The following is a 57,671-nucleotide window of genomic DNA, read 5'->3' on the forward strand; positions in this document are numbered from 1 at the left end:
TGCTTGCTCTTCCGGCGTATACGCACGGAAAGATGCCGCAGGCGCAGATTGCACTAAGTACGGGTGGTCTTTACTATCCTGCAAGTCGGCCAAACGTTCTAACCAAGCGAGTGCCTTGCCGATTTCCTGTTCATGGAAACCCGCGCGGGTAAGCTCGTCAGTCAGTTCATCGTGGTCCACTACCACTTCCATTTCCGAATGGACGTAGTTCTCAAACAAGTACATGAGGATATCAAACACGGCTCTTACCTCCTCACCCTGACGTAACCGCCAGGTACTGTCTTAATCCATCCATCCAACTCTAGACTGATGAGCTGGTTCACAACTACTGAAACAGAATCTTCACTCTGGCTTAATAACCAATCAAATGAAGTTGTTTCAAATCCCACGTTAGCCAATAAACGTTCGTTTGCCAATACGTTTAATGGAATTTTCGTAGAATTCTTTCCAGCAATTCCCGAAGTTAATCCAGAATTGCTTATTTTATTCGGCTCTTCATGTTTAAAAGCAATCTCTGCCGGTTTCGCTTTTCTGCTCTCTATAGCTTTATCGGCCGCGAATAAATCCGCTTGAGCTGGCAGCTCCGCCAGAATATCTTCGCTGCGGGTTACTAGCTTTGCACCTTGCTGAATCAACAAGTGGCAGCCTTCGCTGCCTGGGTGCGGCACTGGCCCGGGAATAGCAAAAACTTCTCGGCCCTGTTCTACTGCATAACGCGCTGTAATCAACGATCCGCTTTTCAAAGTAGCTTCAGCTACTAAAACGCCTAAGCTAATACCACTAATTATACGGTTTCTAGCCGGAAAATGTTCAGTTTTCGCCGGTGTGCCGGGTGCATACTCGCTCAACACGATTCCTGCAGCCGCAATATCATTGCGCAATTGCCGATTTCGCGGCGGATACACTAAATCGATACCACAACCTAAAACTGCAATGGTTGGCATACCTTGTGCGAGCGCGGTTCGGTGCGCTAAGCCATCAATACCCAATGCCATACCGCTAACAATGCCCCAGCCTTGTTGGCAAAGTTCAACAACCATTTGTTCCGTTAAACTTAACGCCAAAGGCGACGCTTTGCGGCTTCCAATCACAGCTAGCAACGGGTACTGCAAAAGTGTTTTATCACCAATTCCAAAAAGTAATATGGGGGCTCGATATATCTCTTTCAAGGCTTCTGGAAACTCGCTATCTAAACAGTGCAACAGGAAGTGTTTACGATCCGAATGCAGCCACTGATAAGTTCGCTCTACAAGGCCACGAGGCAATTCTGGGAGTTGTTTTTCAATTTGCGCTGGTATTTCAAACTCCCCGCTGGTTTGCCAAAACTCGCGTAATTCTCGCTTTAATTTTTCGGGGGCGCGCTGCACAGCCAACCAAAGGGTTAATTCTCGATGATTCCAATCGCTTGTTTGCATCTATTCATCCTTGTTTTCAGCAAATTTAATCTCCATATTGGCAATATAGAAAGAGAACAGAATGAAGCAACACAAACCCTGTCAATTCAGCGATCTTCCCGTTAAAATTAGTAATATCACTGAATTCAACTGCAAAAGAGTTTTACCTATGGCAGAAATGACAATATTAAAGTACCCAGATGAACGTTTACGCACGGTAGCGAAACCGATAGAAAGCGTAGATGATGCATTGCGCCAAGTAATCGATGATATGTTCGAAACCATGTATAGCTCGGAAGGCGTAGGTTTAGCCGCCACACAAGTGAATGTACACAAACGGTTATTCATTGCTGATTGCAGCGAAAAAGGCAACGAACCACTGGTATTTATTAATCCGGTAATCACTGAACGCGATGGCATTTACGAAAATGAAGAAGGCTGTTTAAGTTTTCCAAATGTATACGCAAAAGTTGAACGTGCTGGCAAAATCAAGGTTCGCGCGCTAGATCGCGAAGGCGAAATTTTTGAGCGTGAAGCTGAAGGCCTTTTAGCCATCTGCATCCAGCATGAAATTGATCACTTGAACGGTAAACTGTTTGTTGATTACCTTTCGCCTCTTAAACGCGATCGCATTCGGAAAAAATTGGAAAAAGAAGCACGTTTAGAAGCAAAACAAGCCTAAGGAACACCTGAGTGCGGATAATTTTTGCAGGAACTCCGGATTTCGCAGCTCGCCATTTACAGGCGTTGCTAGAAGCCCATGATTTAGATGTTGTAGCGGTATACACACAACCCGACCGCCCCGCTGGCCGAGGTAAAAAACTACAGGCTAGTGCGGTTAAACAGCTTGCCGTGGAACATAATTTGCCGGTTGCTCAACCGAGCAGTTTGAAAACTGCTGAGGCGCAAGCTGAACTGGCATCCTGGCAAGCTGATGTAATGGTGGTAGTGGCTTATGGCCTTATTTTACCGCCAGCCGCGTTAGCTATTCCGCGCTTAGGTTGTGTTAATGTTCACGGTTCGCTATTACCTCGCTGGCGTGGTGCAGCTCCTATTCAACGGGCAATTTGGGCGGGCGATAATGAAACCGGCGTTACCATTATGCAAATGGATGTAGGCTTGGATACCGGCCCAATGCTTGCGAAATCGTGGTTACAAATAGAGCCTACCGATACCTCTGCGTCCCTATACGAAAAGCTTGCAAAGCTTGGCCCGTTAGCTTTAGTTGAAACCTTACGCAACATGAACACTGGCGATGCTCGCGCGGTACCACAAGAATCAGTGAAAGCAACTTATGCGGCGAAACTAAGCAAAGAAGAGGGCGAAATTGATTGGCATCAGCCTGCGGCCTTTATTGAGCGCTGTGTACGGGCGTTTAACCCTTGGCCTGGCAGTGTTTTCCACCACCCACAGCATCCTGATCAACCAATAAAAGTATGGCGTGCCCAAGTTATTAAAGGCGCACCGGCAAAGGCTCCTGGCAGCATTATTCAAGCCGATAAAACCGGTATTGATATCGCCTGCGGTGAAGATACCCTGCGGTTATTAGAATTGCAGCTCGCCGGTAAAAAACCAATGCTCATAGCCGATTTACTTAATGCTCGGCGTGATTGGTTTCTGCCCGGAACGCAACTTGCTGGCGCGAGCCATGATCGGAGCAATTCGTGAATAGTGCGGCCGCTTCGCGCGCGGCTGCAGCGAAAATATTGCAGCAAGTATTGCAACACGGCCGCTCATTAAGCCAAGCAATTCCGAATGAAACCGAACATTTAGAAGCCAACACTCGTGCTTTTGCACAAGCTATCTGCTATCAAGTACTACGCCAGTTACCAAGCTATGAGTGGCTTATTGCTCAACTGATTGAAAAGCCGCTAAAAAGCAAAGTTCGTATCGTTCATTACCTATTATTAGTTGGCTTGTGTCAGCTTCGCGATATGCGCGTTCCTGCTCACGCCGCTATTGCTGAAACCGTAGAAGCCTGCATTGCGGTTCGGCAGAAGAACCTGAAGGGCATGGTAAATGCCGTTCTACGATCTTATCAGCGCCAGCAAGAAGCTCTGGAAACACAACTTGCCCAGCTTAGCGCGCAAACGCCGGCATTAGCTTATAACCATCCGGGTTGGCTTTTAAAGCGATTACAAAACGCCTACCCCCAGCTGTGGCCAGCCATTTGCGAAGCGAATAATATAGCGCCGCCTTTGTGGCTTCGAGTAAACACACAGCACCATTCTCCCGCTGAGTATCTGGCAAAACTCAAAGCCGCAGGCATCGAAGCATATGCCGATAAATATTCCGCCATTCAGCTCGCTCAAGGCATAGATGTAACTCAACTTCCGGGCTTTGCTGAAGGCCACGTTTCGGTGCAGGATCGTTCGGCACAATTTGCCGCCCATATCTTAGCCGCAGAACCGGGCATGCGTGTACTAGATGCATGCGCAGCTCCCGGCGGAAAAACCGTACATTTGCTCGAACACACCGCCGATATACAAGTAACCGCAATTGATTTCGATGCTAGCCGCCTGCAACGAGTGCATGAAAATCTTACACGTATGCGCGTGCGAGCAGAGGTTATTTGCGGTGATGCTGCCAATCCAGAAGAATGGTGGGATGGCCAATTATTCGATCGTATTCTACTCGATGCCCCCTGCTCCGCAACTGGGGTTATTCGCCGTCATCCAGATATAAAATGGCTGCGCCGAGCAGATGATATTGATGCCCTCGTTGAGCTTCAAAGCCGCATTCTTAGCGCTCAATGGCAGCTATTGAAACCCGGCGGCCGTTTACTATACGCAACCTGTTCAGTGCTGCCAGAAGAAAACATACTGCAAATTCAATCATTTCTAGCTACAGTTGATGATGCAGAGGCGATTGCAATCCCGATTGAAAAAGATACAGTGGGCGGTGCGGAGGCCCTAGATAACTCAGCAAGTGCTGGTTGGCAGCTATTGCCAGGCGCTGCAGATACTAAAAGCACTGGAAGCACTGGGAGCACTGAAGGTGGCGATGGCTTTTTCTATTTCTTACTCCAAAAGCGCAAATAATTAGGCCAAGAACATGAAAAAAGTAATTATTGTGGGAGCGGGCCGCGTTGGGGCCACACTTGCCGAAAGCTTGGTGAGCGAACGCAATGAAGTTACCGTGGTAGATCAAAATCGGGTGCTGTTAGAGCAACTGCAAGATAAGCATGATTTACGCGTAATTCAGGGCAATGGCGCACACCCCGATGTGTTGCGCTCCGCCGGTGCTGATGATGCCGATATGCTCATTGCGGTAAGTAGCCTAGATGAAGTAAACATGCTCTCGTGCCAAGTAGCGCATAGTATTTTTAATACCCCAATGAAAATCGCGCGAGTGCGCTCCGAGCAATATACTAAATACCATGATCAACTGTTTCGCAAAGAGCAACTCCCGGTAGACCACATCATATCGCCAGAACAGTTAGTAACCACTTACATAAAACGCCTAATTGATTATCCCGGCGCGTTACAGGTGATTGAGTTTGCCGAAGGTAAAGTAAGTTTAGTAGCGGTAAAGGCCTCATATGGCGGTAAGCTTGTAGGCCATGCCATTGCTGCTTTGCGAAAACATATACCAAATATCGATACTCGTGTAGCAGCAATATTCCGGCAAAATCGTGCCATTCGTCCACTCGGCAGCACCATTATCGAAGCCGACGATGAAGTGTTTTTTGTAGCCGATACCAAAGATATTCGAGCTGTTATGCAAGAGCTACAACCTTTAGAAGCCCGTTACAAAAACATTATGATTATGGGTGGTGGCCACATTGGTTCGGGTTTAGCTCGGCAACTTGAAGAAAGCCACAAAATTAAAATTATTGAACTTGGCCTAGCGCGAGCTGAACAACTCAGTGCCGAATTGAGCTCGAAAACCTTAGTGTTGCATGGTGATGCCACCGATCAGGTAATGCTCAGTGAAGAACGTATCGAAGAAATTGATGCCTTTATTGCGGTAACCAATGATGATGAAGCCAATATCATGGCCGCGCTATTAGCGAAGCGTATGGGCGCCAAGAAAACCATGGTGTTGATTCAACGCAGCGCTTACGTTGATTTAGTGCAAGGTGGCGAGATTGATGTTGCGATATCGCCGCAGCAAGCCACTATATCGGCTCTACTTAAGCATATACATCGTTCTGATTTTGCCAGTGCCTACTCCCTTCGCCGTGGCGCAGCCGAAGCTATTGAAGCCGTTGCTCGTGGCGATGAAAAAACCTCGCAAGTAGTAGGCCGTGAAGTGGGTGAATTAAAACTGCCGCCGGGCACTACCATTGGTGCCGTAGTGCGTGGTTCCGAGGTATTAATTGCCCACGATGACACACTAATTCAAGCCGATGATCACGTTATTTTATTCTTGGTTGATAAGAAATATGTGAGTGAAATTGAACGGTTATTTGCGCCTGGCGCGCTATATTTTTAGATACTTAATTCTTGCAACTCCGTGGAAACACTAATCCAAACCCATTAGTGTTTCCAAAATGCCGGGGTGAATAACACCAGTAGCGTGAAAATCTCCAATCGCCCGAACAGCATGGAAAGAATAGCTATCCATTTGCCTGCATCGGATACGGTGGTGAAATTAGATGCTACCTCGCCAAGGCCTGGGCCTAAGTTATTTAATGTAGCTGCCGTAGCGCCAAAGGCGGAGTAATCATCAAGGCCAGTAGCTATAAATAAAAGCATAATGATTACAAACAACAAAGCATAGGTTGCAAAGAACCCCCACACCGCCTGCACCACCCGATCTGGCAAGGCTTTATCGCCCCACTTTACGGTAAACACCCCTTTCGGATGTATCAATCTATCAATTTCACGCTTACCTTGGCGGTATAGCAATAGCACCCGAATTACTTTTAAACCACCACCCGTTGAGCCCGCGCTGCCGCCAATGAAGCTGGCGAAAATCAACAACACAGGCAAAAACAATGGCCAGGTTATATAGCTTTCGGTAGTAAAACCTGCCGTAGTCGCAATAGATACTGCTTGAAAAATACCGTGGAATAGTGAATCTGTCCAATCCGCGTGCCAGCGCTGGCTTAATAGCGTGATAACAACGATTGCCATTAAAACAAACTGAATTCCCATCAAGGCTCGAAATTCTGGATCTTTACTATAAGTAAGTAATGAACCTCTAGTCCAATCTCGGCGGTTCTTACCATCTACTCGGCGGCTATACATGCGCGGAAAAGCCGCGAAATGAAGGGCGAAATTAACCGCAGCAATGAGCAAAAACAACACACAGATCATATGAATTACCGGGTTATCGTAGTAACCCATACTGGCATCGTGTGTTGAAAAGCCGCCGATAGCTACGGTAGAAAACGCATGGCCAATAGCATTAAACGGAGTCATGCCTGCTGCCCAATATGCAAGCGCACAGGCAATGGTGATTCCTAGATAGATAAACCATAACTGCTTGGCTGTATCAGCAATGCGCGGGGTCATTTTGGAATCTTTCATTGGCCCTGGCATTTCAGCGCGATAGAGCTGAATGCCACCAATACCCAACAAAGGCAATATTGCCACCGCTAATACGATAATCCCCATACCACCTAGCCATTGCAGTTGTTGGCGGTAAAAACGATATGCGTGGGGTAATTCATCGATACCGGTAAGTACCGTTGCGCCTGTAGTGGTTAATGCGGAGAACGATTCAAACATTGAATCGGTGAAGCTTAACGAATAGGCATCTGGCATCCAGAATGGAATTGCACCTACCGAGCCCAAAACCACCCAAAACATAACAACAATAACAAAGCCTTCACGGGTTTTCAGTTCCTGCCGTTTATCACGGTTTGGGTACCAAACTAATATGCCAATTGTGAGGCTTAATAGAAAAGCGAGCAAAAACGCCCAGCCGCCACCATCTTCATAGAAATAGGCTAACGCTGCCGGAGGCAATAAAGTAACGCTAAAAATAGCGATAAGTAGGCCAAGGATCCGCAGAATTGTGCGTACTTGCATGAAAAGCCCTTTCTTCGGCTGAAGTTATTATTAGTTTTGATGTTAGCTTTAGCCGCTAGTGCTTACCTGCATGCGCACTAAAGGCCGTAATACATTAGCATTATTTCCCAGCAACATGGCATAAATTTGCTGATACGCAAGCACCGCTTTTACATAATCGCGCGTTTCTTGGTACGGAATCAATTCTATCCATAAATCAGCAGGCATTGGCTCTCCGGGTATCCATTCTCGAACTCGGTTGCTACCTGCGTTGTAAGCTGCCGTTGCGAGTAGCCAATTACCATCGAAACGATGATGCAATTCAGCTAAATACTGCGTACCCATTCTTACGTTATCTTCGGGCACATCAAGCCTAAAGCGGCCGCCTCTGGAACTAGCAGAAGATGGGCTTCGCCGATTAATATAATCAGCGGTTGCTGGCATTACTTGCATCAAGCCTCGCGCGCCCACAGGAGAAACCGCATCGGGCTGAAACGAGCTTTCTCGGCGCGCAATAGCAAACGCCCATGCTGGATCGATATTTGCTGATTCCGATTGCCCAAGTAACAAGGGTGCAAAAGCAAGTGGAAACCTACGCATTACATCATTCACACCAGAAGTGCCGGCTAAGCCGAAAATAGCTTGATCGTGCCAACCCCATTCCGAAGCTAACACAGCAATTAATACTTGTTCATCAGCAGGTGCGCGAGCACGCAAAACATTCCATTCTCGCCGCGCATCCAGCAGCCGCCCATGATGTAATAGTTCCCGAGCTCGCATAGCCTCGCCCCGCAGGCTTATTTCGCGTAATTTTGCCACCACTAACGTAGTGCTTTCATTCTGCAAGTTCGCCGGTAACGACATTCTCGCGCTCGCCATAAAACCATAATAATTGCGGCTTTGTGCTGCATTTACCAATAACTCAGTAGAATCTTCCAACAGGCCTAATTCAGCTAAGGCTCTTCCTCGCCAATACAACCACTGTGGCTCTTGTTGTGCAGCACTTGGTAAAGCTAATACAAATTCATTAATCAAATCAAAACGCTTTTGCTGCAATAAGCTGGCTAAATACCACTGCCGAACAGAATTCGACATCGCCGCAATAGGCAGCCGCTGGAACCATTCTATAGCCTCGGGTTCACCCCGTAATGCGAGCGTAACAGCAATATCAGCATTCATTGCTTGAGTTTGAGCGGCGCTAAATGAATGTATGGTTTGATAATGTTCCCAAGCGTTTATCGTGCCCCAGTGATCATTCCAACGCAGGCGCGAAAGTGCATCGAGCACCATACTTTGAATAAGCTCATGCTGTTCACTAAACTCATGAAAGCGCTGTATTACTCGTGCATTTGCGCGAACTCTGCGCTGCAAACTGAGCAAATCTTGTTTTTCTTCCGATAAAAAACGGCTCAGATAGCGCACTAATGAGTTTTGCTGCGCATTCTGCGCCATTTGAATACGCTGCCACACTACCTCTTCCGTTCTATAGCCTGCATCGGCCCAAATTCTAAAAAGACTATCACAAGCCGAAGGCAAGCTCTCACCGTGGGTCCAAAAGCGAGTAACATCTTGCCAAAATAGGCTTTGTTCATCTAACGATTGTGTTTCCAATTGGCGATACCGATAGCGCAGTGCTTGGCATTGCAAAACTAACGAGGATTGCGGTTGGTAATCACGTAAAAAACGCTCGGCATCATTGTTGCCACGCAATAATTGCAGCCAGTTAGTGCGCAGTGAACGCGCAACAGGTAATCCTCCATGCTCCGCAAGGAATTCAGTAATAACCGCTTCGTTCGCCATGCGAATATTGTTTTCGAGTAATGCGCCTTCAAGATAAGGGAATAACGGGTAATCAGTAATTTCGAGCATCGCCTCTTGCGCTTTTGTGAACTCCCGCCGGTTTATCATCGCGTCGATATCAAGAAATGCTTGGCGTTGCGCTTCGAGCTTCGCATCCACTAAAATACCCCAAGGTTTCACCAATAGCTGCATACCCGATTCTAGCTCAGCCGAATTAACTTCCGGATTGTCTTGTTCTTGCACTAAGCCCAACAGTGCTGATACCGGCCCTGTTCGCAAACTTGGAAACTTCGGTTCGGCATTATCTTTTTGTACTTGCTCAAGCGGAATCCAAGGCAAGCCTTCATCCACGGCAATTTCAAAGGCGCTTGCCGAAGCAGCTTGCATCGCAAAAACACTGGCTGTAAAGACGCCAAAAAGTGATGCGCCCTTCCATTTCCTCTCTATAAAGCTTCTGTTTGCCATTACTTCCTAATTTACTCGCAGGTTACTTTCAAACGGGTGTTTAATTTTCGTTGCGGTTGTGGGATGATTAGTCGCGAATTTTTTACCATACTCTTGTGTACGTTCATTGTAACCATCGCAGATATAATATTTACGTGTAATAGTTAATCTAAGGTGAAAACCTTTCGTTTGGAACGAAAGCTGATTAATTTTGCCAAAGAAACTATGCAATACACTACATAAGAATTGTAGCACGCAAGTAGCCACTTGAGTGTTAGTAGAGATTTACTCTGCTCACTAGTCGGGAGACCAAAGATGATCTACAAAGGTGATAACCTTCACGTTGATTTTATCGAACCAGGCATTGCCGAAATTACCTTCGATGCCCCGGGTTCAGTCAACAAATTTGATGAAAAAACATTAACCGAATTCAGCGAAGCGCTCGATGCGCTAACCGGCAACAATGATTTGCGTGGTGTATTGGTGCGTAGTGCCAAGCCAACATTTATTGTTGGTGCCGATATCACCGAATTCCTCACCCTATTTGCTGATTTAGAAAAAACTAAAACATGGGTTCATAAGGCTTCCCGCGTATTTGATAAGCTCGAAGATTTACCGGTACCAAGTATTGCGGCAGTAAATGGTTTTGCATTAGGCGGTGGCTGTGAAGCTATTTTAGCCTGTGATTACCGTATTGTTGATGAAACTGCAGTTATTGGTTTACCGGAAGTAAAACTCGGATTAATTCCGGGTTTTGGCGGTACTGTGCGTTTACCGAGAGTTATTGGCCCTGATAACGCATTAGAAGCCATTACTACCGGTATGAACCATAAGCCTGAAAAAGCGCTTGCGGTAGGTTTAGTTGATGCAGTAACGAGTAGTGATCGCTTAAAAGAAGGTGCATTAAGCATGTTGCGTGATGCCATCGCCGGCGAGCTCGATTGGAAAGCGAAGCGTCAACCGAAACTTGAAGCATTGAAAGCAAATGATACCGAAAAATTAATGTCGTTTAGCACCGCTAAAGGCATGATTTGGGCGAAAGCTGGTAAGCATTACCCTTCACCACATGCTGCTTTAGAAGTTGTTGAGCGTGGTGCTGGTGAAGGCCGTGAAGCTGCGCTTAACATTGAGAATGAGTTATTCGTTAAGTTAACGCAAACCGATGCTGCCCGAGCTCAAGTTGGTATTTTCCTTGCTGATCAGCTCGTTAAAGGTAAGAGCAAGAAAGTAGCAAAATCAGCCACGAAGAAAATTAGCCGTGCCGGTGTTTTAGGCGCCGGTATCATGGGTGGCGGTATTGCTTACCAATCAGCCTCGCGTGGCGTTCCGGTAGTAATGAAAGATATTCGCCGTGATGCGCTTGATTTAGGCTTGAACGAAGCCTCAAAGATTCTTGGTAAAGCGCTTGAGCGTGGCAAGATTAGCCAGAAACTTGTTGCAAAAACCCTCACCTCAATCACCCCTACACTGAACAACAGCGAACTGGCTGATGTAGATATTATTGTAGAAGCGGTTGTAGAGAATCCAAAAATTAAAGCTTCGGTGCTCGCTGAAGTAGAAAAAGTAGTGGCTAAAGATGCAATTATCACATCGAACACTTCTACCATTTCTATCGATAAGTTAGCCGAAAGCCTAGAAGATCCAAGCCGCTTCTGTGGCATGCACTTCTTTAACCCAGTGCACAAAATGCCGTTGGTAGAAATCATTCGTGGTAAGCACACTTCTGATGAAACCATTGCAGCCGTAACGGCTTATGCATTGCAAATGGGCAAAACCGCAATTGTGGTAAACGATTGCCCGGGCTTCTTAGTTAACCGCGTATTATTCCCTTACTTTGCTGGCTTCAGTAAATTGCTCGACGACGATATCGATTTCACAGGTATCGATAAAGTAATGGAAAAAGAATTTGGCTGGCCAATGGGCCCTGCATATTTATGTGATGTTGTGGGTATGGATACTGCCGATCACGCCACCAACGTAATGGCTGAAGGCTTCCCAACACGTATGGCTCGCGATGATAACGGTGCGATTGCGAAATTGGCAGCTGCAGAGCGTTATGGCCAGAAAAATGGCAAAGGCTTCTACGAGTACAGCGTAGATAAACGTGGGCGCCCACAGAAAGTGGTAAACCCAGATGTATACGACATCATTGGCAAGAAATCGGCTAGTGCCGAGAAAGAAGAAATTATTGCACGCTGCATGATTCCAATGGTTAACGAAATGGTGCGCTGCGTAGAAGAAGGCATTGTTGATTCTGCGGAAGAAGCAGATATCGCTTTAATCTACGGTTTAGGTTTCCCTCCATTCCGCGGTGGTGCGTTCCGTTATTTAGAAACACTAGGTTTAGAGAAATTTGTTGAGTTAGCCGATAAGTACGCAGATCTCGGTGAAATTTATCAAGTAACTGATGGTTTACGCGAGAAAGCGAAAACCGGCGGCACTTATTTTAAAAGCTAACCACGAACGGAGAATGTTATGAAAGACGTCGTTATTGTAGATGCAATTCGTACCCCAATGGGCCGTTCAAAAGGCGGTGCATTCCGCAATGTGCGGGCTGAAGATTTATCAGCAGAATTGATGAAAGGTTTATTAGCACGCAACCCAAATGTTGATCCAAACGAATTGGAAGATATTTACTGGGGCTGTGTACAACAAACTCTAGAACAAGGCTTCAACGTAGCGCGCAACAGCGCCCTGCTTGCTGGCATTCCACATCAGGTAGGTGCGGTTACCGTAAACCGCTTGTGTGGCTCTTCTATGCAGGCTATTCACGATGCAACGCGTGCCATTCAAACTGGCAATGGTGATATCTTTATCGCCGGTGGCGTTGAGCACATGGGCCACGTGCCCATGATGCACGGTGTTGATTTCCACCCAGGCTTGAATATGTCGGTAGCAAAAGCAGCTGGCTCTATGGGCTTAACCGCTGAGCTTTTGGGTAAGAAGTTTGGCATTACTCGTGAACAACAAGATTCCTTTGGTGCCCGCTCACATCGTTTAGCTCATGAAGCAACCTTGAATGGTGAGTTTGATAACGAAATATATGCTATCAACGGCCACGATGAGCATGGTGTATTGAAACGCTTTAAGCACGATGAAGTAATTCGCCCAGAAACAACTGAAGAAGCCCTTGCTGGCTTACGCCCAGTGTTTGATCCGGCAAATGGTACGGTAACAGCTGGTACTTCATCTGCTATTTCAGATGGTGCGGCGGCAACCTTGATTATGTCAGCAGAGCGTGCGAAGCAGCTCGGTTTAACCCCGCGCGTTCGTATTCGTTCCATGGCAATTGCCGGCTGCGATCCTTCTATCATGGGTTACGGCCCAGTTCCTGCTACTGAAAAAGCGCTTAAACGCGCTGGCTTAAGCTTAGCAGATATCGATTTATTCGAGCTGAACGAAGCCTTTGCTGCACAAGCACTTGCAGTAATGCGTGGCTTGAAGATGGAAGATAAGATGGATACACAGGTTAACTTGCACGGTGGTGCTATTGCACTTGGCCATCCTCTAGGGTGTTCGGGCGCACGCATCAGCACAAGCTTAATTAACCTGATGGAACAAAAAGATGCAACGCTTGGTTTAGCTACCATGTGTATCGGCTTGGGCCAAGGTATCGCTACCATTTACGAGCGTGTTTAACGCTTATATAGCGAGCTGAAAATCTGTATATCGATAAACGATATACATAATAAAAATCCCGCCATGCTTTTTGCCCTGGCGGGATTTTTTTATGGGTTGCTTAAGCCTATACTACCCATATTGTTGTTCGTTTCGGGTTTTGAATTATAGAGGTAGATCATGGCGCCGTTCAGTAACGCTGATTATCAGCTGGATACACAAGGCTTACGTTGCCCAGAGCCAGTGATGTTGATTCGCGGCAAGATTCGGCAGATGGAAAACGGTGAAACACTTCTAGTTTTAGCCGATGATCCTGCAACAACTCGCGATATACCATCGTTCTGTCGTTTTATGGATCATCAGTTGTTAGCCCAACAAATTGATGAAATGCCCTACCGATATCTAGTTCAGAAAGGCTTGTGATCTTATGTTCCATGTGGAACACCTATGTTCTATGTGGAACAAATAGCGGCCGGTTGAACCGGCTCTTACCTTAGCGAGAGCTTGATCTTAACTTAAAGCTTAAACTCCCAAAATTCAGCTTGGCCCATTTCAGGATCCAGCTGATAAGGTTTAAAACCAAACTTCAAATAGGCTAAGCGAGCTGGTTCGTTGCCGCTAAGTACTTCTAGGGTTAACTTCACACAACCCCGCTGCTTTGCTTTTTCGGCTGCAGCAGCAATAAGCTTCTGGCCAATATTCTGCCCCCGATAGCCATCACGAACCGCAATATCATGCAAGTTGCATACTGGCTTCGCAGCAAAGGTTGAAAAACCCTCAACACAATTGATTAAACCCACAGGTCCATCTGTTTCGTGCCAAGCAATAAAGCTATACACGGTCGGCCGAGCGGCCATCTCAGAAATAAGCTGCGCTTTAGTGGCTGCCGGAAGTGCTTCACCACCCCCCATCGGGTCTTGAGCATAATGATCCAACAGCTCAATTAATGCCGCCGCATGTTCCGAGTTTTCGTAATTAACTGCTTCTATTCGTAACATTTCTTATATATTCCCTTTTATTCATCTTCTTATGCCACAATGCATGAAGAAGAATACCCTCACCGCAATGGAAATCGGGCTGCACAACCGATGCGGATAATATTAATAATATGAGGATAACAAAATGACTCTCGGAGAACGACTAAAACAACGGCGAAATGAGCTTGAATTAGCCAAACGTTCATAGTGCATAGGCCGATCAATGGCCTATTACAAGGCTTCGGTCTCGCCTTCGCTGTGTTTGGGATACTCGGGCTCTGGCGCGAACGTAAGCTCTACGTGCGTAGATAGCCATTCTTGTAAGGGCGTTCTTAGAGCCCGCAACAATAGATACATACCTACATGATTGAGGCGCGGCACCGTTATAAGCTGCGCCTCAATATCGGTGAAAGGCTCAAGCGAAACAAGAAATTCTGGATGATCTGGATATGGCGAAAGCTGCACCCGTTCCTCTTCCTTCAGATTGAAGCCTGCTCGGAGTTTTTCATAATCTACAATATCATCTACTTCTGAAGCCGCTATAACCATAGGCGTTGAAGCCTCGGATATGCGTTTATAAAAATCGAGTGCTTGCTCATTTACTTCGCTTGCTACAATAACTCGTTCCAGCGCAGTTGAAAATCGCTCATCAGAAATAAACCAACGTACACGCCAATCTTGTGCTTTCACCTGCGAAAAAACACTTGTGGCATGTTCACGAAAGTTATTCATCGGTGCTACAAGCATCAAAGCCGCCGGCTGAATATCGGCTTCTATGAGTTCTCTTTCGATTTCCGTTGCTGATAACACCCCCATGGAAAAGCCCAACAAAATAATGGGCCGATCAGGATATTCAGATTTCAATAATTCGGCAACAATAGCGGCATGATTCAAGCCAAATTGCATTGGCTGGTATTCTGTAGGGCCCGGCAACACAATTGGTTGAATCCCCATGTGGCGGAACCATGTTGCCCAAGGTGAAATGGTCTGCGTTGCTTGCAATCCATACCCCGGTGAAATAACCGCAATAGGCGCATTATCTGCAAGCTCTGGGAACTTAAATTCTATGCGCTCATTTAGGGAAAAATTGGCTTTGTTTTTGCTAGTTAGCTCTTCTTCGTTGTTGGTTTGATTGCCCACATTACTTGCAGAATCAGTTTGGCTACTTGTGTTCGTAAAGGTAAAATTTTGCTCGGTAATATTTATGAGTTCACCGTCATGCTCCACTTTGAAATCGGCTAAATCATAGTAGGTTAAACATCCTTGTGGCTTTGCGCTATTCACTGAACTGAAGCTCGTTGAGCAAAATTCAAATCGGTTTGCTGAATAATATGCATTTAAATCGCCCAATCCTGTTACTACAGGGGTGGTGGTCAAAATACGTTTTTCAACTATACCAGTGCATCCGCTTAATAGTATTACCGTTATTACCAGCGTTAACGCTCGATCTATAGAACCATATTTTTTCATTACGAATGTTCCCTATTCAAATTGTTAATCTCCCATAATCGAAACTAACATATTGAGCATGTTCCACATGGAACACTATTTCACATTACGGAAATCACAATCAACCAGATGGTCGTTAACCATCCCAACCGCCTGCATAAATGCATACACTATCGTGGGCCCAACAAAATTAAATCCCGCTTTCTTTAGTGCCTTCGACATCGCTTCTGATTCTGTTGTGCTGGTTGGTACATCGGTAAATTTTTCCGGAGAATTTATAATCGGTTCACCGCCGACAAAACTCCAGAGAAACTCGCTGAAGTCCTTTTCTTGATCCACCAAACTCATATATCCATCAGCGTTGCGGAATATTGATTCAATTTTTAGTCGGTTACGAACAATATCTTTGTTCTGCATTTGGGTTTCGATAAAGCGCAGCCGTTTATCGCCTTTTATGTCACTTAATGCTTCTGGATTAAGATTGAGGAACGCTTGCTCGTAGCCTGCCTGCTTCCGTAAAATGGTAATCCAACTCAACCCGGCTTGTTGGCCATCAAGGCAAAGCTTGGCAAAGAGTTCATGGCTGTTGTATACAGGCTTACCCCACACTTTATCGTGGTATTCTTGGTAATCTTCGGCATTACCACACCAAGGGCAGCGATTAATTTGCGATTTGCTTCGATCCATAGCGTTTCTCCCTATAAATTGGTGGTTTGCTCAGGGTATAATCACATAAACCCACATCGCTAGAAATAGAGTTAGCGTACATTCGGCCGAATTAAGTGGAAATCCCATGGAAAAATTTGATGTAAAAACGTTTCAAGGCCTTATTCTTGCCTTGCAAGATTATTGGGCCCAACAAGGTTGCGCTATTGTGCAGCCACTCGATATGGAAGTTGGCGCTGGCACATTCCACCCAATGACATTCTTGCGTTCGCTTGGCCCAGAGCCAGCAAGCTTTGCTTATGTACAACCGTGCCGCCGCCCTACTGATGGCCGCTACGGTGAGAATCCAAATCGCTTGCAACACTATTATCAATTCCAAGTGATCATGAAGCCTTCGCCCTCCGATATTCAAGAGCTTTACTTAGGGTCGTTAAAGCTACTGGGCTTCGATCCGTTAGTACATGATATTCGCTTCGTAGAAGATAACTGGGAATCGCCAACACTTGGTGCTTGGGGTTTAGGTTGGGAAGTTTGGCTTAACGGAATGGAAGTAACCCAATTCACGTATTTCCAGCAAGTGGGTGGCATTGAATGCAAGCCGGTTTCCGGTGAAATCACTTATGGGCTCGAACGGCTCGCAATGTACATTCAGGGTGTTGATAGCATTTACGATCTCGTTTGGACAACCGGCCCGCGCGGAACCATATACTATCGCGATGTATTTCATCAAAACGAAGTTGAGCAATCGACTTACAACTTCCAATATGCAGACGTACAGGTGCTATTTAGCCGCTTTGATTCTTGCGAAAAAGAATGCGAGTTGTTAATTGCAAATGGCTTAGCGCTTCCCGCATACGAACAAGTAATGCGCGCCTCGCATGCGTTCAACTTGTTAGATGCACGCCAAGCAATATCGGTAACTGAACGCCAGCGCTATATCTTGCGGGTGCGCACAATGGCCAAAGCATGTGCCGAAGTTTACTACGCTACTCGCGCAGAACTGGGCTTTCCACTGGCTGAGCCAGAGCTTGCTAAAGCAGCGATAGCACAATACCAAAGCAGCAAAAAAGGAACATAGCATGCATCAGAAAAACGATTTACTGATCGAGCTTGGCACCGAAGAGCTGCCACCAAAATCATTGAAGAGCTTGAGTGAAAGCTTCAGCAACAGCATTGTTAGCCAATTGGAAGAAGCGCGTTTAAGCTTCGCTACCGTGCGTTCGTTTGCTTCTCCGCGCCGCCTTGCCGTTCTGGTAAGCAATGTTGAAACGGCTCAAGCCGACGAGGTTGTGGAAAAACGCGGCCCGGCAGTTGCAGCCGCGTTTGATGCCGAAGGCAACGCCACAAAAGCAGCGCAGGGCTGGGCGCGTGGTATGGGCATTACCGTAGACCAAGCCGATCGCCTGAAAACAGATAAGGGCGAATGGTTGATGTATAACGCCACTGTGCCAGGCAAGCAATTAAGCGAATTAGTACAAGGCATGTTGGAAGTGGCCGCGAAACAACTTCCGATTCCGAAAACCATGCGTTGGGGCTCAGGTGATTATCACTTTATACGCCCTCTTCATCGCCTTACAGTTTTGCTCGGCGGCGATGTTTTGCCTGCAAACCTGTTTGGTATTACAAGCAACAATAAGGTGACCGGGCATCGTTTTCATCACCCAGACGATTTAACCGTTAACCACGCCAGTGAATATGCCGAAACCTTAAGAGAAGGCTGGGTAATTGCAGATTTCGCGGAACGGCGCGAAACGATACAACAGGCAGTTATCGATCTTGCAGCTGCGGAAAATGGCATTCCAGTGTGGGATGAAGATCTTATCGATGAAGTAGCCTCATTAGTTGAATTTCCGGTGGCTCTCGTAGCGGGCTTTAGTGAAGCCTTTTTATCAGTTCCTAAAGAAGCTTTGATATACACCATGAAAGATGACCAACGCTATTTTCCGCTTATCGATAGCAACGGTAACTTACTTCCGCGCTTTATTTTTATCACGAACATTCAAAGCAAAGATTCAGCTCAAGTGGTTTCCGGGAATGAAAAAGTTATTCGCCCTCGCCTCGCTGATGCCCAGTTCTTCTTTGATACTGATAAGAAAACTAAATTAGCGGACCGTTTAGCTAAACTCGATTCTGTTTTGTTCCAAAAAGAGCTCGGTAGTGTAGGTGATAAAGCCCGGCGTATTGAAGCAAATGCTGGCTCCATCGCTGATGCCTTAGGTGCGGATTCAAAATCAGCGGCTCGCGCCGGGTTATTGGCTAAAGCCGATTTAGTTTCCGGAATGGTTATGGAGTTCCCGGAAGTTCAGGGCGTAATGGGAATGCATTACGCGCGCAACGACGGTGAATCTGAAGTTACCGCACAAGCCATCGAGGCGCATTACCGCCCGCGCTTTGCAGGTGATGAATTGCCTAATTCACCTGAAGGTTGTGCAGTTGCCTTGGCGGATAAGCTCGATACCTTAGTTGGCATATTTGGAATTGGCCAAACACCAAAAGGCGATCGTGACCCATTCGGTTTACGCCGTGCTGCAATCGGCATGATTCGTATCTTGGTTGAGAAGAAACTCGCACTCGATTTAGTAAGTTTAGTGGATATCGCAGTTAAGAGTTACGGTTCAATTATCAAGAACCCGAGTGAAGTTAACGAGCAAGTTGTTGATTTCCTCCTCGGCCGTTTTCGCGCCTGGTATCAAGAACAGAACATAAGTGTTGATGTTATTCAGGCCGTGTTGGCTCGCCGCCCTACTATTGCACTCGATTTTGATAACCGCGTAAAAGCAGTGGCCGAGTTCCGTGCGAACCCGCAAGCCGAAGCACTGGCAGCAGCCAACAAACGCGTGAGTAACATTCTTGCAAAAGCCGAAGGGGATATTGGCTCAGTAGATAAAACCTTACTCGCCGAAGATGCCGAAATAGCGCTCTACGCCGCTTTAACTGATATCCGTGATACGGTTAGCTTGGCAGCTACAAACGGCGATTACAGCGCTGCTTTGAGTGCTTTAGCAACACTTCGCGAGCCTGTGGATACGTTCTTTGATTCAGTGATGGTAAATGCTGATGATATGAAAGTGCGTAATAACCGTTTGGCGCTTTTAAACGAGTTACGTAACGAGTTCTTAAAGGTGGCTGATATTTCGTTGCTTCAATAGAAGAAGGCTTAAGAGCCTTATTCAGAGAAACGGCAGGCCAGAAGAAACAGAAGAACTAGAAGAACCAGAAAGAAGAATGCAGTTAGTTATTTCGCTAACTGCACTTTTTTTATATCCTTTATTCATACCAGTAACGTATAAATTCCGAAGCGTTCACTACAGATCAATCACTGAGGTACACCAACTATGGCCTTTCTTGTTTATATTTTTGCTTTTTCTGTGTGTATTTGGGTGGGTGTTAACGCCGGAGAATTAAAACATTACGCGCTAGGTTTGCTCACCGCAGGGCTTGCGCCGTTCTTACTAGTATTCATTTTCAATTTGATCTATCAGCTATTTTTTTCCAGCCAACCAGAGCCAGAAATACATACTGATTCAGCATCTTTGGCTACCGTGTTATATGCCTTCTTAGCTGCGCCCGGTTCCATTATTTCATTAGTCGTTTTTCACATGGCTCGCAATCAACAGAAAAATAGCACGCACAAAAAAGCCTGAGCTAGCTTTCGCTTTAATCAGGCTTTTATTTACTATTTCATTATTAGCAATTACCCATGCAACTCATTCTTGCAAAGTCCTTTCAAGGCTCGCTAATCGCGAGCCTTGGTATTACCTTTTACGCAAGTACCTATTACACATCTAAGTTCGCTACTTTTAGTGCATTACTTTCGATAAATGCACGGCGCGGTTCAACATCATCACCCATCAGTGTTGAGAATAACTGATCTGCACCAATCGCATCTTCAATCGTTACCTGCAACATACGGCGTGATTCTGGGTCCATTGTAGTTTCCCACAATTGCGAAGGGTTCATTTCTCCGAGCCCTTTGTAGCGTTGCACATAAAGGCCGCGTTTAGATTCGCTAATTAACCATTCAATTGCTTCAACGAAATCCTCAACAGGCTGAACTTTATCGCCCCGTTGAACATACCCGCCATCTTCAACTAAACCATTAATATCAGTACCTACATTAGCTAGGCGATCATAATCACGTGAAACCAAGAACTCATAAGTTAACGGGTAATCCGTAAACACACCATGGCGGCGCAAGCGAATTGTTGGTAAATAAACACCACGGTCCTCATTATGAGTAACTAACACTTCATAAGAGGCCGAATCTTTTTCTTTATCCATCAAATCATTTGTGAAGTTCTCTGCCCATGTTTTCACATAAGCTTCATCTTTCATGTTTTCTGGAGTAAGGCGTTCGGCATATACCAAGCGCGCGAGCATGTGCTTCGGTAATAAACGGCTCAGGCGCTGAATAGTATCCATAGCGAACTGATAATCTCGAACCATCTTTTCAAGCGCCACGCCGGCGATACCTGGAGCTTCTGCATTTACATGCAATGAAGCGCGGTCGAGTGCCAACGTAGTTAAATACTGAATTAAACCTGGATCATCTTTAATATAGTTCTCTTGCTTACCTTTCTTCACTTTATAAAGCGGTGGCTGGGCAATATAGATATACCCACGCTCTATCAATTCCGGCATTTGGCGGTAGAAGAACGTAAGTAGCAAGGTACGAATGTGCGAACCATCCACGTCGGCATCTGTCATGATAATTATGCGGTGATACCGAGTTTTATCCGGATTGTATTCATCACGGCCGATACCACAACCCATTGCTGTAATCAGCGTTGCTACTTCTTGTGAAGAAAGCATTTTATCGAAGCGCGCTTTCTCCACGTTAAGAATCTTACCTTTTAGTGGAAGAATTGCTTGGTTCTTACGGTTACGCCCCTGTTTCGCAGAACCGCCCGCAGAATCTCCCTCCACAATATAAAGTTCTGAAAGTGCAGGATCTTTCTCTTGGCAATCTGCAAGCTTACCGGGCAAGCCGGCTAAATCAAGAGCGCCTTTACGACGAGTCATATCCCGAGCTTTCCGCGCAGCTTCACGAGCACGCGCTGCATCAATAATTTTTTGAACAATCACTTTAGCATCCGTTGGGTTTTCCAACAGGTAGTTCGCTAAGTGCTCATTCATTGCTTGCTCTACCGCAGTTTTCACTTCTGAAGAAACTAATTTATCTTTGGTTTGCGAAGAAAACTTAGGATCAGGAACTTTAACCGAGATAACGGCGGTTAAACCTTCTCGAGCATCATCACCAATTGCGCTTGTTTTTGCCTTCTTGGTATAACCCTCTTGCTCCATATAGGTATTCAGCGTGCGCGTGAGCGCGGAGCGGAAGCCAGCCATGTGCGTACCACCATCACGCTGAGGAATCGTGTTGGTGAAGCAGTAAATGTGCTCTTGGAATGAATCATTCCACTGCAAACCCACTTCTACGCAAATACCATCTTCACGCTCAATAGAAAACTGAAACACTTTTGGGTGAATCGGTAATTTTTTATCATTTAGGTAGCTTACAAAGGCAGCTATACCACCATCATATTTGTAGTGGTCGCGGCGGCCAGAACTTTCATCAATAAGGTGAATCGAAACCCCGGAGTTCAAGAACGATAACTCACGAACGCGCTTCGCTAAAATATCGTAATGAAATTCTGTTTGCGTAAAGGTTTCATGGCTTGGCCAGAAACGAATTTCTGTACCGGTTTTATCAGTATCGCCTACCGCTGCAATATCAGCATCTGGGTTGCCATGAGTATAGGTTTGTTTCCAGATTTTGCCGGTACGTTGAATAGTAAGCTGCAATTTTTGCGATAACGCGTTTACAACCGAAACACCTACACCGTGCAAGCCACCAGAAACTTTATAAGAGTTATCATCAAACTTACCACCCGCATGAAGAACGGTCATGATTACCTGAGCAGCAGAAACGCCCTCTTCTTCGTGCATATCAACAGGAATACCACGGCCATCATCTCGCACAGAAACCGAACCATCTGTATGCATGGTTACATAGATCTCGTTGCAGTGGCCCGCTAGCGCTTCATCGATTGAGTTATCCACCACCTCGAATACCATGTGGTGTAGGCCTGTACCATCATCGGTATCACCGATATACATTCCCGGACGCTTACGAACGGCGTCTAAACCTTTTAAAACTTTAATATTCGACTGATCGTAGTTACTAGCTGACATAAATTATTCCTGTTTAATCATTTTTGATTGTTCCCTGTTCCACGTGGAACAATCGGGCTTCGGTGCTCTGAAAACGGCTTTTAAGTTCTTCTTGATGTATTGCCGTAACAAACACCTGACTTCCACTCTGCACTAATGCATCACAGAATTTCTGTTGATTTTCGCTATCGAGCTCAGCTGGAAGGTCATCCACTAAGATGACACAAGGCTCACCACGATGCGAGAAGTAATCAGCACTTTGCACTAAGCGAAGTGCTGCTACCAATAACTTTAGTTGCCCTCGTGATAATCGCTCACGAGCATCTATTCCATCAGCCCGAATTTGCCATTCCGCTTTATTTGGGCCTACACTGGTAAAACCTTGGCGCTTATCTAGCTCTAACTTATCGCTCAGTGCTTCTAACAAACTCAGTTCATCAGACCAACCCTGCAGCAACTTAAATTCAAATTCATACTGCGGCAAAAATGTTTGGCAGTAGCTATTCAGTTGGCTATTCAACCCGTTTAAGTAACTCCGCCTCGCAGTAGTTACCGCTTCACCTGCCTCAGCTAATTGCTTATCCCAAAGTGCGCCGCCTTGGCTTTCATAAACACGTTGTTTTAATAACGCATTACGCTGCTTTAATAATCGAGAAAACGTAAGCCAGTTAGGATAATACGATTGTTCCACATGGAACAAACCCCAATCCATAAACTGCCGCCTAAGCTTGGGCCCTTCGGTAACTAAAGCTACACCCTCTGGTGTTATCAATTGTACCGGCATCAACCTAGCAAGCGCGCTAAATTTACGTTCGTTTTCACCGTTGATACGTATTTCCGTATCGCCATTACGCTGCCTACGAAAGCCAACTTTTAGCTGTTCATCCTTTGCTGCTGAAGAAGATTGTACTCTTGCAAACAATGTAAACGCATCTTTCTCATCTTGCACTACTTGGCGAGATTGATGGGTTCGAAACGAACGCCCAAAACCCAAGCTATATATCGCCTCTAAAATACTAGTTTTACCGCTGCCGTTCTCGCCACCAATAATATTAATACCAGCCGCCGGCTCTAGCGCTATCGTTTCAAGATTACGAAAATGCGAAATCGAAAGCTGGGTTAATTGCATATACTTCGCAACGCGCCCTACAGGCGCATTGGCATAACAACATAAAGGGCACCATCATCGGCATTATCTTCAACAATGGCACTACTATTTGGGTCGCTCAACGTGAGCTTCACCTGCTCGCCTTGAATTGCATTAAGCACATCTTGCAAGTAAGTAACGTTAAACCCAATTTCAAACGATTCTCCCGAGTAATCAACTTCCAAGCGTTCTTCTGCTTGTTCTTGCTCTGGGTTGTTGGCCGTAAGCACAACTTCGTTTGGCGAGAGCGCCATACGCACACCGCGGAATTTTTCGTTCGATAGAATTGAAGCACGCACACAGGATTGGCGCAGTAAATCACGATCCGCAACTACGATACGATCACCGCCTTGTGGCAGCACTCGGCGATAATCGGGGAAGCGCCCATCTAACAACTTACTGGTGAATGTCATGTTTCCGGTAGTTACACGAATATGGTTCTGGCCTAGCGAGAGTGATACCGGAGCATCATCATCGCCTAACAAGCGAAGAAGCTCAGAAACCCCTTTACGCGGAACAATCACTTGCTTGTGCGGCAACGCGCTTTGCTCTAACGAAACGGCCGAAAGCGCTAAACGGTGGCCATCGGTAGCAACCGTGCGCAGCACATCATCGTTCACTTCAAACAGCATGCCGTTCAAATAATAACGAACATCTTGGTTCGCCATCGAAAAATGCGTTTTTTCCATTAAATCTTTCAAATCGCCTTGCGCCATTTGAATTTGAATTTCACTTTCCCATTCGTCAATATTCGGGAAATCGCTAGCTGGCAAGCTACTTAGTGTAAATCTGCTTCGGGAAGCCCGCACTACCACTTTATCGTCGGAAGCCTCAAATTTAACATCCGCGCCTTCAGATAACGAACGCACAATATCCAATAGCTTTTTCGCTGGCACCGTAACTTCGCCAGGCGTTGCGCCTTCCAATTCAATTTCAGAAACCAATTCAACTTCTAAATCGGTTCCTGTCATGCGCAGGCTATCTTCAGTAACTTGAATTAATACATTACTTAAAATTGGCAACGTATTCCGGCGCTCTACTGCTCCGCTAACGACCTGTAACGGCTTGAGCAAGGCATCACGACTAATAGTGAATTTCATGCGGCTAACTCCCCTTATTATTATTTCGTTAACTGCAGCATCAAACCGATAACGTTCGGTTCAAGTTGCGATAATCTTCTTGGATTTCGTGATCCGATTCAATTAGCTCTTTTACTTTACGGCATGCGTGCAGCACCGTAGTGTGATCGCGGCCACCAAAGGCATCGCCAATTTCCGGCAAACTATGGCTAGTTAACTCTTTCGCTAACGCCATTGCAACTTGCCTGGGCCTTGCCACCGAGCGAGTACGCCGTTTTGAGGTTAAATCCGATACCTTTATATTGTAATACTCGGCCACGGTGCGCTGAATATTATCGATGGTTACTAAGCGCTCTTGCGCCGCAATTAAATCGCGCAGTGCTTCTTTCACAAAATCGATAGTGATATCGCGGCCGGTTAAAGTAACGTTGGCAATAACACGGTTCAGTGCGCCTTCAAGTTCACGAACATTTGAGCGTAAACGCTTGGCGATAAAAAAGGCCACTTCATGTGGTAATTTTGTTTTCCGCTCTTCCGCTTTACGCTCAAGAATAGCAACACGTGTAGGTAACTCTGGCGGCTCAATGGCTACGGTTAACCCCCAACCAAAGCGTGATTTCAAACGCTCATCCACACCCTCAATTTCCTTCGGGTAAACATCGCTGGTTAATATAACCTGTTGATTCCCTTCAAGAAGCCAGTTGAACGTATGGAAAAATTCATCTTGAAAATGATCTTTTTTAGCAAAGAATTGCACATCATCAATTAGCAGCGCATCAACACTGCGGTAACTTTCTTTGAAGCTATCAATTTTATTGTGCTTCATGGCATACACCATATCTTGCACAAAACGTTCAGCTCGCAAATAAAATACCTTCGCATCAGGCTTATTCGCCAAAATACCATTACCAATCGAATGCAATAAATGGGTTTTACCTAAACCTGTGCCGCCATATATAAACAACGGGTTGTAAGCCTTACCCGGGTTTTCAGCTACCTGCGATGCCGCGGCACGCGCTAACTGATTCGAGCGGCCTTCCACGAAGTTATCGAACGTGTACGTAGGTTGTAAATTACTGTGCTGTAACGAAATGGGCCGATCAATGGGATTAGTTAATACTTGCGGCGTATATTGTTGGCGGCCATTGCTATTGCCGTTCGCAGCCGCAGAATTTTCGTTAGGTTTATTGGTATCTTGCGAAGCGTTCGAGGCGGTGCCTGTACCATTCGCAGCTGCCGGTGTTGATGCACCACCATTTATAGGCGCTGGCTTGCGCGAACCACCCACTCGCAATTCAACGTTCGGAGCTTGCTCTCCAGATGAACTGCGTAAAAAGGTAATGATTTGCTTGAGATATTTATCTTTTACCCATTCCACCACGTAAGTGTTAGGCGCATACAGGAATAGCGTGTTCTGCTCTAGATCAGCCTGCAATGGGCGAATCCAAGTGTTGAACTGTTGTGCCGGCAGCTCGTTTTGTAAACGCGCCGCGCAATCGTTCCACAGTGAATTACTCACAGATCACCCCATCTACTCCTGTATTTTATTGAATTAGTTCTTATTATTCGTGCGCTTAAAACGCACGAATCCTGCGCACCGTTCGTGATCATATACAATGCGCTGATCCCGTTACAGATCAAGGCCCTGATCGTTCTTCCAGACGACCTCAAACCCGACTCTTCATTCTACGTAAAATACCCGTAGTACGCCAGTATTTTGACCCCGAAAATGTAAAGTTATCCACAGGCCTTTTTTAGCGATTATATTTGACAGCGATCCTTTTTATGGGTAGAATCCGCGCTCATTTTGAACTCAGATCAGCTACGGAAGAACAGCTATGAAAAGAACATTTCAACCAAGTGTATTAAAACGCAAGCGTACTCATGGCTTCCGTGCACGTATGGCAACTAAAAATGGGCGTCAAGTCCTTGCTCGTCGTCGTGCAAAAGGACGTAAGCAACTAGCTGCTTAAACGAATCGCTTCGTTAAGCAAAGCTCAGGTTGCTGAGTGAGTCGGTATACATACCCTCGGGAGTTACGTCTGTTAACTCCCGCAGACTTTCAAAACGTCTTCAATAATCCTCCTGTTAAAGCTGTAAGCAACGAATTCACGTTTCTTGCCAAGCCTAATCAACGGGAACACCCGCGCATGGGTGTTACTGTTAGCAAAAAAAATGCTAAGCGCGCCGTTGATCGTAACCGCATAAAAAGAATCATTCGTGAAACCTACCGTTTAAAGCAGCATAAACTGGCTGGCTTTGATATCATCGTCATCGCTAAACCTGGGGTGATGAAATTAGATAACCAAGCCCTCAGAGAGTTATTGGATTATTTATGGCGAAAATTGGGCAAGCGCTGCAATCAATACTTATTAAAGTAATGGTAGCATTAATTCGAGTTTACCAGTTGGTGATAAGCCCGCTGTTGGGCCCGCGTTGCCGGTTTTATCCAACTTGCTCCGAATACACCAAAGAAGCCCTAAAGCTGCATGGTGTAGGTAAAGGTAGCTGGCTCGCCATAAAACGAATTAGTAAGTGTCATCCGGGATATCCCGGTGGTTTTGATCCGGTTCCCGGTTCGCCTAGCGATACCGAACACCAAGAAACGCAACGAGAGAAGAAGTAACTATGGATTCGCAACGTACAATTCTGGTTATTGCCCTTTTGGTTCTATCATTTTTTATGTTCCAACAATGGCAACTCAAAGGTGGCAACACCCCAGGTATCGATGCTACTACCGCTCCACAAGTAGCAGAACCTGCAGCTAACAACGATGTACCGCAAGCAACAGGTGATATTCCTGTAGCTGGCAATAACAATGCTTCACCCACTACTGAAACTACCGCAGTTGAAGGCGATACGATTATCGTATCTACCGATGTATTGCGCGTAGAAATAAGTTTACGCGGTGGTGATTTAATAAAATCAGAATTACTCGAACACGCTGAAACTTTAGGTGAAGAAGGCCGCTACACTATTCTTTATCAGCGCCCAGGCAACTTACACATCGCGCAAAGTGGTTTAATTGGCCCTGATGGCGTTGATAGTGCCGATTCACGCCCAGTTTATTCGGCGCAACGGCGTAGCTATGAACTTAATGGTGATACTTTAGTAGTGCCATTAGTATATACGCAAGAAGATGGCACCGAAATCACGAAAACCTACAGTTTCGAACGTGGCGATTATGCCGTTCACGTTGATTATACGGTAACGAACAACAGCGAACGTGCAAAAACCATGAGCATGTACGGCCAGCTCAAGCAAACCATGCTTGGTGGCGGCCGCGATAGTATGTTCATGCCTACTTACCGTGGTGCAGCCTACTCGGCTGAAAGCAATCGCTACAAAAAGTATAGCTTTAGCGATATTCAAGATAGTGCATTAAGCAACAACACCCCTGCAGGTTGGGTTGCGATGCTTGAACATTACTTTGTAACCGCTTGGGTTCCCGATCAAGAAGTAACAAACCGCCTTTATACCAACAATAATGCGCTTGGCGAAGGTATGATTGGTTTTATTGGCCCTGCGCACACAGTTGCACCTGGCGAACGCTTAGAACTCAGCAGTGCACTATATATGGGCCCGAAAGATCAGGCGCGTTTAAAAGAGCTTGCTGAACACCTCAACCTAACTGTTGATTACGGCTTTTTATGGTGGCTCGCACAGCCTATTTATTGGTTACTATCATTGCTACAAAGCTTTGTTATTAACTGGGGCTTAGCCATTATCTTAGTTACTGTGATTATTAAATCACTGCTTTATCCGCTTACTAAAGCGCAATATGTTTCCATGGCGAAAATGCGGAAAATCGCGCCGAAAATGAAAGAAATGCGTGAGCGAATTGGTGATGATCGGCAGAAGATGTCGGCCGCCATGATGAAGATGTATAAAGAGGAAAAAGTGAATCCTCTTGGTGGTTGTTTGCCTATGTTACTGCAATTACCAATCTTCTTAGCGCTTTACTGGGTGCTATTAGAAAGCCCAGAAATTCGCCATGCCGATTTCATGCTATGGATTAACGATTTATCGAGCCGCGACCCTTACTTCATCCTGCCATTATTAATGGGTGCGAGTATGTGGCTAATGCAGCGTTTACAGCCAACGCCTGTAACCGACCCAATGCAGCAGAAGATTCTACAGTTTATGCCGATTATCTTTACGGTGTTCTTCCTGTTCTTCCCTGCCGGCTTAGTACTTTACTGGTTAGTGAGTAACTTGATTTCAATTACGCAAATGACATGGATTTACCGCCAAATTGAAAAACAAGATGAAAAGAAGAGTAAAGCAAAAGCTCGTTAATTAATTCGATATCCTAAACGTCTTTTCGGGGGCGTTTAAAAACCACCATGCTGCTGTAAAAAAGCCATGGTGGTTTTTTATTAATCATGTGGCATGTATGCGCCTACATGAATACTCTGATTTTGTCGGCTTTTTGCTCTATTATATGCCCATACGTTCTGCTTTTACCTGTTCGAGGCTAACATGACCAATTCGGCTCCTGATTCAAGCGCCAGCAATAACCTTGACGAAGCAACATTAAACCATGATACCGATACTATAGTGGCGCAAGCCACCCCGCCGGGTAAAGGTGGTGTAGGTATTGTGCGGGTAAGTGGCCCAGCAGCGAAAGATATTGCCCTCATCATTCTTGGCCATTGCCCAAAAGCACGGTATGCCGATTACACCGCGTTTAAGAACACTGCCGGCGAACTTCTTGATCAAGGCATAGCGCTGTTTTTCCAAGGGCCGAATTCGTTTACCGGTGAAGATATTCTAGAACTACAAGGCCACGGCGGCCCGGTGGTTATTGATATGCTCATTAAAGCAATTCTTGCTACGAATCACGCACGCTTAGCGCGCCCTGGTGAATTTAGCGAACGCGCGTTTATGAACGATAAGCTCGATTTAGCGCAAGCAGAGGCTATTGCTGATTTAATCGATACTACATCGGAACAAGCTGCACGAATGGCACTGCAGAGCTTACAGGGCGAATTCTCGCACAAAATCGACCAACTGGTAGATGCGGTTATTCACCTGCGCATGTATGTAGAGGCCGCGATTGATTTTCCGGAAGAGGAAGTAGATTTTCTTAGCGATGGCAAAGTAGCGGGCGATTTGAATGAAATCATTAGTTCGTTAGCCAAAGTTGAAACGCAAGCAAAGCAAGGTTCGTTGCTACGCGAAGGTATGCGGGTGGTAATTGCTGGCCGCCCAAATGCTGGGAAATCGAGCTTGTTAAATGAGCTCGCAGGCCGTGAATCGGCGATAGTTACCGATATAGCAGGCACCACGCGCGATGTTTTGCGCGAGCACATTCAAATCGATGGCATGCCATTACATATTATCGATACCGCAGGCCTACGCGAAAGCCCCGATAAAGTAGAACAAATAGGCATCGAGCGCGCATGGGCCGAAATAGAACAAGCCGATCGCGTATTATTTATGGTGGATAGCACCGAAACTAACGCGGTGCACCCCGATGATATTTGGCCCGAATTTTTTGCTCGGTTACCGGAAAACCTGCCCTTCAGTGTGATTCGAAACAAGGTTGATTTAACCGCCGAGCAGCCAGGTTTTCGCGAGATCAATGGCATTCCCGTTGTTTCACTATGCGCCTCTACTGGCGAAGGCATTGAGTTTTTGCGCGAACATTTAAAATCGTGTATGGGCTTCAACGAAAACATGGAAGGCGGCTTTATGGCACGCCGCCGCCACCTCGATGCAATCGCCCGCGCAAAAGCACATCTACTTTCCGGACAAGAACAACTCGAAGTTTACCAAGCCGGTGAGCTTCTAGCTGAAGAGCTTCGCCTAGTGCAACACCACCTAAACGAAATCACCGGCGCATTCACCTCCGATGATTTACTCGGCAAGATATTTAGTAGTTTTTGTATCGGGAAATAGCGAATGCAACATAACAGTTTTGATGCAGTTCACGATTCCGAGCACCACACCCTTGTAGTTGAAGGCGGTGCTATGCGCGGTATTTTTGCTTCCGGTGTGCTCGATGCCTTTATTAGGGAAGAATTTTATCCGTTCGATTCAGCCATTGGTGTTTCGGCCGGTTCCACAAACTTAATTGGCTATCTTGCTGGTAATCACAAGCGTTCTTATGAAGTAATTACCGATTACGCCCGCCGTGAAGAATTTATGAATATTCGCCGCTATCTGAAAGGCGGTCATTTTTGTGATGTAAGTTGGCTTTGGCATACTTCCTTTGAAGAAGTGCCATTGAATATTCAACAGTTTCTAAATCGAGGTATTCCACTTACGGTAGTAACCACTAGCGTTGTTACTGGAAAGGCATGTTATTACCTAGTAAATGAACACAATATGAATATATTGTTTCCAGCTTCGTGTGCCATGCCGGTGGTATTTCGGGAATTCCCGCCAGTTGATGAAGAGCCCATGACAGATGGTGGTTTAGCTGATTCAATTCCGGTTATTCGGGCTTACGAGCAAGGCGCTCGAAATATAACAGTATTGTTATCGCAACCTTTAGGTTTTAAAAAGAAGCGGGCGCGCTTTCCTAACTTATTAAAGCCGTTATTTGCCGATCACCCAGCGCTTTTTGCTGCTGTTACCGCCCGTAACGATCAATACAATCTAGCACTAGATTTCATTGCCAATCCTCCGGTAGATTTGCAACTCAATATCATATCGCCGCCCTCAAATTTTCCGGTGAGCCGCTTTACCATGGATATTGATGCCTTAAATATGGGCTACAACCAGGGCATAAACGCTGGTGCGCGTTTTGTTGCGGAATCTCTAGTTAAACAGCGAACTCGTTAGCCAACGCTGCACCAACCTCTACACTTTTCTTTTTGTGCTATGCTCTTGCTCGCGTTAAAGTATCAGCATAAAACAAACAGGCGCCTTGGCGCCCCCACTAAAAACAACAACGAGAACAGATTATGGGCCTTATCTTTAAACTCATCGCCGGTATTGTGGTTGGTAGCTTTATCGGGCTATACGCACCACATTGGTTTACGCAATTACTGCTAACATTCAAAGTAATGTTTGGGCAATTGCTTTTCTTTACCATTCCTCTTCTGATTCTATTCTTTATCACCAGCGGTATTGCAAGCTTACCCAACAATTCCGGTAAGTTACTCGGCAGAACGTTGGGGATAGCCTATTTATCAACGATAATCGCCGGTGTAGTGGCCTTTTTCGCGGCAGCTTTAGTTGTGCCCATGTTAGCTACCGAAAATACCGATGTTGTTGGGCTTACGGGGGTTATCCTTGAACCCTTTATTACCCTTGATATCCCGCCGGTATTTAGCGTAATGACAGCACTCACCTTAGCCTTTATCTTAGGCTTAGGTATTGCCGCTACTGGTGCAAAAACGCTGAAATCATTATCCGATCAGGGCCGCGATATTATCGAGCTACTACTAGTGAAGATAATTATTCCATTACTACCGTTTTACATTGCCGGTGTATTTGCGGAAATGGCCGCTGCGGGCACTGTATTTGAAACCCTGAAAACCTTCGGTGTGATTCTAATTCTGGCGGTATCCCTGCATTGGGTTTACATCGTTACAATGTTTGTGATTGCCGGAATCAAAGCAGGCGCTTCACCCTTAAAGCTGATTAAAAACATGTTGCCTGCTTACTTCACGGCTTTGGGCACCATGTCGAGCGCCGCCACTATTCCTGTAACGCTACAGTGTGCAAAAAATAATAATGTTGATGATGATATAGCTAATTTCACGGTGCCTCTTTGCGCTACCACGCACTTAGCGGGCTCTACCATTACTATCGTAAGCTGCACCGTAGCCGTTATGGTGTTGCATGGTTCACTAGCGGTACCATCGTTCATCACTATTTTGCCGTTCATTTTGATGCTCGGTATCGTAATGTTGGCTGCGCCCGGTGTGCCTGGCGGTGCGGTGATGTCGGCTGTAGGTTTACTTGGCTCAATGCTTGGCTTTGGTGAAACTGCGGTAGCACTAATGATTGCTCTTTATATGGCACAAGATAGCTTTGGTACTGCGTGTAACGTTACCGGCGATGGTGCAATTGCTCTATTAGTTGATGATGCCAACAAAAGCGCTAACAAACACGAAGGTTAGGTAATCTTATAAGTAATCAGAGAAGAGCTTGTTAGCCAAGCTCTTCTCGTTCATTGTTTGTGTAACCAACAAAAAAGGCCAATAGTATGCCCTTCGAAATTCGCCAACTGAGTTGGCATAAGCGACGCAAACCCGGAAATGAACCAAAACCTGTGGCTGTGGAAGTTCCCGATTTTAAAAAAGAAGCTAACCACATGTGTGAAATCAAGGTTACCTTTGATTCTGGCGAAGTAATGCAGATGACAGGCCGGGTATTACAAAACCCAATTACTGGGGCATGGTCGGTGAACGGTTTGAACACTACTGGGCAATCAGTGTTTGCCAGTTATGTTGATTAACAATCTTGCTTTTAAACTCTATGGTTAAGGTGTTGGTAAGCACTAACTTTTCGGCTTTTTCACCTTTTCTGGCGCTTCTATTTTTGGCTTATCATACCGTTTTCGGATCCAGTTAATGCTTCGCAATACTCCTTTGCGCCTCAACAACCATCGCTCAAAGGTAAATTTACCCGGAAAATCAGAAACCACGGCTGCAATAATTAGGGTAAGCAAGCCCTGGCCCGGCAATACCAACATGAGCAACCCGGCAACAAATAAAATAAACGCTAGCGTATTTCGAAGCACATAAATGAGAACATGCGAAAAGGTCCAATTGCGCTTTCGCCGCCTATCCATAAAGTAATCAGCAGGCATTTTTACAATTAAGAATGGAATAATAATTACAGAAGCCAGGAACATAACAATGCTTACACCTGCGATGAGCGGTAAATAAGGCTCCATCGTACTCATAATCGGCGCAAAAAATTGGTTTACTCTTTCTACGAGTGCTTCCATCAGTTTCCTCGGTTTTTAAGCTATCGTCCGCTTGGCCAGTTTATACCCTCATACCGAAGAGGCCTAACCATTACGGGTGCTTTTCAAGTTCTTGCATGCATTGAATGCACATTGCGGTTGTTGGATCGATTTCCAAGCGTTTTTCATTAATTTCATCACCGCATTCAATACAATAACCAAAATCATCATTATCAATGCGCACAAGAGCAGCAGTAATAGCACGTAATATTTTTTCCCGGCGGCGTTTATTAGCTTGCGCCATTTGCTGGCCTTGCATGGCGTCCATCCGCGAAAGCCGGCCAATACTTTGTTGATCGAGCTCAACGGGTTGCTCTGAATCTTGTGAGCTCTCGTTCAAAGCTATGATTTCCGCGCGCAACTGCTCAAGTTTATTTCGATAAAAATCTACATCGTGGGCCATTTTACGCTTCCTATTTTTGATTCCTGAATATTTTTAACTTATCTTAAAAACCGAACCTTTGTAAGTGCACGTAATGCCAAGCTTATTGCTTATAAACTTTATTTACTTCATCTGTTCAAGCCCAACACATAAAACAAAAAAAACCGCTGCATTTTACTGCAACGGCCTTTCCTCTCACACGCTTTACACAATGCTTAAACCCAAAGGTTTCGGCATCTCCTTACCGTAATAGCAACAATGGAACCTTAGTGCTGCTCAGTAATTTATTGGTATGGCTTCCTACAAAGAATTCGCGAATTCGTGAATGCCCATAAGCGCCCATCACAATAACATCTATCTTTTTCTCATCGGCATAGTGCAACAAGCTTTCTTCTACATCGCCTGCAACCAATGCTGTGGTTACTTTGAAGCCTTCATCGCTAAGTTTCGTAGCTGCGTTATCAAGCTGCGCTTGGTGATCATTGGTTTCTGCAGCAACCATTACCACGTGCACAGGAATACCTTTAAACAGTGGGCTTCCGGCTACCATTTCAACCGCTTTTTTCGCCGTAGCGCTATGATCATAAGCAATCATAATTTGCTTCGGTTCACGGAACTCACCGGTAACTACCCACGTAGGCTTATGCATAGCACGAATAACACGTTCTACTTGGTGGCCAATATGTTGGCCAATGCCATCACCGCGCTTACCTTGGCGGCCAATTACTAATAAACGAACTTCTTCTTGAATTTCTACCAAGGTATCAACCAAATCACCGTGGCGTTGGCGCAACAACGGTTCGATATCCATAGCCGAAAGGTGCTTTTGTGCGGCATCCAAAAAAGCTTGGCCTTGTTGGCGTGAAAGCTTTGCCCGCTTTTCTTCCAATTCTGTGATTTCAGCGAGCAAGCGTTGGCGTTCATCCATACCTATGTTACCGCTGAAATCCGCTTCATCAGATTTGCGAATATCATCAAGTACATTTAAAAGCACTAATGAATTATTCAAACGTTTCGCCGACCACGCAGCGTAATCGGCAACCGTATCACTAAGTGCTGAGCCATCGATACAAGCAACTGTATGTGTTGTCATTTCATTATCCTCTTGTTCTTAATGGCCCATTAGGCGATCAATAGCATCTGGTTTATCTGATACACCAAACTTATCTACAACCGTTGCCGTAGCTTTATTCATGCCTTCTACATTTACTTCGGCACCTTCGCGGCGGAACTTCAAGATAACTTTATCTAGCGCTGCTACCGAAGTGATATCCCAAAAATGAGCACGATCCAAATCGATGGTTACCTTATCAAGAGATTCATGGAAATCAAAGGATTCCACAAATTTCTCAGATGAGGTAAAGAACACCTGCCCAACCACTTGATAAGTGCGGTGATTACCATCTTTCGAAATGTTAGAAGAAATATGCATGTAGTTACCCACTTTCGCCGCAAAGAAAATAGCAGCGAGTAACACACCCACAAACACACCAATGGCTAAGTTATGAGTGGCAACCACCACAATAACCGTTGCAAGCATTACAATATTAGTACTCATTGGGTGCTGCTTCATATCTTTAATGGAAGACCAACTAAAGGTACCAATTGCTACCATGATCATTACCGCAACTAGCGCAGCCATTGGAATAGCTGAAACCCAATCTGCTAGAAACACCACCATTACTATTAACGCAACACCGGCAAATATAGACGAGAGGCGGCCTCGGCCACCTGATTTAATGTTGATAATTGATTGGCCAATCATGGCACAACCCGCCATACCGCCCATTAAACCTGAACCAATGTTGGCAATACCTTGGCCACGGCATTCTCTATTACGATCTGATTTGGTATCGGTTAAATCATCGACGATCGTTTGTGTCATCATTGATTCCAACAAACCTACAATCGCAAGTGGTAACGCATATGGCAACACAATAAGTAATGTTTCAAGGTTTAACGGAACATCTGGCCACAAGAAAACTGGCAAGCTATCGGGCAGTTGCCCCATATCGCCTACGGTACGAACATCAACACCGGTATACATAACAAAGCCAGTAATCAACACAATAGCAATCAACGGCGATGGAATAGCTTTAGTGATATAAGGAAGCCCATAAATAATTGCTAACCCAGCGGCTGTAAGTGCATACACATGCCACGTTACATCGGTAAGTTCTGGTAGCTGCGCCAATAAAATAAGAATGGCTAGAGCATTCACGAAACCGGTTACTACCGAGCGCGAGACGAACCGCATTAAGCTTCCCAGTTTCAACGCCCCAAAAACAAACTGAATAACACCGGTGAGCAAAGTAGCTACCAATAAATATTCCAACCCATGATCTCTAACAAGCGTTACCATTAAAAGTGCCATAGCGCCGGTAGCGGCTGATATTTGCCCTGGTCGGCCACCTACAAAGGCGATAATTACACAGATACAAAATGATGCGTATAAGCCAACTTTAGGATCTACACCCGCAATAATTGAGAATGCAATGGCTTCTGGGATCAAGGCGAGTGCCACCACTAATCCAGCGAGGAAATCGCCTTTGATATTCCCAAACCAGTTCTTTTGCCATGTTTGATGCATGTTAATTTTCCCATACCAAATGTAGAATAAAGCCAATGCAACCGCTTGCACAGGCACTTGCCAGCAACGAACCTAATCCGAATAACTTCGGTATAGGCACAAATATAGTAGTTGTTGTTTTTTTGTTCAACAACGCGCTCGGCGCTAACCCTTTTCGAGGCTGATTTTCAGCTTCGTTTTTAGGTACCGCCAAGTTCTTTTATTTCAAAAACAGGTATTTTAGGTTCTAGTTGTAAACAAATAGCTATAATTCACTATGTAATAACAACGAAATAGCTATTTAGAACCATTATCTCCAAGAGTTGGAGCAAAATGAGGCGGCATGATAAGTACAATTTGGTTAGTATTCAAGCATTTTTATATGAACATTTTGTTGAGTTTCAAGCATTATGCGCATTTTTTCTGATGAACTATGCCTTTTATCCTAAATTACAAAAGGTTTTGCACTTAAATTAAGGATCACTTTATGCATTTCCACATTCTCGTTGGCACTACATCTGGGAACACTGAATACCTTGCCGATGCACTTAATCAACGGTTAACTGAACTTGGCCACACGGCCACTTTACACGACCAGCCAACTCTTGCTGAAGTAATGGCCCATCGAGAGGAAACTGGCTATTGGCTTTTATGTGTTGCTACCCATGGTGCTGGCGAATATGCAGAAAGCATTATTGATTTTATGGAAGCGCTTGTGAGCGAAAAACCTAATTTACAAAAGATAAAAGCTGCAATAGTTGCCATTGGTGATTCTAGTTACGATACTTTTTGTAAAGCTGGCGATGATGGCGAAGCTCTCATTTTAGAGTTAAACGCTAGCTTGATCGCACCCACATTACAGATCGATATGTTCAATGAGCTAGATCCAGAAGGCACTGCCATTTTATGGCTTGATCAATGGATATCTAAGCTCAGTGAATAACTCTTATTTTTTTATCCCCGCTGTTAACCTAGAGTACACTGGAGAATAAAAATGTTATTCAGATCATATCCACAACATATTCCGATCATTATACAAAAATTTCAAAAGCTGGGGATAACCTATGATCTTTCTTGTGATCGGATCCGGGGATAGATCTGGGGATAACTTCCATTGTGCATAAGCCTTGTTTTATCCCACTGGTTACCCTCAGATTAGATCGCTGTTTATGCACACCCAACCATTTCCCCTAAGCAGCTGATCTATAAAAGCTAAACAGTGATACCCACAGATTTTCGCCGAGCTAATAATAAGAATAATAAAAAAGATCTAAAAGAATATAGATCTATATATTACAAAATCACCCCTACCCACGATCTATAAACCCATTCATCAAAACCCCACTTCTCCGATACAAAAATCGAGCTGTTTACCATTACCTTCTAAGCTTCGAAACAAAGTAAAATCTACTTAAAGACAACGTGTAAAAGCGTTTTTACAAACCAGTAAAAGTGCTACACTATTCGGCTCAGTGATCGTTTTAATGATCTAAATTCACGATCGTTATTGATATCACACACTAATTTTTTGATCCGAGGTTAAGATCTACATGGCAACAGAAGCGCATTACGATGTAATCGTTATTGGTGGTGGACACGCAGGAACCGAGGCAGCACTTGCTGCAGCTCGAATGCAAAAGCGTACCCTATTGATCACCCATAACATTGATACGCTTGGGCAAATGTCGTGTAACCCTGCCATTGGCGGTATTGGTAAAGGCCACTTAGTAAAAGAAATTGATGCTCTAGGCGGAATTATGGGCCGTGCAGCTGATCATGCTGGTATTCAATTTAGAACACTGAATGGTTCGAAAGGGCCAGCAGTAAGAGCTACACGCGCACAGGCTGATCGCGCACTTTATAAAGCCTATATTCGCCACGCTTTAGAAGAACAACCAAATCTGCAAATATTCCAACAAGCCGCTGATGATTTAATTGTTACTGAAACTGGTTTAGGCCCGAAAGTTACTGGTGTTGTTACCCAAATGGGGCTTAAGTTTCATGCAAAAACTGTGGTATTAACCACAGGAACATTTTTAGGTGGCCAAATTCATATTGGTTTATCCAACTACAGCGGCGGCCGCGCAGGTGATCCACCTTCGAATGCATTAGCAAAGCGGTTACGTGAATTACCATTACGGGTTGATCGTTTAAAAACTGGCACACCACCACGAATCGATACAAAAACTGTTGATTTCTCAGTGATGCAAGAACAACCAGGTGATGATCCGCGCCCGGTAATATCTTATATCGGTAGCCGTGATGATCACCCAAAACAAATTAGCTGCTACATCACCCATACCAATTTAGAAACTCACGATATTATCAAAAGCGGGTTAGATCGATCACCAATGTATTCAGGCATAATTGAAGGCGTTGGCCCACGTTATTGCCCATCAATTGAAGATAAAGTAGTTCGGTTTGCAGATAAAAATTCCCATCAAATATTCGTTGAGCCAGAAGGCTTGAATACCAACGAGCTTTACCCAAATGGTATTTCTACTAGCCTGCCATTCGATTTACAGCAAGCGTTAGTGCATTCCATACGTGGTTTTGAAAACGCCCATATTACCCGCCCTGGGTATGCCATTGAATATGATTTTTTTGATCCACGCGATCTCAAACAATCATTAGAAACTAAGTATATTCAAGGCTTATATTTTGCTGGCCAAATTAACGGTACAACCGGTTATGAAGAAGCGGCGGCGCAAGGCTTAATTGCTGGCGTTAACGCAGCATTGGCAGTAGATGGTATAGATTCATGGTGTCCGCGCCGTGATGAAGCTTATACCGGCGTTCTTATCGATGATTTGGCCACCTTAGGCACAAAAGAACCCTATCGTATGTTTACTTCCCGTGCCGAATATCGATTATTGCTCCGCGAAGATAACGCTGATTTACGATTAACGGCAAAAGGCCGGGAATTAGGTTTGGTAGATGATCACCGCTGGGAATTATTTAATACCAAACTAGAATCAGTAGAGCTTGAGAAACAACGTTTACGTTCAACGTGGTTACATAAAGATCATGTTGCGGTAGATGCGGTAAACCCGTTGTTGAAAACACCGATTAGCAAAGAAGCGAGCTTAGAAGAATTATTGCGCCGCCCTGAAGTTACTTATCAGGCATTAACAAGTATTCCGAGCCTAGGCCCGGGTTTAACCGACCCGCTCGCCGCTGATCAGGTTGAAATACAGGTAAAATATGCCGGTTATATTAAGCGCCAAGAAGAAGAAATTGCTAAAACTTTGCGCCATGAAAACACCAAGCTTCCACCTGAATTTGATTACAGCACCATTTCTGGGCTTTCAAATGAAGTAATTGCAAAGCTTACTGAACATCGGCCAGAAACTATTGGCCAAGCTATGCGTATTTCGGGAATTACTCCTGCAGCGGTTTCTATGTTGCTCGTTCATTTGAAAAAACAGGGGCTATTGCGCAAATCTGCGTAGGCCAAGTACAAGGATTGCACGTTCATGAGTAAGGCTGCCCCGTTCCCAGAAGCACAATTAACAAAGCGTTTGCACGAATTATTAGCCACTACAGAATTAACGGTTACTTCAAGCCAAGAGCAGCAGCTCATGCAACTATTGGAACTGCTTCATAAATGGAATAAGGCTTATAATCTTACGTCGGTGCGAGATCCGGCCGAAATGTTAATCAGGCATATTCTCGATAGTGTAGTGATTAGCCCCTATTTACATGGAAAACATATTATTGATGTGGGCACTGGCCCTGGGTTACCTGGTTTGCCGTTGGCAATTTGTAACCCCGATAAGCATTTTGTGTTGCTTGATAGCTTAGGTAAGCGCGTTACCTTTATTCGCCAAATTATTCATGAATTAAAATTAACCAACGTAACGCCGGTGTTAGCGCGGGTACAAGATTATCAGCCACCTGCTGAAATCGGCGGTTTTGATACGGTTGTAAGCCGAGCATTCGCATCACTTGCAGATATGTTGAGCTGGTGTCATCATTTGCCTTCAGCTTCGGGCCGTTTTATCGCCCTGAAAGGCCAACCTACAGAAGAAGAATTATCAACGGTTGTGGCACCATACAAGATTCATGGCATTCATAAGTTATTCGTTCCTGAATTAGATGCCGCACGCCACGTAGTTGATATTCGCCAAGAATAATAAAATAAGCCGAGGAAAATTCGTGGGTAAAGTTATTGCAATTGCTAATCAAAAAGGTGGCGTAGGAAAAACTACCACAGCTGTGAACTTAGCGGCATCAATGGCGGCTACCCGGCGTAAAGTATTGCTGATAGATCTCGATCCGCAAGGCAATGCCACCATGGCAAGCGGTGTTGATAAATACGATGTACCGGCAACCATGTATGATTTATTGGTTGATGAAAAAACCGCTGCAAATGTAATTCAAACCGAAACCAGCGGTGGTTATCACTTGTTGGCAGCAAATGGCGATTTAACCGCCGCCGAAATTAAATTAATGGAAGTATTTGCCCGTGAAACTAGGTTGCGCCGAGCGCTAGAACCAGTTCGCGATTACTACGATTTCATTTTCATCGATTGCCCACCTTCACTGAATTTACTTACCGTTAACGCAATGGCTGCTGCTGATTCAGTGTTAGTACCCATGCAGTGCGAATACTATGCGCTTGAAGGGTTAACCGCGCTAATGGATACCATTGAGCAATTGGCATCCGTAGTTAACCCGGGGTTATATATCGAAGGTTTGTTGCGCACCATGTACACCTCCCATATTAGGCTTTCAATCGATGTTTCTGAGCAATTAAAAAGCCATTTTGGTGAGAAAGTGTACCGTACCGTGATTCCAAGAAACGTGCGATTGGCAGAAGCCCCAAGTTTTGGCACCCCGATTATGTATTATGATAAATCGTCTACCGGCTCAAAAGCCTATTTAGCACTTGCGGGAGAAGTAATTCGCCGGGCTGAGTTAGCGGCGAAAGCGCAGAAGGAAGCATAACCATGTCAGCAAAGAAACGTGGATTAGGACGCGGCTTAGATGCCCTACTCACCAACAGTGCAAATGCGGCAGCAAGGCACCAAGCGCAAACTGAAGAAACTCAACTCAGCTTAGATAAAGGTGAGTTACGTAAGTTACCGGTGGAATTTTTGCGCCCAGGTAAATATCAGCCACGTAAAGATATGGCACCAGAAGCGTTGGAAGATCTCGCCAACTCAGTAAAAGCACAAGGCATTATTCAGCCAATAGTGGTGCGGCCTCTAGGTGAAAATAGCTTCGAAATTATTGCTGGTGAGCGCCGCTGGCGCGCAGCCCAACTTGCGCAGCTCGATACGGTACCGTGCATTATCAAAGATGTACCCGATGAAGCAGCCGTTGCCATTGCTCTGATTGAAAATATTCAACGTGAAGATCTCAATGCTATGGAAGAAGCCATGGCGCTATTCCGCTTGCAGGAAGAGTTTGAGCTTACCCAGCAAAACGTGGCCGATGCGGTAGGTAAATCACGCACAACTGTTGCCAATTTACTGCGCTTAATGCAGTTGAATGGCGATGTGAAAATTCTACTCGAGCGCGGCGATATTGAGCTTGGCCACGCAAAGGTGTTGCTTGGTGTAGAAGGCGAACTGCAAAGCGAGCTTGCTCGTATTATTAGTGCAAAAGCAATGACAGTTCGGGAATCTGAGCGTTTAGTGAATAAAGCCCTAAACCCCAGCAAGCCGGAAGAGAAAAAGCCTGATGCCGATGTGCAACAACTTGAAAATTCGTTAAGTGAACGCCTAGGCGCGAAGGTTGCGATAAGCCACAATCGCAAAGGCAAAGGAAAGCTGGTGATCAATTATTCATCGCTTGACGAGCTCGATGGTATTTTAGCCCACATTAAGTGAAAGGCTGTAAATAAAAGGTTGTTGCAGCAGCAAAAGCTCTGATGCAGTTTTATAACTAGAGTGTCGTTATTTAACATATGTACTAGCAAGATGTACTTCAGTTGCATTTTCATCCGAAAACTTTATAATCTGCGCAGCATTTATCGGGTATCGGTTTAAATGCTTTTTTTGTCGAAAAAATATACAAATTAGGTGTGAATATAACATCTAAGCTACAAAACATAGTTACTGATGTCTTTGATTGGCACAGTAAGAACAAAAAAATTCGACTAATAGGTAACTAACATGGCCAGCCGTAATAGCAGAAGTATGATGCATGGTGGCCGCCGATTAGCAGTTCGATTACTACAGTTGCAGGCGCTTATTGCCGCCATTTTAATCGTGCTTTTCGGCCTATTTATGGGAATTCAAGCGTTGCCAACAGCAATTGCTGGCGCAGTTATCGGCTTGGTTCCAAATATAGCATTCGCCGCGATCGCTTTCCGACACGGAGGCGCCCGCGCAGCACCACAAGTGGTGAATAATTTTTATGCCGGTGAGGCAGCAAAAATGGCCCTCACTTTATGTTTGTTTGTGATTGCATTTGTTTTTTTAAACGGCCCTTGGTTTCCTCTTTTTGCCGTATTTATAGCTATCACTATCACGCACTGGCTAGCACCGATTTTACATTTTAAATCTAACTAAATTGGGTTATTAATCATGGCTGCAAACGGAAATATGACTCCTACCGAGTACATTTCGCACCATTTAGATCCTCTACAAGTAGGCTCCGGTTTTTGGACCTTCAACGTAGATTCTCTAGGTGTTGCTATTGTTTTAGGTATATTTTTTATTAGCCTTTTTGCTTATGTTGGCAAAAAAGCAACATCGGGCGTGCCGGGTAAACTTCAGTGTTTCATTGAAATGATTATTGAGTTTGTCGATACCTCAGTGAAAGAAACTTTTCATGCGAAAAGCCGCCTTATTGCTCCTTTAGCATTAACGATTTTCGTTTGGGTATTCTTAATGAATGCCATGAAACTGATTCCGGTAGATTTCATTCCTGTAGCGGCTGGTTTAATCGGCCTAACCTTTGCAGGTAGTGCAGCTAAAGGCTACGTAGGCGAAGATGCAGGTATTTTTGAGCGTGCCATGGACCATCCATGGAGCTACATGAAGGCTGCTCCTACTACCGATTTAAACACCACATTAGCATTAGCGATTGGTGTGTTCTTACTTATTATCTTCTATTCAGTGAAGCACAAAGGGCTTGGCGGCTTTATTAAAGAGCTGACCATGAACCCGTTCAATCACTGGGCACTGATTCCATTCAACTTAGTGTTGGAATTAGTAACCTTGATTGCAAAACCAATTTCGTTGTCGTTACGTTTGTTCGGTAACCTCTATGCAGGTGAGCTGATATTCATTCTGATTGCGATGATTGGGTTGTGGCAGTTGCCGCTTCACTTTGCATGGGCAGTGTTCCACATACTCGTTATCGTGTTGCAAGCATTCATCTTTATGATGCTTACCATCGTTTACCTGAGCATGGCGAGTGAGAAGCACTAACAGAATTCGGGCCTAAGGATTAGGCTCATTTAAAACTTGGTTTGTTTACACTTTTATTTTTACTTTACTTTTAACTTTAACTATCTGAAAAACTGGAGAACACAATGGAAACTGTAGTTTCGTTTACAATCTTAGCCGTAGCTATCATCATCGGTTTAGCAGCTCTTGGTACTGCGATTGGTTTCGCAATCATGGGTGGTAAATTCCTAGAAGCAACAGCGCGTCAGCCTGAAATGGCTTCACAGTTACAAACGAAGATGTTTATTTTGGCAGGTCTTATCGATGCGATCTCTATGATCGGCGTTGGTGTTTCTCTGTTCTTCGTATTTGCAAACCCATTTGTTGGCTTATTAGGCTAATTGAAACTCGACGGTCACCAACTTAGAGGAGATCCGTTGTGGATATCAACGCAACTCTACTAGGCCTTTTGATCGCGTTCGTGGTTTTCGTACTTTTCTGTATGAAGTACGTGTGGCCACCTCTGATTAATGCTATCGAAGAACGTCAGCAGAAAATTGCTTCCGGTCTAGAGGCATCAGAGCTCGCAGAGAAAGATCTAGAGCAAGCGCGCTCGCAAGCCGATGAAGAGTTAAAAGCCGCGAAAATTAAAGCAGCTGAACTTATCGACCAAGCCAAGAAACGGGCTACTCAATTGGTTGAAGAAGAAACTCAACGTGGGCATGCAGAGCGTGAGAAAATTATCGCTTCTGGTCATACCGAAGTGGAAACTGAGCGTAACCGCGTTCGTGAAGAGCTTCGTAAGCAACTAGCCATCTTAGCGATTGCTGGTGCCGAGAAAATTCTTGAGCGGGAAATCGACGCGCAGAAGCAAAGCGACATTGTTGAAAAACTTGTCGCTGAATTGTAATCAAGGGGGTTGAGCACATGTCCGAATTTACTACGGTTGCTCGCCCCTATGCTAAAGCAGCTTTTAATTTTGCTGTTGAGCAGGGTGCGATTCAGAACTGGCACGAAATGTTGGAGTTTGCTGCTGCGGTAGCAACTCAAGAGGACATCCGCACTTTTCTGAAAAGTGCTAACAGCCGCGAACACGTAACTACAGTATTTGTTGGTGTTTGTGGTGAACAGCTCAATGAGAATGGCCAAAACCTTATTAAGGTAATGGCAGATAACGAACGCTTATCGGCGCTTCCTGAAGTAGCTCGGCTTTTTGCTGAGTTACGTGCAGAGCACGAAAAAGAGATAACGGTAGAAGTTACTTCTGCTGTAGCTCTAAACGATGCTGAAAAGGCAAAGTTAAGCGCAACGTTGGAAAAACGTCTCGCACGTAAAATTAAGCTCAATTGCAGTGTAGACCCGTCTGTTGTGGGCGGTCTGTTGATTCAAGCCGGTGATCTGGTTATCGACGGAACACTGAAGAGCAAGCTTTCACGGCTTGCACAATCACTGCAATCATAATCGGGGACGAGAGCATGCAACTGAATTCAAATGAAATTGCTGAACTTATCAAGAAACGAATTGAGAAGTTCGAAGTTGTTAGTGAAGCTCGTAATGAAGGTACTATTACCTCTGTAACAGACGGCATCATCCGGGTAACTGGTTTGGCTGATTGTATGCAGGGCGAAATGATCGAGCTACCTGGCAATCGCTTTGCTATCGCATTGAACCTTGAGCGCGACTCAGTAGGTGCGGTAGTTATGGGTCCTTACGAGGACTTACAAGAAGGCACTAAAGTTAAATCTACCGGACGTATTTTGGAAGTACCTGTTGGCCGCGCCCTTTTAGGCCGTGTTGTTAACACGCTAGGTATGCCAATAGACGGTAAAGGCGCAATCGACGCTGATGGCTATGAGCCAGTAGAGAAAATTGCACCAGGCGTAATTGAACGCCAATCAGTTGATCAACCAGTTCAAACTGGTTACAAATCAATTGATGCTATGATCCCAATCGGCCGTGGCCAGCGTGAGCTAGTTATCGGTGATCGCCAAACTGGTAAAACAGCAATGGCGATTGATGCGATCATCAATCAAAAAAATACCGGCATTAAATGTGTGTATGTAGCTATCGGTCAGAAAGCTTCTACCATTGCGAACGTAGTTCGTAAATTAGAAGAACATGATGCGCTTGCTCATACCATCATTGTTGCGGCATCTGCTTCAGAATCTGCGGCGTTACAGTACTTATCAGCATACGCTGGTTGTACTATGGGTGAATACTTCCGCGATCGCGGTGAAGATGCGCTTATCGTATATGATGATCTTTCTAAGCAAGCAGTTGCTTATCGCCAGATCTCATTGTTGCTTCGTCGTCCGCCAGGCCGTGAAGCGTTCCCTGGTGACGTTTTCTATTTGCACTCGCGCTTACTAGAGCGTGCTGCTCGCGTAAACGCTGATTACGTAGAGAAGTTCACCAACGGTGAAGTGAAAGGCAAAACCGGTTCACTAACCGCATTGCCAATCATTGAAACCCAAGCTGGTGACGTTTCTGCTTTCGTACCAACCAACGTAATCTCGATTACTGATGGTCAGATCTTCCTTGAAACTGATTTGTTTAACGCGGGTATTCGCCCAGCGGTTAACGCAGGTATCTCAGTATCTCGGGTAGGTGGTGCAGCGCAAACTAAAATCATCAAGAAACTTGGTGGTGGTATCCGTTTAGCATTGGCTCAGTATCGTGAATTGGCAGCATTTGCTCAGTTCGCATCTGATCTCGATGAAGCTACGCGCTCGCAGTTAGAGCACGGCCAGGCGGTAACCGAGTTAATGAAACAAGATCAATACGCGCCAATGAGTGTTGCGGATATGGGTGTATCTATCTTCGCAGCTGAAAAGGGCTTCTTGAAAGGTGTTGCAATCGATAAGATTCAAGACTTTGAAAAAGCACTGCTTTCTTACTTCAACAGTGAGCATGCAGACCTTATGGCGAAAATTAATGAAACAGGCGACTACAACGGCGATATCGAAGCTGAGCTTAAATCAGGCCTCGAAACGTTTAAATCAACTCAAAGTTGGTAATTCATAGGCCGCAGGTAACTGCGGCCTTCAGTCGTTGTAACGCGGGAGATTAATCATGGCCGTTGGTAAAGAGATTAAAACTCAGATCGGGAGTATTAATAATACTCAGAAGATCACCAGCGCAATGGAGATGGTCGCTGCGTCGAAGATGAAACGGGCGCAGGAACAGATGGCATTAAGCCGTCCGTACGCTGAGTCCATTCGCAAAGTGATCGGCCATATTGCCCAAGGTAACCTCGAATACCGCCATAACTGGTTGGAAGATCGTGAGGTTAAGCGCGTTGGTTACATCATCGTTTCTACCGACCGTGGTTTGTGTGGCGGTTTGAACAGTAACGAATTCCGTAAGGTTGTTCGTGATGTTCAAGAGTGGCAAGAAAAAGATGTTGAAGTCAGCTTCGCTGCTGTGGGCAGTAAAGCGTCAAGCTTTTTTAAACGGTTATCGGGAAGCATTCTGTCTCAATCATCAGGGCTTGGCGATCGGCCTAAAGTTGCTGATGTAATAGGTACAGTTTCTGTCATGCTTAAAGCCTTCGAAGAAGGTGAGCTTGATCGAATCTACTTGGTGTACAACAAGTTTGTAAACACCATGACCCAAGAGCCAGTGATCAACCAATTGTTGCCGTTGCCAAAATCAGAGACTGCCAAGCGCGAACACGCATGGGACTATCTGTATGAACCGGATGCCAAGTCTATTCTGGACACGTTGTTGCGTCGGTTTATTGAAAGCCAGGTGTATCAAGGCGTTGTTGAAAACCTCGCCAGCGAGCAGGCAGCCCGAATGGTCGCTATGAAAGCGGCAACGGATAACGCAGGTGATCTTATTGATGAGCTTCAGTTGGTATACAACAAAGCGCGTCAAGCAGCGATCACTCAAGAGATTTCCGAAATTGTTTCGGGTGCCGGTGCCGTTTAAGGCAACAGGTCAGAAAGATTTTGCAGAGTTAGAGGATAAGTCATGAGTCAAGGTAAGGTCGTCCAAATCATTGGCGCAGTTGTGGATATCGAATTTCCACAAACTGACGTTCCAAAGATCTACGACGCACTCCGCATCGCTGAAGGCGATCTGAAAGGGTTAACCCTGGAAGTTCAGCAACAGCTTGGTGGTGGTGTTGTTCGTACGATTGCACTCGGTACTACCGACGGTTTACGTCGCGGCTTGAGTGTTGAAAATACAGGTGAATCAATAATGGTTCCAGTTGGTAAGGCAACACTAGGGCGTATTATGAACGTTCTTGGTGAGCCTATCGACGAAGCAGGTGATATCGGTGAAGAAGAGCGTATGTCTATTCACCGTGAAGCGCCTTCTTACGAAGACCAATCAAGCTCTGTTGAATTGCTTGAAACCGGTATCAAAGTAATCGATCTAATTTGTCCATTCGCGAAAGGTGGTAAAGTAGGTTTGTTCGGTGGTGCGGGTGTTGGCAAAACAGTTAACATGATGGAGCTCATCCGGAATATCGCAATCGAGCACAGCGGCTACTCAGTATTCGCAGGTGTTGGTGAGCGTACTCGTGAAGGTAACGATTTCTACCACGAGATGAAGGATTCTAACGTACTTGATAAAGTAGCGTTGGTTTACGGCCAGATGAACGAGCCTCCTGGAAACCGTTTACGTGTAGCACTAACGGGCTTAACTATCGCTGAGAAATTCCGTGATGAAGGCCGTGATGTACTATTCTTCGTAGATAACATCTATCGTTATACCCTAGCCGGTACCGAAGTATCAGCACTTCTAGGCCGTATGCCATCAGCAGTAGGTTATCAGCCTACTCTTGCTGAAGAGATGGGTGTACTGCAAGAGCGTATTACTTCAACTAAGAACGGTTCAATTACATCAATTCAAGCGGTATACGTACCTGCGGATGACTTAACCGATCCATCACCAGCAACTACCTTTGCTCACTTAGATGCAACGGTTGTATTGTCGCGTGATATCGCGTCATTGGGTATTTACCCTGCGGTTGATCCATTGGATTCAACATCGCGCCAGTTAGACCCGCAAGTAATTGGTCATGAGCATTATGATACTGCACGTGGTGTACAATCAGTTCTTCAGCGTTACAAAGAATTGAAAGATATCATTGCAATCTTGGGTATGGACGAATTATCTGAAGAAGATAAGCGTGTTGTTGCCCGTGCTCGTAAAATTCAGCGTTTCTTATCACAGCCGTTCTTCGTAGCGGAAGTATTTACCGGTGCGCCTGGTAAGTATGTATCGTTGAAAGATACCATTGCTGGATTTAAAGGCATCCTGGAAGGCGATTACGATAGCTTGCCTGAGCAGGCGTTCTACATGGTTGGTACTATCGACGAAGCGGTCGAGAAAGCCAACAAAATGTAATCGAACGGGAGGTTTGTAATGGCGGTATCCACAGTACATCTGGACGTAGTAAGCGCTGAAGATCGTTTGTTCTCCGGCAATATTCGCTCTATCCAGGTGACAGGTAGTGAGGGTGAGCTTGGTATTTTGCCTGGCCACACTCCATTGCTGACCGCCTTGAAACCTGGCATGGTTCGCGTAGTTACTGAAGAAGGTGAGGAAGAGCTTTTTTACATCGCAGGCGGTGTAATGGAAGTTCAGCCAGAAACCATTACTGTGTTATCAGACACAGCAGTGCGTGGTGGCGATTTGGATGAAGCAGCAACAGAGAAAGCGATCAAAGATGCACGTGAAGCTCTGGCGCATTCTTCTCCAGATTTATCTTACGCTGAAGCAGCTGCCGAACTATCTCGTGCAATTGCCCAGTTGCGAGTATTGCAACAATTGCGGAAACGCAAAGGCAAGTAACAGGTTCGCAAAGGCGATCAACTGATCAGAAAAACCCGGCTTCTGCCGGGTTTTTTATTGCCAGTAAGATGATGATTTAAGCATGATGAAAACACTGATAGAATAACCGCTACATTGATGTAAGAAACCAAATAAATAGCAAGGAAAGGCCAAATGCCCTCACCTGTTCTTAATGTTGTAGTGCTTGCCGCCGGAAAAGGCACAAGAATGCGCTCTAATTTACCGAAGGTGCTGCATCCCGTTGCGCAAAAGCCAATGGTGCAACATGTTCTCGATACCGCTCTGCTGGTTGGTGCGCAGCAGTTACAGCTTGTTTATGGCCACGGGGCCGAACAGCTACAGGCGCACTTGGCTGAATTTTCCGAACAACAAGGTGTTACTTGGGTTGAGCAGGCTGAACAACTAGGCACAGGCCATGCAGTGCAACAAACGATTCCGAATATTAGCGATAACGATACCGTACTTATTCTTTACGGCGATGTACCCCTTACCCGCCCGGAAACCTTACAGAATTTACTTGCTGCCAAAGCGGATAACGCGCTTGCGTTGCTTACGGTTACTTTGCCGGATCCAAGCGGATATGGCCGAATCGTGCGCGATAACCAAGGCAAAATTACCGGCATTGTTGAGCATAAAGATGCCAATGAACACCAGCGCGCAATTACCGAAGTAAATACCGGCATGATGGCCGCCGATGGCAAAGCGCTAAAACGTTGGTTAAGCCAACTTGATAACAACAATGTGCAAGGCGAATATTACCTCACCGATATCGTTGCAATGGCCGCTTCCGAAGGCGTGCATATTGCCAGCAGCCAGCCCACTGAAATCGCTGAAGTTGAAGGCGCAAATAACCGAGTGCAATTAGCCGCCCTCGAACGCGCTTATCAGCAACGTAAAGCAGAAGAATTAATGATTGCTGGTGCTACCCTGCTCGATCCAGCCCGCATTGATGTGCGCGGCAATGTGAGTGTAGGTGAAGATGTAGTAATCGATATAAACGTGGTGCTTGAAGGCAATGTGAGCATTGGCGATGGCGCGGTAATTGAACCGAATTGTGTGATTCGTGATAGCCAAATTGGCGCCGGTGCGCGCATTAAAGCAAATTCCGTATTAGAAGGCGCGCGGGTAGGTGAAAATGCCCAAGTTGGGCCGTTTGCGCGGTTACGCCCTGGCACTGAACTTGCTAAAGGTGCCGCAGTTGGGAACTTTGTAGAAATCAAAAAATCATATCTTGGCGAAGGCGCGAAAGCTGGCCACTTAAGTTATATCGGCGATACCAGTGTAGGTGCAAATGCCAATATTGGCGCGGGCACCATTACTTGTAATTACGATGGTGTGAATAAGCACAAAACAGAAATTGGTGCGGGTGCATTTATCGGTTCAAACAGCTCACTGGTAGCGCCAGTTAGCATTGGCGAGAATGCCACCACAGGTGCAGGCTCAGTGGTTACCGTAAACGTTGCTGATGGCGAACTTGCCGTTGGCCGAGCAAAACAACGAAATATATCAGGTTGGAAACGCCCAACCAAAAAGGGAGTAGAATAAGCATGTGTGGAATCGTTGGAGCAACAGCGGAGCGCCGCGTAGCGGGTATTTTATTAGAAGGGTTACGGCGCTTAGAGTACCGTGGTTATGATTCTGCAGGAATGGCCTTATTAAACGATAGCGGCCTGCATCAAGTGCGCCGCGTAGGTAAAGTACAAGCACTTGCCGATGCGTTGGAAGAAACCGGCATTAACGGATTTAGCGGTATTGCGCACACACGCTGGGCTACCCACGGTGGCGTTACCGAAGCCAATGCGCACCCGCATTTTTCCAATGGTACTTTGGCGGTTGTGCACAATGGCATTATTGAAAACCATGAAGAGTTACGCAAAAAGCTACAAGATTTAGGCTATGTGTTCACCTCCCAAACTGATACCGAAGTGATTTGCCATCTGATGCACCATGAGCTTAAGCAAGGCGCTAGCTTATTAGCAGCTCTACAAGCAACGGTGAAGCAACTCGATGGAGCTTATGGCACCGTGGTTATGGATAAACGCAACCCAGGTGAATTAGTGGTGGCAAGATCAGGTAGCCCATTAGTGATTGGCCTTGGTATTGGCGAAAACTTTATTGCCTCAGATCAACTTGCGCTACTGCCAGTAACGCGAAACTTTATTTACCTCGAAGAAGGTGATGTTGCCGCGATAGATCGTGATTCTGTGCGCATATTTGATAGTGCGGGCGAGCCGGTAGAGCGAGAACAAGTAACCTCAGATCTGCAATACGATGCAGGCGGTAAAGGTGAATATCGCCATTACATGCTAAAAGAAATTCATGAGCAGCCGATTTCTGTACGCAATACCTTGGAAGGCCGCGTTACCGCCGATCAGGTATTGGTTGAAGCCTTTGGTGAAAATGCTGCAGAAATTTTTAAAGATATTCGCCACGTTCAAATTATTGCTTGTGGAACCAGTTATCACGCGGGAATGGTGGCGCGTTATTGGTTGGAAGAATATGCCGGTGTTTCGTGTAACGTAGAAATTGCCTCAGAGTTTCGTTACCGCAAATCGCACGTATTCCCTGGCAGTTTATTGCTAACTATTTCGCAATCAGGTGAAACTGCCGATACCTTGGCGGCATTGCGCTTAGCGAAAACGTTGGGTTATCGCTCAAGCCTAACTATTTGTAATGTGGCCACATCATCAATGGTGCGCGAATCTGATTTAGCATTCCAAACCCGTGCGGGTGCAGAGATTGGCGTGGCGTCCACCAAGGCGTTCACTACACAGCTCGTGGGCCTACTTATGCTAGTAGCTGCGTTAGGCCGCTACAATGGCATGGATAAAGCGGTAGAAGCGCGTATTGCCCATGCGTTGGCTACATTGCCAACCAAGCTTGAGCAAGCGTTGAAAATAACCGATGAAATTGAAGAGTTGGCAGAAGAATTTGCCGATAAAGATCATAGTTTGTTCCTTGGCCGTGGCGATCAATATCCAATCGCAATGGAAGGCGCGTTAAAGCTAAAAGAAATCAGCTATATTCATGCCGAAGCATACGCCGCGGGTGAATTGAAACATGGCCCATTAGCGTTGATTGATGCGGAAATGCCAGTAATTGTTGTGGCTCCGAATAACGAGCTACTCGAGAAACTGAAATCAAACGTAGAAGAAGTGCGGGCACGCGGCGGTATTATGTATGTATTCGCCGATAAAGATGCCCACTTCAAAAGCGATGAAACTATGCGCGTAATCAACCTCGATCACGTAGATGCCATCGTAGCGCCCATCGTATACACCCTGCCGCTCCAGCTATTGAGCTACTACGTTGCCATAATCAAAGGCACCGATGTGGATCAGCCGCGGAACTTGGCAAAGAGCGTTACAGTGGAATGATATGAAAGGGCCGCAAGGCCATTTTTGTGGGCGAACATTAAAGATCTTAACAAACATTAAAGTCTTTAAAATTACATTAAACTTATAAAATTGTTGCTCACTGCTTCATATTCCGCAGAACGGGTTGGTTAACTGGTCAACCCGTTCTTAATCGCCCAATACTAATTTTCAATAACCTCGATACCTTTCCCTTCTACAGCACCTTTAAGGGATAGAGTTGCTGAAAAGCGTTTGAAAAAGCCAAAAAACTCGCCGAGTGATAGTTCGAGTTCTATATGTCTAGCTTCTATTTGCTGTTGCTTGCTTATATCTGAAGGTTCATTTACGTAGAAAGAAACATAAATGTTTTTGTCAAAAGACGGCTTGTCGATTTCTGGAATTGACCTTTCCCCTGAAATAACACCACATTTTCAATGGGATTTCAGTTTTTATGCCACCTGTTTTGCGTACTCAGCTGGCGGTAAATAATTCAGTGAACTGTGAGGTCTTTCCTTTATCGAGAAGGAAAAAATTCAGCTGACAGATAACAGTTAAAGTATGAAATTTAATGTCTTGAGCTATTTATTAGTAATATCACCGACAATGTAAAAGTGAGACTCTATTAATTATAAGATTACCAGAGTAAGTCAGTGGCGACTCAGTTTTGTGTCCCAAAGAACACATGGAATCGATTGTCAATCACCACAATAAGTGCTAACAAGGTACTTTGAACGAATTATACTGTATGTACTACAAGCAGGTGCTTTAAGAGCATCAATGCTGGAGAATCATGTTACTAAGTAAATATCAGTGACATCTTTCAATTCAAGCGTTTTCGGAACTGATGGAGGAGTTACCTCAAATAATTAAAATACCACTTTGTTCGTTAGTATCTGAGTTTAAATACATTGCTCAGGAATTATATATAGATCATCAAATCCATTAAATTATTACATCTTTTATTAGATATCCTTGCGGGATTTCCTCAAAGAACCTCATCAGCTACCGGACCGCATTTTTCACATTAAGGTACCAATAGCTAAAAAATGTCTACGAGCTATCGGGCTTCTCAGTTTGCCTTGTTAACTTTACAAGTTGTTAATTTTTTCGAAGTACGTTATAAATTTATTAACATTACTAAGTCGAGTAACGTTTATCCAGAATTTGGATATTGAACCAAAGCTCAAAAGGAATTTATCAATGCTTAAATCGACAGTAAGATTGGTCTCACTCGCAATTTTTTCATGCTTTATTAGCTTTAACGGGATAGCTGAGACTGAGCCAACAGGAATAAACCCAATTTATGAAGTAGTGCGGTCTTCCGGGCATGTCCTAAGAATGGACAGCACTGAATTGAATAGCTCTATTCTCACTATACACAGATATCAAGCTGGGATTCTCACTCTTCCCGAATTGGATGCTTTATCTGATAAACAAATTTTAAGGGAAATTGATTTTTATGCTAAACCCTATTCAGAGATGACCGATCAATCCATGATGATTACATGGAAGCGGTACGAAATGGAGACAGCGATGCTGGCCAACGAAGCCAATGTCGACTTAGCCAAATTTGCACCTTTCTATCGATCGTTTAATAGAACCATGCACCTTGGTAAAAGGCTTCTAGATAATCAATTGTCTCTGCGTAACGCAAATTCGTCTAGTTCATATTCCACGTTTAGTTATAGCTTTAACGATAATGAAGTAGAATGCAACGCCTCATGTCAGGCTCTCCGAGATGAGGATGTGGAAAGCAATAGAGCTCTATTTGATATTCTGAATGATATGCTCACGTGGGAAAATGCTAATGGCTCACAACCGTATGGTTCAACCGTGCGTATTGTTGATAGTGTAAGTGGTAATTCAGTAGAAGTGGAAAAATATTTAGGTTCTTTTACCTGGGGTCCTGTTGGAGAGGTAAACAACTGTGGGGCTGCGGCTTGTATATGATTACTGCTTAATTATGTAATCGTGAACTAGGGCTCAAGTTTGAGAGTGTAATTTTGCTGGAATCTTTCGACATACCCACAATTGAGCCCTTTTCATCTCACCAAACAATAATTTTATCCAACTTTTGGTCAAGACAAAAACTCACTAGTTGTGAGATACAGAAATGTTAAATCACAGAATAAAGTAATACTAAAGGCCTTTCTTGATAGCTGTCTTACGCTGTATCTAAAAGTGGTTCTGCATCGATTCTATTCTCTTTTTTCGCAATATTTAGAGCAATGTAGCGTTGACTTAGGGCCTCCTGTGGAAGTTACGGATAGCATGGGCGGATGGTGGGCTGAGGTGGAGAGAGGACGAAGAGAAATCGAAGTCTAACAGCTACACTTTAAGAGCGATTAAGTAGTTCGCTCTCTATTTCATTTATTGTTTGGGACGGTCATGAATACAAAACATCTTTCTATCATCGGCATAATGCTATTTGTAGCTGCGCTAGTATATTTTGCTTTCGGCAAATCAGGGCAATTGACAAACGTCGATAGTGATTCCACCTACGGATCTGGAAGTACACAATCTCAGCAAGGTAGGTCGGATAACATCATCGATACAAACGGTCAACATGCGGAGAATACAATTAATTCGATCAGTGGCGCAGAACAAGATTCCGATTTGGCCTACACGGATTCTTCAGTCGACAGTCCAGCGCAGGCGGTAATTAGTGACCAAATAGAGGTTGAATTTGCACGATTATCTCTCCCGCAAGGTTTAAGCAGTAAAACAGCAGAGAGATTTATGACGAGTCGAGAATTCGATAAACTTTTTGAATTCGCAAGAGAAATTGAGAGGAATTCTGATTCGCATGAAATCGAAGCGAAATATCAAGATATATTCAAAGAGTCTGAGCAGTTAAATCAAAACGATGTGTATTTGGAAGACTTTACGTGTAACAACCGGGTGTGTTTTGCTAAGTTAGGATACCATAACAGGGATGATATCGAGCTTTTTATGAACGATGTGTTCTTTAGTGAGGGCCGGGGTGCTGTAGGGGTAATCGCACGGGCTGTAAGCATAGATGGCGTAAAGCAAATGCGTATAATCTTCGATTATACCAATGGGTCGCTCATCTTAGATTAGGCTTTATCGTTACAGAAATGCAGCTGCAACCTCTAAAATGAAGAGTTTAAAAGTCTGATACTCTCTCGGTGAGATCTGGTAAGGCTTAAATCCCGTGTGCACTTTATAGGCTTGTTTATGCTCCCAAAGGGAGCGGGGTTTTAACTATAAACGATGTCGATAAATCTCAGGCTGTACCACTAGGAGTTAGGGAAAAGCTGCGGGGACTATCTTTTGTGAAGTATCTAACGGCACTAACGAAACCATTGATTCGATCTTCAGTAGTAGTGGGTATTCCGTTCACTCGCATTACGACGGAGGACCTATGCAACTCCATGTCGTGGTTCTCTTGTGCGGCGGTTGAAGTTGCTAATTCGGTGGCATCAAACGAGATGTGATAATTACCGTTTGTATCCACAGAAAGCTGAATTACTTCATCGCTATGAGAATTAGTATCTTCATTTAAAGTAAACGCATTCGTTGTGAAAGGCGATGCTGCTAACCCAAAGGCTAGGATAAGAGAGTTGATACTTGCTAACTTCATGTCATCTTCCTTGTTTTTTATATGTTTGTAGTCCTTTAATTATTTAAATCACTTTTTCTCTACGAGTACAAGGTAAAAAATTAATCTATCGTTACGAATTATCGTCGGCCTTCAGTGCCAAATCTTGGCATTAAACAATCAATGGTTTACTCAGCGCTTAGTATGACACTTTATTACTACCCGGCACTTTTTGTGGCATAGTAATAAAATCTCATACTAAAAACCCCTTTCTCGATCTGCCCTCGAGCTTGATGCTCAGAATAATGAGCACTGACCATTCGGTGATAGGCTAACGAATGAATACTTAGCGCAGTTAATGGAAGTGGATGTTTTTAGAAGAATCACGGAGTTAGCGTGGTACACATATGATGAATTGGTGGAGAAAAAAGACCGATTCCCGATTTACATAAAAGATATTATGGAAACCCTCGGTGGTAAGGATAGCGAAGAATTTTTCATTTCTCTTCTAAGTCATTGCTCAAGTGCCGATGTTGAAAAGAGAGTTCAATAAATCAAAATAAATTACTCAGGACGTTATTAGTATGAAGCTTTATTCTTACGCCAAAGGGCTTTTGTTTTTAGTAACCATTGGCGTTGCTGTTACGTTGTTTTTCGCGCTGTTCTTTTGGCTACCCTCATATCTGCTAATACTCGGTATTTTAAAGCTGGTGAACTGGCTTATCATCGATGTTAACTTCGCCTCGCTTGGAATAAAAATATTCCTGCACGGCACCGCGTTTATCTTAATGCTGCTGTTTTTTGCACTCGCCGCTCTCGATTCGGTGCTGAGCGGCGATGTGAATATTAAGCGTTAATATAATCTTGTATCTCCATACACTTCCTACGCAATAACCGGTCTAATTTGTGCCTTAATACGTAATAACATGATTATTATTCACATTGAGGCATAGCTTGTGAAAAAACTTTCGTTATTTAGTATTTTGGCTGCTCTAATCGTGTGTAATTCGGGGG

General features: G+C 45.0%; 54 protein-coding genes and 1 pseudogene (2 of these 55 only partly in view). 39 read left to right on the forward strand and 16 right to left on the reverse strand.

Annotation, left to right across the window (positions count from 1 at the left end):
• A protein-coding gene (locus A28LD_RS02600) for a DUF494 family protein (protein ID WP_007419504.1) crosses the window boundary here: on the reverse strand, positions 1-240 show its 5' portion. It extends 237 nt beyond the left edge of the window; only the first 240 of its 477 coding nucleotides appear in the window; the start codon lies at positions 238-240; its stop codon lies off the left edge, out of view.
• A gap of 5 nt (positions 241-245) precedes the next feature.
• A complete protein-coding gene (gene dprA, locus A28LD_RS02605; RefSeq protein ID WP_007419505.1) occupies positions 246-1,415 on the reverse strand; it encodes a DNA-processing protein DprA in 1,170 nt (389 codons plus the stop codon).
• Positions 1,416-1,563: 148 nt separating this feature from the next.
• On the opposite strand from dprA, the gene def reads away from it, so the two are divergent.
• The 4 genes from def to trkA are packed head-to-tail and all read left to right on the forward strand — an operon-like array spanning position 1,564 to position 5,831.
• Entirely contained in the window at positions 1,564-2,076 is a 513-nt protein-coding gene (def, locus tag A28LD_RS02610) for a peptide deformylase (RefSeq protein WP_007419506.1), read from the forward strand.
• 11 nt (positions 2,077-2,087) lie between these two features.
• Complete coding sequence (fmt, locus tag A28LD_RS02615) at positions 2,088-3,062, forward strand: methionyl-tRNA formyltransferase (RefSeq protein WP_007419507.1); 975 nt, start codon at positions 2,088-2,090, stop codon at positions 3,060-3,062.
• A complete protein-coding gene (gene rsmB, locus A28LD_RS02620; RefSeq protein ID WP_007419508.1) occupies positions 3,059-4,435 on the forward strand; it encodes a 16S rRNA (cytosine(967)-C(5))-methyltransferase RsmB in 1,377 nt (458 codons plus the stop codon). The genes fmt and rsmB overlap by 4 nt, the downstream gene beginning before the upstream one ends.
• Before the next feature lie 13 nt (positions 4,436-4,448).
• Positions 4,449-5,831, forward strand: a complete 1,383-nt coding sequence (gene trkA / locus A28LD_RS02625; protein ID WP_007419509.1) for a Trk system potassium transporter TrkA — start codon at positions 4,449-4,451, stop codon at positions 5,829-5,831.
• Between the two features lie 44 nt (positions 5,832-5,875).
• Here the strand turns inward: trkA and A28LD_RS02630 are convergent, their stop codons facing one another.
• Both A28LD_RS02630 and A28LD_RS02635 read right to left on the reverse strand, forming a co-directional pair.
• A complete protein-coding gene (locus A28LD_RS02630) occupies positions 5,876-7,375 on the reverse strand; it encodes a TrkH family potassium uptake protein (protein WP_007419510.1) in 1,500 nt (499 codons plus the stop codon).
• Between the two features lie 48 nt (positions 7,376-7,423).
• Positions 7,424-9,619: a transglycosylase SLT domain-containing protein gene (locus A28LD_RS02635; RefSeq protein WP_007419511.1), complete on the reverse strand. Its 2,196-nt coding sequence runs from the start codon at positions 9,617-9,619 to the stop codon at positions 7,424-7,426.
• Positions 9,620-9,913: 294 nt separating this feature from the next.
• Here A28LD_RS02635 and fadB point away from each other — a divergent pair, with 294 nt between their 5' ends.
• The 3 genes from fadB (at position 9,914) to tusA (ending at position 13,639) form a co-directional block, all read left to right on the forward strand.
• Positions 9,914-12,055, forward strand: coding sequence for a fatty acid oxidation complex subunit alpha FadB (fadB, locus tag A28LD_RS02640; protein ID WP_007419512.1), 2,142 nt, complete (start codon positions 9,914-9,916; stop codon positions 12,053-12,055).
• An 18-nt stretch (positions 12,056-12,073) separates the two neighbouring features.
• On the forward strand, positions 12,074-13,237 hold the full coding sequence (fadA, locus tag A28LD_RS02645; RefSeq protein ID WP_007419513.1) for an acetyl-CoA C-acyltransferase FadA: 1,164 nt from the start codon (positions 12,074-12,076) through the stop codon (positions 13,235-13,237).
• Positions 13,238-13,396: 159 nt separating this feature from the next.
• Positions 13,397-13,639, forward strand: a complete 243-nt coding sequence (tusA, locus tag A28LD_RS02650) for a sulfurtransferase TusA (protein WP_007419514.1) — start codon at positions 13,397-13,399, stop codon at positions 13,637-13,639.
• Positions 13,640-13,731: 92 nt separating this feature from the next.
• On the opposite strand, the gene A28LD_RS02655 is transcribed toward tusA, so the two are convergent.
• The 3 genes from A28LD_RS02655 to A28LD_RS02665 all read right to left on the reverse strand — a co-directional run bounded on the left by A28LD_RS02655 (position 13,732) and on the right by A28LD_RS02665 (position 16,329).
• The gene (locus tag A28LD_RS02655) at positions 13,732-14,214 is read right to left on the reverse strand and encodes a GNAT family N-acetyltransferase (protein WP_007419515.1); all 483 of its coding nucleotides are present in this window, start codon (positions 14,212-14,214) and stop codon (positions 13,732-13,734) included.
• 210 nt (positions 14,215-14,424) lie between these two features.
• Positions 14,425-15,663 (reverse strand): alpha/beta hydrolase, encoded by a 1,239-nt coding sequence (locus A28LD_RS02660; RefSeq protein WP_007419516.1) that lies wholly within the window; start codon positions 15,661-15,663, stop codon positions 14,425-14,427.
• Between the two features lie 75 nt (positions 15,664-15,738).
• The gene (locus tag A28LD_RS02665; RefSeq protein WP_007419517.1) at positions 15,739-16,329 is read right to left on the reverse strand and encodes a DNA-3-methyladenine glycosylase I; all 591 of its coding nucleotides are present in this window, start codon (positions 16,327-16,329) and stop codon (positions 15,739-15,741) included.
• Positions 16,330-16,435: 106 nt separating this feature from the next.
• Here A28LD_RS02665 and glyQ point away from each other — a divergent pair, with 106 nt between their 5' ends.
• The 3 genes from glyQ (at position 16,436) to A28LD_RS02680 (ending at position 19,952) form a co-directional block, all read left to right on the forward strand.
• Complete coding sequence (gene glyQ / locus A28LD_RS02670; protein WP_007419518.1) at positions 16,436-17,386, forward strand: glycine--tRNA ligase subunit alpha; 951 nt, start codon at positions 16,436-16,438, stop codon at positions 17,384-17,386.
• A 1-nt stretch (position 17,387) separates the two neighbouring features.
• Positions 17,388-19,457: a glycine--tRNA ligase subunit beta gene (gene glyS, locus A28LD_RS02675; protein WP_007419519.1), complete on the forward strand. Its 2,070-nt coding sequence runs from the start codon at positions 17,388-17,390 to the stop codon at positions 19,455-19,457.
• Between the two features lie 186 nt (positions 19,458-19,643).
• Positions 19,644-19,952, forward strand: coding sequence for a hypothetical protein (locus A28LD_RS02680; RefSeq protein ID WP_007419520.1), 309 nt, complete (start codon positions 19,644-19,646; stop codon positions 19,950-19,952).
• A 133-nt stretch (positions 19,953-20,085) separates the two neighbouring features.
• Here the strand turns inward: A28LD_RS02680 and gyrB are convergent, their stop codons facing one another.
• From gyrB to dnaA, 4 genes and pseudogenes are all read right to left on the reverse strand, one after another.
• Positions 20,086-22,503, reverse strand: a complete 2,418-nt coding sequence (gene gyrB / locus A28LD_RS02685; RefSeq protein ID WP_007419521.1) for a DNA topoisomerase (ATP-hydrolyzing) subunit B — start codon at positions 22,501-22,503, stop codon at positions 20,086-20,088.
• A 13-nt stretch (positions 22,504-22,516) separates the two neighbouring features.
• A complete protein-coding gene (gene recF / locus A28LD_RS02690) occupies positions 22,517-23,611 on the reverse strand; it encodes a DNA replication/repair protein RecF (protein ID WP_007419522.1) in 1,095 nt (364 codons plus the stop codon).
• Between the two features lie 17 nt (positions 23,612-23,628).
• The gene (gene dnaN, locus A28LD_RS02695) at positions 23,629-24,729 is read right to left on the reverse strand and encodes a DNA polymerase III subunit beta (RefSeq protein ID WP_007419523.1); all 1,101 of its coding nucleotides are present in this window, start codon (positions 24,727-24,729) and stop codon (positions 23,629-23,631) included.
• A gap of 40 nt (positions 24,730-24,769) precedes the next feature.
• A pseudogene (gene dnaA / locus A28LD_RS02700) lies at positions 24,770-26,203 on the reverse strand (chromosomal replication initiator protein DnaA); the annotation flags it as partial.
• A gap of 343 nt (positions 26,204-26,546) precedes the next feature.
• Between dnaA and rpmH the strand changes: the two are divergent.
• From rpmH to A28LD_RS02735, 8 genes are all read left to right on the forward strand, one after another.
• Positions 26,547-26,681: a 50S ribosomal protein L34 gene (gene rpmH, locus A28LD_RS12125; RefSeq protein WP_007419525.1), complete on the forward strand. Its 135-nt coding sequence runs from the start codon at positions 26,547-26,549 to the stop codon at positions 26,679-26,681.
• 36 nt (positions 26,682-26,717) lie between these two features.
• Positions 26,718-27,089 carry a ribonuclease P protein component gene (gene rnpA, locus A28LD_RS02705; RefSeq protein WP_007419526.1) on the forward strand — a complete coding sequence of 124 codons (372 nt, stop codon included), beginning with the start codon at positions 26,718-26,720 and terminating at the stop codon, positions 27,087-27,089.
• Positions 27,044-27,334: a membrane protein insertion efficiency factor YidD gene (gene yidD / locus A28LD_RS02710; protein WP_007419527.1), complete on the forward strand. Its 291-nt coding sequence runs from the start codon at positions 27,044-27,046 to the stop codon at positions 27,332-27,334. The genes rnpA and yidD overlap by 46 nt, the downstream gene beginning before the upstream one ends.
• A 2-nt stretch (positions 27,335-27,336) precedes the next feature.
• Positions 27,337-29,007 carry a membrane protein insertase YidC gene (gene yidC / locus A28LD_RS02715; RefSeq protein ID WP_007419528.1) on the forward strand — a complete coding sequence of 557 codons (1,671 nt, stop codon included), beginning with the start codon at positions 27,337-27,339 and terminating at the stop codon, positions 29,005-29,007.
• Between the two features lie 183 nt (positions 29,008-29,190).
• Positions 29,191-30,612, forward strand: a complete 1,422-nt coding sequence (gene mnmE, locus A28LD_RS02720; protein ID WP_007419529.1) for a tRNA uridine-5-carboxymethylaminomethyl(34) synthesis GTPase MnmE — start codon at positions 29,191-29,193, stop codon at positions 30,610-30,612.
• A gap of 3 nt (positions 30,613-30,615) precedes the next feature.
• The gene (locus A28LD_RS02725) at positions 30,616-31,500 is read left to right on the forward strand and encodes a patatin-like phospholipase family protein (RefSeq protein WP_007419530.1); all 885 of its coding nucleotides are present in this window, start codon (positions 30,616-30,618) and stop codon (positions 31,498-31,500) included.
• A gap of 122 nt (positions 31,501-31,622) precedes the next feature.
• A complete protein-coding gene (locus A28LD_RS02730; protein WP_007419531.1) occupies positions 31,623-32,786 on the forward strand; it encodes a dicarboxylate/amino acid:cation symporter in 1,164 nt (387 codons plus the stop codon).
• Positions 32,787-32,872: 86 nt separating this feature from the next.
• Positions 32,873-33,124, forward strand: coding sequence for a hypothetical protein (locus tag A28LD_RS02735; RefSeq protein ID WP_007419532.1), 252 nt, complete (start codon positions 32,873-32,875; stop codon positions 33,122-33,124).
• A gap of 42 nt (positions 33,125-33,166) precedes the next feature.
• On the opposite strand, the gene A28LD_RS12350 is transcribed toward A28LD_RS02735, so the two are convergent.
• From A28LD_RS12350 to A28LD_RS02755, 4 genes are all read right to left on the reverse strand, one after another.
• Positions 33,167-33,619 carry a hypothetical protein gene (locus A28LD_RS12350; RefSeq protein ID WP_007419533.1) on the reverse strand — a complete coding sequence of 151 codons (453 nt, stop codon included), beginning with the start codon at positions 33,617-33,619 and terminating at the stop codon, positions 33,167-33,169.
• 70 nt (positions 33,620-33,689) lie between these two features.
• Entirely contained in the window at positions 33,690-34,040 is a 351-nt protein-coding gene (locus tag A28LD_RS02745; protein ID WP_007419534.1) for a TraR/DksA family transcriptional regulator, read from the reverse strand.
• A 220-nt stretch (positions 34,041-34,260) separates the two neighbouring features.
• Positions 34,261-35,112 (reverse strand): universal stress protein, encoded by an 852-nt coding sequence (locus A28LD_RS02750; RefSeq protein WP_007419535.1) that lies wholly within the window; start codon positions 35,110-35,112, stop codon positions 34,261-34,263.
• Between the two features lie 18 nt (positions 35,113-35,130).
• Entirely contained in the window at positions 35,131-36,609 is a 1,479-nt protein-coding gene (locus A28LD_RS02755; protein WP_007419536.1) for a SulP family inorganic anion transporter, read from the reverse strand.
• A gap of 466 nt (positions 36,610-37,075) precedes the next feature.
• Between A28LD_RS02755 and A28LD_RS02760 the strand changes: the two genes are divergently transcribed.
• The 18 genes from A28LD_RS02760 (at position 37,076) to A28LD_RS02850 (ending at position 56,176) form a co-directional block, all read left to right on the forward strand.
• Positions 37,076-37,531, forward strand: coding sequence for a flavodoxin domain-containing protein (locus tag A28LD_RS02760; protein ID WP_007419538.1), 456 nt, complete (start codon positions 37,076-37,078; stop codon positions 37,529-37,531).
• Positions 37,532-38,138: 607 nt separating this feature from the next.
• Positions 38,139-40,040 (forward strand): tRNA uridine-5-carboxymethylaminomethyl(34) synthesis enzyme MnmG, encoded by a 1,902-nt coding sequence (mnmG, locus tag A28LD_RS02765; protein WP_007419539.1) that lies wholly within the window; start codon positions 38,139-38,141, stop codon positions 40,038-40,040.
• A 24-nt stretch (positions 40,041-40,064) separates the two neighbouring features.
• Positions 40,065-40,724: a 16S rRNA (guanine(527)-N(7))-methyltransferase RsmG gene (rsmG, locus tag A28LD_RS02770; protein WP_007419540.1), complete on the forward strand. Its 660-nt coding sequence runs from the start codon at positions 40,065-40,067 to the stop codon at positions 40,722-40,724.
• Between the two features lie 22 nt (positions 40,725-40,746).
• The gene (locus A28LD_RS02775; protein WP_007419541.1) at positions 40,747-41,538 is read left to right on the forward strand and encodes a ParA family protein; all 792 of its coding nucleotides are present in this window, start codon (positions 40,747-40,749) and stop codon (positions 41,536-41,538) included.
• A gap of 2 nt (positions 41,539-41,540) precedes the next feature.
• Complete coding sequence (locus tag A28LD_RS02780; RefSeq protein WP_007419542.1) at positions 41,541-42,425, forward strand: ParB/RepB/Spo0J family partition protein; 885 nt, start codon at positions 41,541-41,543, stop codon at positions 42,423-42,425.
• 285 nt (positions 42,426-42,710) lie between these two features.
• Entirely contained in the window at positions 42,711-43,109 is a 399-nt protein-coding gene (locus A28LD_RS02785) for an ATP synthase subunit I (RefSeq protein WP_007419543.1), read from the forward strand.
• A gap of 15 nt (positions 43,110-43,124) precedes the next feature.
• Entirely contained in the window at positions 43,125-43,973 is an 849-nt protein-coding gene (atpB, locus tag A28LD_RS02790; protein ID WP_007419544.1) for a F0F1 ATP synthase subunit A, read from the forward strand.
• Between the two features lie 104 nt (positions 43,974-44,077).
• Positions 44,078-44,332: a F0F1 ATP synthase subunit C gene (atpE, locus tag A28LD_RS02795; RefSeq protein ID WP_007419545.1), complete on the forward strand. Its 255-nt coding sequence runs from the start codon at positions 44,078-44,080 to the stop codon at positions 44,330-44,332.
• A gap of 38 nt (positions 44,333-44,370) precedes the next feature.
• A complete protein-coding gene (gene atpF / locus A28LD_RS02800; protein WP_007419546.1) occupies positions 44,371-44,841 on the forward strand; it encodes a F0F1 ATP synthase subunit B in 471 nt (156 codons plus the stop codon).
• 17 nt (positions 44,842-44,858) lie between these two features.
• Complete coding sequence (atpH, locus tag A28LD_RS02805) at positions 44,859-45,392, forward strand: F0F1 ATP synthase subunit delta (protein ID WP_007419547.1); 534 nt, start codon at positions 44,859-44,861, stop codon at positions 45,390-45,392.
• A gap of 14 nt (positions 45,393-45,406) precedes the next feature.
• Positions 45,407-46,948, forward strand: a complete 1,542-nt coding sequence (atpA, locus tag A28LD_RS02810) for a F0F1 ATP synthase subunit alpha (RefSeq protein ID WP_007419548.1) — start codon at positions 45,407-45,409, stop codon at positions 46,946-46,948.
• A 55-nt stretch (positions 46,949-47,003) separates the two neighbouring features.
• Complete coding sequence (gene atpG / locus A28LD_RS02815; protein WP_007419549.1) at positions 47,004-47,864, forward strand: F0F1 ATP synthase subunit gamma; 861 nt, start codon at positions 47,004-47,006, stop codon at positions 47,862-47,864.
• Between the two features lie 42 nt (positions 47,865-47,906).
• The gene (gene atpD / locus A28LD_RS02820; protein WP_007419550.1) at positions 47,907-49,292 is read left to right on the forward strand and encodes a F0F1 ATP synthase subunit beta; all 1,386 of its coding nucleotides are present in this window, start codon (positions 47,907-47,909) and stop codon (positions 49,290-49,292) included.
• An 18-nt stretch (positions 49,293-49,310) separates the two neighbouring features.
• Entirely contained in the window at positions 49,311-49,739 is a 429-nt protein-coding gene (locus tag A28LD_RS02825) for a F0F1 ATP synthase subunit epsilon (RefSeq protein ID WP_007419551.1), read from the forward strand.
• Between the two features lie 153 nt (positions 49,740-49,892).
• Positions 49,893-51,284, forward strand: a complete 1,392-nt coding sequence (gene glmU, locus A28LD_RS02835; RefSeq protein WP_007419552.1) for a bifunctional UDP-N-acetylglucosamine diphosphorylase/glucosamine-1-phosphate N-acetyltransferase GlmU — start codon at positions 49,893-49,895, stop codon at positions 51,282-51,284.
• Between the two features lie 2 nt (positions 51,285-51,286).
• Positions 51,287-53,116: a glutamine--fructose-6-phosphate transaminase (isomerizing) gene (gene glmS, locus A28LD_RS02840; protein WP_007419553.1), complete on the forward strand. Its 1,830-nt coding sequence runs from the start codon at positions 51,287-51,289 to the stop codon at positions 53,114-53,116.
• Positions 53,117-54,295: 1,179 nt separating this feature from the next.
• Entirely contained in the window at positions 54,296-55,045 is a 750-nt protein-coding gene (locus tag A28LD_RS02845; protein ID WP_007419554.1) for a hypothetical protein, read from the forward strand.
• 438 nt (positions 55,046-55,483) lie between these two features.
• Positions 55,484-56,176, forward strand: a complete 693-nt coding sequence (locus A28LD_RS02850) for a hypothetical protein (protein ID WP_007419555.1) — start codon at positions 55,484-55,486, stop codon at positions 56,174-56,176.
• Between the two features lie 166 nt (positions 56,177-56,342).
• Here A28LD_RS02850 and A28LD_RS02855 read toward each other — a convergent pair whose 3' ends face one another.
• Positions 56,343-56,699, reverse strand: coding sequence for a hypothetical protein (locus A28LD_RS02855; RefSeq protein WP_007419556.1), 357 nt, complete (start codon positions 56,697-56,699; stop codon positions 56,343-56,345).
• 316 nt (positions 56,700-57,015) lie between these two features.
• Here A28LD_RS02855 and A28LD_RS02860 point away from each other — a divergent pair, with 316 nt between their 5' ends.
• The 3 genes from A28LD_RS02860 to A28LD_RS02870 form a co-directional block, all read left to right on the forward strand.
• The gene (locus A28LD_RS02860) at positions 57,016-57,210 is read left to right on the forward strand and encodes a hypothetical protein (protein WP_040486898.1); all 195 of its coding nucleotides are present in this window, start codon (positions 57,016-57,018) and stop codon (positions 57,208-57,210) included.
• A 31-nt stretch (positions 57,211-57,241) separates the two neighbouring features.
• Complete coding sequence (locus A28LD_RS02865; protein WP_007419557.1) at positions 57,242-57,514, forward strand: hypothetical protein; 273 nt, start codon at positions 57,242-57,244, stop codon at positions 57,512-57,514.
• Between the two features lie 99 nt (positions 57,515-57,613).
• On the forward strand, positions 57,614-57,671 hold the start of the coding sequence (locus A28LD_RS02870; protein WP_007419558.1) for an SOUL family heme-binding protein. Its footprint extends 578 nt past the window's final position; only the first 58 of its 636 coding nucleotides appear in the window; it begins with the start codon at positions 57,614-57,616; its stop codon lies beyond the right edge, outside the window.

It is taken from the genome of Idiomarina sp. A28L, assembly GCF_000218785.1.
Classification (GTDB): Bacteria; Pseudomonadota; Gammaproteobacteria; order Enterobacterales; family Alteromonadaceae; genus Aliidiomarina.

Coding starts and splice junctions, on each gene's coding strand:
- fadA (WP_007419513.1), top strand. CDS start 12,074: ATGAAAGACGTCGTTATTGTAGATGCAATTCGTACCCCAATGGGCCGT.
- A28LD_RS02825 (WP_007419551.1), top strand. CDS start 49,311: ATGGCGGTATCCACAGTACATCTGGACGTAGTAAGCGCTGAAGATCGT.
- A28LD_RS02855 (WP_007419556.1), bottom strand. CDS start 56,699: ATGAAGTTAGCAAGTATCAACTCTCTTATCCTAGCCTTTGGGTTAGCA.
- A28LD_RS02745 (WP_007419534.1), bottom strand. CDS start 34,040: ATGGCCCACGATGTAGATTTTTATCGAAATAAACTTGAGCAGTTGCGC.
- yidC (WP_007419528.1), top strand. CDS start 27,337: ATGGATTCGCAACGTACAATTCTGGTTATTGCCCTTTTGGTTCTATCA.
- A28LD_RS02750 (WP_007419535.1), bottom strand. CDS start 35,112: ATGACAACACATACAGTTGCTTGTATCGATGGCTCAGCACTTAGTGAT.
- A28LD_RS02860 (WP_040486898.1), top strand. CDS start 57,016: ATGGAAGTGGATGTTTTTAGAAGAATCACGGAGTTAGCGTGGTACACA.
- A28LD_RS02665 (WP_007419517.1), bottom strand. CDS start 16,329: ATGGATCGAAGCAAATCGCAAATTAATCGCTGCCCTTGGTGTGGTAAT.
- A28LD_RS02725 (WP_007419530.1), top strand. CDS start 30,616: ATGCAACATAACAGTTTTGATGCAGTTCACGATTCCGAGCACCACACC.
- atpG (WP_007419549.1), top strand. CDS start 47,004: ATGGCCGTTGGTAAAGAGATTAAAACTCAGATCGGGAGTATTAATAAT.
- gyrB (WP_007419521.1), bottom strand. CDS start 22,503: ATGTCAGCTAGTAACTACGATCAGTCGAATATTAAAGTTTTAAAAGGT.
- glyS (WP_007419519.1), top strand. CDS start 17,388: ATGCATCAGAAAAACGATTTACTGATCGAGCTTGGCACCGAAGAGCTG.
- atpA (WP_007419548.1), top strand. CDS start 45,407: ATGCAACTGAATTCAAATGAAATTGCTGAACTTATCAAGAAACGAATT.
- trkA (WP_007419509.1), top strand. CDS start 4,449: ATGAAAAAAGTAATTATTGTGGGAGCGGGCCGCGTTGGGGCCACACTT.
- glyQ (WP_007419518.1), top strand. CDS start 16,436: ATGGAAAAATTTGATGTAAAAACGTTTCAAGGCCTTATTCTTGCCTTG.
- recF (WP_007419522.1), bottom strand. CDS start 23,611: ATGCAATTAACCCAGCTTTCGATTTCGCATTTTCGTAATCTTGAAACG.
- tusA (WP_007419514.1), top strand. CDS start 13,397: ATGGCGCCGTTCAGTAACGCTGATTATCAGCTGGATACACAAGGCTTA.
- A28LD_RS02850 (WP_007419555.1), top strand. CDS start 55,484: ATGAATACAAAACATCTTTCTATCATCGGCATAATGCTATTTGTAGCT.
- A28LD_RS02845 (WP_007419554.1), top strand. CDS start 54,296: ATGCTTAAATCGACAGTAAGATTGGTCTCACTCGCAATTTTTTCATGC.
- A28LD_RS12350 (WP_007419533.1), bottom strand. CDS start 33,619: ATGGAAGCACTCGTAGAAAGAGTAAACCAATTTTTTGCGCCGATTATG.
- A28LD_RS02730 (WP_007419531.1), top strand. CDS start 31,623: ATGGGCCTTATCTTTAAACTCATCGCCGGTATTGTGGTTGGTAGCTTT.
- A28LD_RS02660 (WP_007419516.1), bottom strand. CDS start 15,663: ATGAAAAAATATGGTTCTATAGATCGAGCGTTAACGCTGGTAATAACG.
- A28LD_RS02630 (WP_007419510.1), bottom strand. CDS start 7,375: ATGCAAGTACGCACAATTCTGCGGATCCTTGGCCTACTTATCGCTATT.
- rpmH (WP_007419525.1), top strand. CDS start 26,547: ATGAAAAGAACATTTCAACCAAGTGTATTAAAACGCAAGCGTACTCAT.
- A28LD_RS02680 (WP_007419520.1), top strand. CDS start 19,644: ATGGCCTTTCTTGTTTATATTTTTGCTTTTTCTGTGTGTATTTGGGTG.
- atpD (WP_007419550.1), top strand. CDS start 47,907: ATGAGTCAAGGTAAGGTCGTCCAAATCATTGGCGCAGTTGTGGATATC.
- dprA (WP_007419505.1), bottom strand. CDS start 1,415: ATGCAAACAAGCGATTGGAATCATCGAGAATTAACCCTTTGGTTGGCT.
- yidD (WP_007419527.1), top strand. CDS start 27,044: ATGGCGAAAATTGGGCAAGCGCTGCAATCAATACTTATTAAAGTAATG.
- mnmG (WP_007419539.1), top strand. CDS start 38,139: ATGGCAACAGAAGCGCATTACGATGTAATCGTTATTGGTGGTGGACAC.
- dnaN (WP_007419523.1), bottom strand. CDS start 24,729: ATGAAATTCACTATTAGTCGTGATGCCTTGCTCAAGCCGTTACAGGTC.
- glmS (WP_007419553.1), top strand. CDS start 51,287: ATGTGTGGAATCGTTGGAGCAACAGCGGAGCGCCGCGTAGCGGGTATT.
- mnmE (WP_007419529.1), top strand. CDS start 29,191: ATGACCAATTCGGCTCCTGATTCAAGCGCCAGCAATAACCTTGACGAA.
- fadB (WP_007419512.1), top strand. CDS start 9,914: ATGATCTACAAAGGTGATAACCTTCACGTTGATTTTATCGAACCAGGC.
- def (WP_007419506.1), top strand. CDS start 1,564: ATGGCAGAAATGACAATATTAAAGTACCCAGATGAACGTTTACGCACG.
- A28LD_RS02785 (WP_007419543.1), top strand. CDS start 42,711: ATGGCCAGCCGTAATAGCAGAAGTATGATGCATGGTGGCCGCCGATTA.
- atpE (WP_007419545.1), top strand. CDS start 44,078: ATGGAAACTGTAGTTTCGTTTACAATCTTAGCCGTAGCTATCATCATC.
- A28LD_RS02865 (WP_007419557.1), top strand. CDS start 57,242: ATGAAGCTTTATTCTTACGCCAAAGGGCTTTTGTTTTTAGTAACCATT.
- A28LD_RS02635 (WP_007419511.1), bottom strand. CDS start 9,619: ATGGCAAACAGAAGCTTTATAGAGAGGAAATGGAAGGGCGCATCACTT.
- A28LD_RS02760 (WP_007419538.1), top strand. CDS start 37,076: ATGCATTTCCACATTCTCGTTGGCACTACATCTGGGAACACTGAATAC.
- rsmG (WP_007419540.1), top strand. CDS start 40,065: ATGAGTAAGGCTGCCCCGTTCCCAGAAGCACAATTAACAAAGCGTTTG.
- A28LD_RS02755 (WP_007419536.1), bottom strand. CDS start 36,609: ATGCATCAAACATGGCAAAAGAACTGGTTTGGGAATATCAAAGGCGAT.
- glmU (WP_007419552.1), top strand. CDS start 49,893: ATGCCCTCACCTGTTCTTAATGTTGTAGTGCTTGCCGCCGGAAAAGGC.
- atpH (WP_007419547.1), top strand. CDS start 44,859: ATGTCCGAATTTACTACGGTTGCTCGCCCCTATGCTAAAGCAGCTTTT.
- A28LD_RS02735 (WP_007419532.1), top strand. CDS start 32,873: ATGCCCTTCGAAATTCGCCAACTGAGTTGGCATAAGCGACGCAAACCC.
- A28LD_RS02655 (WP_007419515.1), bottom strand. CDS start 14,214: ATGTTACGAATAGAAGCAGTTAATTACGAAAACTCGGAACATGCGGCG.
- A28LD_RS02780 (WP_007419542.1), top strand. CDS start 41,541: ATGTCAGCAAAGAAACGTGGATTAGGACGCGGCTTAGATGCCCTACTC.
- atpB (WP_007419544.1), top strand. CDS start 43,125: ATGGCTGCAAACGGAAATATGACTCCTACCGAGTACATTTCGCACCAT.